The 56,888-nt window shown below is 63.7% G+C and carries 51 protein-coding genes and 1 pseudogene (1 of these 52 running past the window's edge); 32 read left to right on the top strand and 20 right to left on the bottom strand.

Features of this window, described 5'->3' with window-relative positions; genetic code table 11:
* From YU9_RS0138645 to YU9_RS0138635, 3 genes are all read left to right on the top strand, one after another.
* A protein-coding gene (locus YU9_RS0138645; protein WP_027577456.1) for a glyoxylate/hydroxypyruvate reductase A crosses the window boundary here: on the top strand, window positions 1-565 show its 3' portion. The gene continues 359 nt to the left of window position 1, outside the view; the window shows 565 of its 924 coding nt (coding positions 360-924); its start codon lies beyond the left edge, outside the window; it ends in the stop codon at window positions 563-565.
* Between the two features lie 13 nt (window positions 566-578).
* Window positions 579-935, top strand: a complete 357-nt coding sequence (locus tag YU9_RS0138640; protein WP_027577455.1) for a cupin domain-containing protein — start codon at window positions 579-581, stop codon at window positions 933-935.
* A gap of 211 nt (window positions 936-1,146) precedes the next feature.
* Window positions 1,147-2,604: an NAD-dependent succinate-semialdehyde dehydrogenase gene (locus YU9_RS0138635; protein ID WP_027577454.1), complete on the top strand. Its 1,458-nt coding sequence runs from the start codon at window positions 1,147-1,149 to the stop codon at window positions 2,602-2,604.
* A 118-nt stretch (window positions 2,605-2,722) separates the two neighbouring features.
* Here YU9_RS0138635 and YU9_RS0138630 read toward each other — a convergent pair whose 3' ends face one another.
* Window positions 2,723-3,412: a haloacid dehalogenase type II gene (locus YU9_RS0138630; RefSeq protein WP_027577453.1), complete on the bottom strand. Its 690-nt coding sequence runs from the start codon at window positions 3,410-3,412 to the stop codon at window positions 2,723-2,725.
* A gap of 340 nt (window positions 3,413-3,752) precedes the next feature.
* Here YU9_RS0138630 and YU9_RS0138625 point away from each other — a divergent pair, with 340 nt between their 5' ends.
* Window positions 3,753-5,129, top strand: a complete 1,377-nt coding sequence (locus tag YU9_RS0138625) for an aspartate aminotransferase family protein (RefSeq protein ID WP_027577452.1) — start codon at window positions 3,753-3,755, stop codon at window positions 5,127-5,129.
* A gap of 30 nt (window positions 5,130-5,159) precedes the next feature.
* Here YU9_RS0138625 and YU9_RS0138620 read toward each other — a convergent pair whose 3' ends face one another.
* Window positions 5,160-5,636 (bottom strand): Lrp/AsnC family transcriptional regulator, encoded by a 477-nt coding sequence (locus YU9_RS0138620; RefSeq protein ID WP_027544593.1) that lies wholly within the window; start codon window positions 5,634-5,636, stop codon window positions 5,160-5,162.
* Window positions 5,637-5,749: 113 nt separating this feature from the next.
* Window positions 5,750-7,075 (bottom strand): FAD-binding oxidoreductase, encoded by a 1,326-nt coding sequence (locus YU9_RS0138615; protein ID WP_027577451.1) that lies wholly within the window; start codon window positions 7,073-7,075, stop codon window positions 5,750-5,752.
* Window positions 7,076-7,757: 682 nt separating this feature from the next.
* Between YU9_RS0138615 and YU9_RS44120 the strand changes: the two genes are divergently transcribed.
* The 10 genes from YU9_RS44120 to YU9_RS0138565 all read left to right on the top strand — a co-directional run bounded on the left by YU9_RS44120 (window position 7,758) and on the right by YU9_RS0138565 (window position 21,407).
* A complete protein-coding gene (locus tag YU9_RS44120; RefSeq protein ID WP_051380683.1) occupies window positions 7,758-9,446 on the top strand; it encodes an ABC transporter ATP-binding protein in 1,689 nt (562 codons plus the stop codon).
* A gap of 9 nt (window positions 9,447-9,455) precedes the next feature.
* Window positions 9,456-11,120: a peptide ABC transporter substrate-binding protein gene (locus tag YU9_RS0138605; RefSeq protein WP_027577450.1), complete on the top strand. Its 1,665-nt coding sequence runs from the start codon at window positions 9,456-9,458 to the stop codon at window positions 11,118-11,120.
* 72 nt (window positions 11,121-11,192) lie between these two features.
* Window positions 11,193-12,143 (top strand): ABC transporter permease, encoded by a 951-nt coding sequence (locus YU9_RS0138600; RefSeq protein WP_027577449.1) that lies wholly within the window; start codon window positions 11,193-11,195, stop codon window positions 12,141-12,143.
* A gap of 35 nt (window positions 12,144-12,178) precedes the next feature.
* Window positions 12,179-13,057, top strand: a complete 879-nt coding sequence (locus YU9_RS0138595; RefSeq protein ID WP_027577448.1) for an ABC transporter permease — start codon at window positions 12,179-12,181, stop codon at window positions 13,055-13,057.
* A 62-nt stretch (window positions 13,058-13,119) separates the two neighbouring features.
* On the top strand, window positions 13,120-14,430 hold the full coding sequence (locus YU9_RS0138590) for an FAD-binding oxidoreductase (protein ID WP_027577447.1): 1,311 nt from the start codon (window positions 13,120-13,122) through the stop codon (window positions 14,428-14,430).
* Between the two features lie 58 nt (window positions 14,431-14,488).
* Complete coding sequence (thrC, locus tag YU9_RS0138585) at window positions 14,489-15,910, top strand: threonine synthase (RefSeq protein WP_027577446.1); 1,422 nt, start codon at window positions 14,489-14,491, stop codon at window positions 15,908-15,910.
* Window positions 15,911-16,120: 210 nt separating this feature from the next.
* Window positions 16,121-17,107, top strand: a complete 987-nt coding sequence (locus YU9_RS0138580; RefSeq protein ID WP_245266738.1) for a GNAT family N-acetyltransferase — start codon at window positions 16,121-16,123, stop codon at window positions 17,105-17,107.
* 26 nt (window positions 17,108-17,133) lie between these two features.
* The gene (locus YU9_RS0138575) at window positions 17,134-18,303 is read left to right on the top strand and encodes an alanine racemase (RefSeq protein WP_027577444.1); all 1,170 of its coding nucleotides are present in this window, start codon (window positions 17,134-17,136) and stop codon (window positions 18,301-18,303) included.
* 85 nt (window positions 18,304-18,388) lie between these two features.
* Complete coding sequence (locus YU9_RS0138570) at window positions 18,389-19,852, top strand: aldehyde dehydrogenase family protein (RefSeq protein ID WP_027577443.1); 1,464 nt, start codon at window positions 18,389-18,391, stop codon at window positions 19,850-19,852.
* Window positions 19,853-20,084: 232 nt separating this feature from the next.
* Window positions 20,085-21,407 (top strand): FAD-binding oxidoreductase, encoded by a 1,323-nt coding sequence (locus YU9_RS0138565; protein WP_027577442.1) that lies wholly within the window; start codon window positions 20,085-20,087, stop codon window positions 21,405-21,407.
* A gap of 464 nt (window positions 21,408-21,871) precedes the next feature.
* Here the strand turns inward: YU9_RS0138565 and YU9_RS0138560 are convergent, their stop codons facing one another.
* Window positions 21,872-22,792 carry a LysR family transcriptional regulator gene (locus tag YU9_RS0138560; RefSeq protein ID WP_027577441.1) on the bottom strand — a complete coding sequence of 307 codons (921 nt, stop codon included), beginning with the start codon at window positions 22,790-22,792 and terminating at the stop codon, window positions 21,872-21,874.
* A 131-nt stretch (window positions 22,793-22,923) separates the two neighbouring features.
* Between YU9_RS0138560 and YU9_RS0138555 the strand changes: the two genes are divergently transcribed.
* The 6 genes from YU9_RS0138555 to recQ all read left to right on the top strand — a co-directional run bounded on the left by YU9_RS0138555 (window position 22,924) and on the right by recQ (window position 31,539).
* A complete protein-coding gene (locus tag YU9_RS0138555; protein ID WP_027577440.1) occupies window positions 22,924-24,105 on the top strand; it encodes an MFS transporter in 1,182 nt (393 codons plus the stop codon).
* A gap of 129 nt (window positions 24,106-24,234) precedes the next feature.
* A complete protein-coding gene (locus YU9_RS0138550; protein WP_027577439.1) occupies window positions 24,235-25,809 on the top strand; it encodes an amidase family protein in 1,575 nt (524 codons plus the stop codon).
* A 432-nt stretch (window positions 25,810-26,241) separates the two neighbouring features.
* Entirely contained in the window at window positions 26,242-27,543 is a 1,302-nt protein-coding gene (locus tag YU9_RS0138545; protein ID WP_027577438.1) for an O-acetylhomoserine aminocarboxypropyltransferase/cysteine synthase family protein, read from the top strand.
* Window positions 27,544-27,555: 12 nt separating this feature from the next.
* The gene (locus YU9_RS0138540) at window positions 27,556-28,554 is read left to right on the top strand and encodes a homoserine O-succinyltransferase (RefSeq protein WP_027577437.1); all 999 of its coding nucleotides are present in this window, start codon (window positions 27,556-27,558) and stop codon (window positions 28,552-28,554) included.
* A gap of 108 nt (window positions 28,555-28,662) precedes the next feature.
* Window positions 28,663-29,406, top strand: coding sequence for a polysaccharide deacetylase family protein (locus tag YU9_RS0138535; RefSeq protein ID WP_027577436.1), 744 nt, complete (start codon window positions 28,663-28,665; stop codon window positions 29,404-29,406).
* 267 nt (window positions 29,407-29,673) lie between these two features.
* Entirely contained in the window at window positions 29,674-31,539 is a 1,866-nt protein-coding gene (recQ, locus tag YU9_RS0138530) for a DNA helicase RecQ (protein WP_027577435.1), read from the top strand.
* Window positions 31,540-31,746: 207 nt separating this feature from the next.
* Here recQ and YU9_RS0138525 read toward each other — a convergent pair whose 3' ends face one another.
* Entirely contained in the window at window positions 31,747-32,760 is a 1,014-nt protein-coding gene (locus YU9_RS0138525; RefSeq protein ID WP_027577434.1) for a 1-aminocyclopropane-1-carboxylate deaminase, read from the bottom strand.
* A 164-nt stretch (window positions 32,761-32,924) separates the two neighbouring features.
* Here YU9_RS0138525 and YU9_RS0138520 point away from each other — a divergent pair, with 164 nt between their 5' ends.
* On the top strand, window positions 32,925-33,389 hold the full coding sequence (locus YU9_RS0138520) for an Lrp/AsnC family transcriptional regulator (protein WP_027577433.1): 465 nt from the start codon (window positions 32,925-32,927) through the stop codon (window positions 33,387-33,389).
* 25 nt (window positions 33,390-33,414) lie between these two features.
* Here the strand turns inward: YU9_RS0138520 and YU9_RS0138515 are convergent, their stop codons facing one another.
* Complete coding sequence (locus tag YU9_RS0138515) at window positions 33,415-33,990, bottom strand: hypothetical protein (RefSeq protein WP_027577432.1); 576 nt, start codon at window positions 33,988-33,990, stop codon at window positions 33,415-33,417.
* A 155-nt stretch (window positions 33,991-34,145) separates the two neighbouring features.
* On the opposite strand from YU9_RS0138515, the gene YU9_RS0138510 reads away from it, so the two are divergent.
* A complete protein-coding gene (locus tag YU9_RS0138510; RefSeq protein WP_027577431.1) occupies window positions 34,146-34,706 on the top strand; it encodes a carboxymuconolactone decarboxylase family protein in 561 nt (186 codons plus the stop codon).
* Window positions 34,707-34,833: 127 nt separating this feature from the next.
* Window positions 34,834-35,082 carry a hypothetical protein gene (locus YU9_RS0138505; RefSeq protein ID WP_027577430.1) on the top strand — a complete coding sequence of 83 codons (249 nt, stop codon included), beginning with the start codon at window positions 34,834-34,836 and terminating at the stop codon, window positions 35,080-35,082.
* A gap of 9 nt (window positions 35,083-35,091) precedes the next feature.
* Here YU9_RS0138505 and YU9_RS0138500 read toward each other — a convergent pair whose 3' ends face one another.
* Window positions 35,092-36,027, bottom strand: coding sequence for an alpha/beta hydrolase (locus YU9_RS0138500; RefSeq protein ID WP_027577429.1), 936 nt, complete (start codon window positions 36,025-36,027; stop codon window positions 35,092-35,094).
* A 141-nt stretch (window positions 36,028-36,168) separates the two neighbouring features.
* On the opposite strand from YU9_RS0138500, the gene YU9_RS0138495 reads away from it, so the two are divergent.
* Complete coding sequence (locus tag YU9_RS0138495; protein WP_027577428.1) at window positions 36,169-37,056, top strand: branched-chain amino acid aminotransferase; 888 nt, start codon at window positions 36,169-36,171, stop codon at window positions 37,054-37,056.
* 151 nt (window positions 37,057-37,207) lie between these two features.
* Here YU9_RS0138495 and YU9_RS0138490 read toward each other — a convergent pair whose 3' ends face one another.
* The gene (locus tag YU9_RS0138490) at window positions 37,208-37,828 is read right to left on the bottom strand and encodes a trans-aconitate 2-methyltransferase (RefSeq protein WP_027577427.1); all 621 of its coding nucleotides are present in this window, start codon (window positions 37,826-37,828) and stop codon (window positions 37,208-37,210) included.
* Between the two features lie 109 nt (window positions 37,829-37,937).
* Window positions 37,938-38,528 carry a polyhydroxyalkanoate synthesis repressor PhaR gene (gene phaR / locus YU9_RS0138485; RefSeq protein ID WP_027577426.1) on the bottom strand — a complete coding sequence of 197 codons (591 nt, stop codon included), beginning with the start codon at window positions 38,526-38,528 and terminating at the stop codon, window positions 37,938-37,940.
* A gap of 311 nt (window positions 38,529-38,839) precedes the next feature.
* On the opposite strand from phaR, the gene YU9_RS0138480 reads away from it, so the two are divergent.
* The 3 genes from YU9_RS0138480 (at window position 38,840) to YU9_RS0138470 (ending at window position 42,041) form a co-directional block, all read left to right on the top strand.
* Window positions 38,840-40,018, top strand: a complete 1,179-nt coding sequence (locus YU9_RS0138480; protein WP_027577425.1) for an acetyl-CoA C-acetyltransferase — start codon at window positions 38,840-38,842, stop codon at window positions 40,016-40,018.
* Window positions 40,019-40,259: 241 nt separating this feature from the next.
* Window positions 40,260-40,985, top strand: coding sequence for an acetoacetyl-CoA reductase (gene phbB / locus YU9_RS0138475; RefSeq protein WP_027577424.1), 726 nt, complete (start codon window positions 40,260-40,262; stop codon window positions 40,983-40,985).
* A 186-nt stretch (window positions 40,986-41,171) separates the two neighbouring features.
* A complete protein-coding gene (locus tag YU9_RS0138470; protein ID WP_027577423.1) occupies window positions 41,172-42,041 on the top strand; it encodes a DMT family transporter in 870 nt (289 codons plus the stop codon).
* A 6-nt stretch (window positions 42,042-42,047) separates the two neighbouring features.
* On the opposite strand, the gene YU9_RS0138465 is transcribed toward YU9_RS0138470, so the two are convergent.
* Entirely contained in the window at window positions 42,048-42,470 is a 423-nt protein-coding gene (locus YU9_RS0138465; RefSeq protein WP_027577422.1) for a cupin domain-containing protein, read from the bottom strand.
* Window positions 42,471-42,493: 23 nt separating this feature from the next.
* A complete protein-coding gene (gene gloB / locus YU9_RS0138460; protein ID WP_027577421.1) occupies window positions 42,494-43,261 on the bottom strand; it encodes a hydroxyacylglutathione hydrolase in 768 nt (255 codons plus the stop codon).
* A 108-nt stretch (window positions 43,262-43,369) separates the two neighbouring features.
* Here gloB and YU9_RS0138455 point away from each other — a divergent pair, with 108 nt between their 5' ends.
* Complete coding sequence (locus tag YU9_RS0138455; RefSeq protein ID WP_027577420.1) at window positions 43,370-44,116, top strand: methyltransferase domain-containing protein; 747 nt, start codon at window positions 43,370-43,372, stop codon at window positions 44,114-44,116.
* A gap of 198 nt (window positions 44,117-44,314) precedes the next feature.
* On the opposite strand, the gene YU9_RS0138450 is transcribed toward YU9_RS0138455, so the two are convergent.
* The 5 genes from YU9_RS0138450 to YU9_RS0138430 all read right to left on the bottom strand — a co-directional run bounded on the left by YU9_RS0138450 (window position 44,315) and on the right by YU9_RS0138430 (window position 51,469).
* Window positions 44,315-45,079, bottom strand: coding sequence for a DUF4167 domain-containing protein (locus YU9_RS0138450; protein ID WP_027577419.1), 765 nt, complete (start codon window positions 45,077-45,079; stop codon window positions 44,315-44,317).
* Window positions 45,080-45,542: 463 nt separating this feature from the next.
* Window positions 45,543-46,424 (bottom strand): peptide chain release factor N(5)-glutamine methyltransferase, encoded by an 882-nt coding sequence (prmC, locus tag YU9_RS0138445; protein ID WP_027577418.1) that lies wholly within the window; start codon window positions 46,422-46,424, stop codon window positions 45,543-45,545.
* A 3-nt stretch (window positions 46,425-46,427) separates the two neighbouring features.
* On the bottom strand, window positions 46,428-47,513 hold the full coding sequence (gene prfA, locus YU9_RS0138440; RefSeq protein ID WP_027577417.1) for a peptide chain release factor 1: 1,086 nt from the start codon (window positions 47,511-47,513) through the stop codon (window positions 46,428-46,430).
* A 57-nt stretch (window positions 47,514-47,570) separates the two neighbouring features.
* Window positions 47,571-49,838: a phosphoenolpyruvate--protein phosphotransferase gene (gene ptsP, locus YU9_RS0138435; protein WP_027577416.1), complete on the bottom strand. Its 2,268-nt coding sequence runs from the start codon at window positions 49,836-49,838 to the stop codon at window positions 47,571-47,573.
* A gap of 374 nt (window positions 49,839-50,212) precedes the next feature.
* Window positions 50,213-51,469, bottom strand: coding sequence for an aspartate kinase (locus YU9_RS0138430; RefSeq protein ID WP_027577415.1), 1,257 nt, complete (start codon window positions 51,467-51,469; stop codon window positions 50,213-50,215).
* 150 nt (window positions 51,470-51,619) lie between these two features.
* On the opposite strand from YU9_RS0138430, the gene YU9_RS0138425 reads away from it, so the two are divergent.
* The 3 genes from YU9_RS0138425 to YU9_RS0138415 all read left to right on the top strand — a co-directional run bounded on the left by YU9_RS0138425 (window position 51,620) and on the right by YU9_RS0138415 (window position 53,874).
* The gene (locus tag YU9_RS0138425; protein WP_027577414.1) at window positions 51,620-52,087 is read left to right on the top strand and encodes a PH domain-containing protein; all 468 of its coding nucleotides are present in this window, start codon (window positions 51,620-51,622) and stop codon (window positions 52,085-52,087) included.
* Window positions 52,088-52,101: 14 nt separating this feature from the next.
* Window positions 52,102-52,869, top strand: coding sequence for a bifunctional 2-polyprenyl-6-hydroxyphenol methylase/3-demethylubiquinol 3-O-methyltransferase UbiG (gene ubiG, locus YU9_RS0138420; protein ID WP_027577413.1), 768 nt, complete (start codon window positions 52,102-52,104; stop codon window positions 52,867-52,869).
* Window positions 52,870-52,974: 105 nt separating this feature from the next.
* Window positions 52,975-53,874 carry an EamA family transporter gene (locus YU9_RS0138415; protein ID WP_027577412.1) on the top strand — a complete coding sequence of 300 codons (900 nt, stop codon included), beginning with the start codon at window positions 52,975-52,977 and terminating at the stop codon, window positions 53,872-53,874.
* A 117-nt stretch (window positions 53,875-53,991) separates the two neighbouring features.
* Here the strand turns inward: YU9_RS0138415 and YU9_RS0138410 are convergent, their stop codons facing one another.
* From YU9_RS0138410 to YU9_RS0138395, 4 genes are read right to left on the bottom strand one after another with little or no spacing between them, the layout of a single operon-like run.
* Entirely contained in the window at window positions 53,992-54,471 is a 480-nt protein-coding gene (locus tag YU9_RS0138410; RefSeq protein WP_027577411.1) for a DUF1178 family protein, read from the bottom strand.
* Window positions 54,468-55,346, bottom strand: a complete 879-nt coding sequence (locus YU9_RS0138405) for a carbon-nitrogen hydrolase family protein (protein WP_027577410.1) — start codon at window positions 55,344-55,346, stop codon at window positions 54,468-54,470. The genes YU9_RS0138410 and YU9_RS0138405 overlap by 4 nt, the downstream gene beginning before the upstream one ends.
* Window positions 55,343-55,618 carry a glutaredoxin 3 gene (grxC, locus tag YU9_RS0138400; RefSeq protein WP_027577409.1) on the bottom strand — a complete coding sequence of 92 codons (276 nt, stop codon included), beginning with the start codon at window positions 55,616-55,618 and terminating at the stop codon, window positions 55,343-55,345. Before grxC ends, YU9_RS0138405 begins: the two co-directional genes overlap by 4 nt.
* Before the next feature lie 47 nt (window positions 55,619-55,665).
* A complete protein-coding gene (locus tag YU9_RS0138395) occupies window positions 55,666-56,463 on the bottom strand; it encodes a ComF family protein (protein ID WP_027577408.1) in 798 nt (265 codons plus the stop codon).
* Between the two features lie 232 nt (window positions 56,464-56,695).
* On the opposite strand from YU9_RS0138395, the pseudogene YU9_RS47010 reads away from it, so the two are divergent.
* Window positions 56,696-56,888 (top strand): annotated as a pseudogene (locus tag YU9_RS47010) (IS110 family transposase); the annotation flags it as partial.

Genomic DNA, 56,888 nt, shown 5'->3' with positions numbered 1-56,888 from the left:
ATGGCAGGCTCTTGCAACGCCCCAGGCGGCCGATCGGCGCGTCGGCTTTCTGGGCCTCGGCATGTTGGCGCAAGCTGCGATTGATCGCCTAAAGCCGTTTGGATTTCCGCTTGCCGCGTGGAGCCGCAGCAACAAGACGATCGAGAGTGTCACCTGCTTCCACGGCGATGGTCAGCTTGGCAGCTTCCTGAAGGGAACGGATATTCTCGTCTGTCTTCTGCCCCTGACGGAGCAAACAAGCGGCATCCTGAACGCACAGCTGTTCTCTCTCCTGCCGGAGGGAGCGAGGCTCCTGCACGTTGGCCGCGGCCCGCAGCTTGACCAGGGCGCACTCATCGAAGCGCTCGACAGCGGACGTCTCGCCGCAGCGATGCTCGACGTGACCGATCCCGAGCCGCTGCCGGAAGACCATGCGCTCTGGTCGCATCCGAAGGTGATCATCACGCCGCATATCGCGTCCGTGACGCAACCGCATACGGCCGCGCAATCCGTCATAGAGAACATCCGGCGCCACCGCGCCGGACGAAATCCGATCGGCCTCGTCGATCGAACGCTCGGCTACTAACAGGAAAGATGCCATGTCACTTCTGATCGCCATCGACACGAATCCGGACTTCGCACCGAAGAAGGCCGTGCCGGCTCCGGAACGGCTCATTTCGGGCAATCCGTCCTTCAAGACCTGGGCGCAGGACGCCTCGAAGGGTGAGAAAGTGCTGACGGGCGTCTGGGAGGCAACCCCCGGCGAGACCCATTCCATCAAGGGCACCACCTTCGAGTTCTGCCACATTATTTCGGGTCTGATCGAAATCGAGGAAAAGGATGGTGAGACGAAGACGTTCCGCGCCGGCGACAGCTTTGTGATGAAACCGGGCTTTGTCGGCGTCTGGCGCACGATCGAGACCGTGCGGAAGATCTACGTCTGCCACTATGACTGAGCGCGATGCCTGGCGGCGGCCTCACTAAGCGGCCGCCAGAACAATCGGCTTTCCGGGCCGCGTCTGACCGGATTCAACGCGGTCAGACGCTTCACTCTCGATGAAAAATGCGGCGCGCGGTCCTGTATGGCTCAGATGAGACGGCTTTATCTCGCCAATCGCATACCTAGCAGTGATGGCTGTTTAACCCCAAGGGCAAGGGAACACATACATGGTCGCATTGAAAGACAAGGATCTGTTTCGACAGCAGGCACTGATCGCTGGCCATTGGCGCGACGCGAATGCGAAGGCGACGGTTGAAGTCATCGATCCTGCCAGCCAGCAAGTTCTTGGCACCATCCCAGACATGGGGCGCGAGGAGACCGAGGCCGCCATCAACGCCGCCGCCGCTGCGTTCAAGGGCTGGAAGACCACGGCTCATGCGGAACGTGCCGTTCTGCTGGAGCGCTGGTATGAGCTCATGCGGCGCCACGAGCAGGACCTGGCGCTGTTGCTGACGCTGGAGCAGGGCAAGCCGCTGGCGGAATCGCTCGGCGAAATCCGCTATGGGGCCTCGTTCGTCAAATGGTTTGCGGAAGAGGCGCGCCGGATCAACGGATCGACGATCCCGTCACCCACGGTCGATCGCCGCATTCTGGTGCTGAAAGAGCCGGTCGGCGTCTGCGGGATCATCACGCCCTGGAATTTCCCCAACGCGATGATTACGCGCAAAGTGGCACCTGCGCTGGCCGCGGGCTGCACCGTCGTCATCAAGCCCTCTGAGTTCACGCCCTTTTCGGCTCTCGCAATCGGTGTGCTGGCGGAGCGGGCGGGAATTCCACCTGGCGTGATCAACATCGTGACGGGCATGCCGGCGGATATTGGCAAGGAGCTGATGGCCAATGAGACCGTTCGCAAGATCTCGTTCACGGGATCGACCCGCGTCGGCGCGCTGCTGATGAAAGGCGCCGCCGACAACATCAAGCGGCTCAGCCTCGAGCTCGGCGGTAATGCGCCGTTCATCGTCTTCGACGATGCCGATATCGACCGCGCCGTCGAGGGCGCGATTGCGTCGAAGTTCCGCAACGGCGGACAGACATGCGTCTGCTGCAATCGCATTCTCGTGCAATCAGGCGTCTACGATACCTTTGCACAGAAGCTCGCCGGCAAGGTCGCAAATATGAAGGTCGGCGCCGGCACGGAAGAGGGGGTCGCAATCGGGCCGATGATCAACGGCGCGGCGATCGAGAAGATCAGGCGGCACGTCACGGATGCCCTGGACAAGGGCGCAAAGATCATCTCGGAGAGTGAGGCGGTGCCGGAAGGTCGGCAATATGCCCGGCCTCTCGTGCTCGGTGGCGCGACGACTGAGATGCTACTGGCTTCGGAGGAGACCTTTGGGCCCGTCGCGCCGCTTTTCCGGTTCGAGACGGAGGACGAGGCGATAGCGATCGCAAACGGTACGCCCTTCGGTCTTGCGGCGTATTTCTACACTGAAAACCTGAAACGTTCCTGGCGTGTTGCGGAAGCGCTGGAGTTCGGCATGGTCGGCCTGAACACCGGCCTGATCTCGACGGAGGTTGCGCCTTTCGGCGGTGTCAAACAGTCGGGATTGGGGCGCGAGGGCTCTCAGCTCGGGATAGAAGAATATCTCGAGAGCAAGGCTCTCCATGTCGGCGGCCTGGACTGAGCGTCCGTCGGATCTGTATCTGAAACAAGAAAAGGGGGCGGCTGAACCGCCCCCTTTTCCTTGACGAGCGCAGATCTCTCTTACTGAAGTGCCGCGAGCGATCCCGAAAGGACTGCGCTCAGGCGCTCTTGCGAAGGGGCTCCAGGCCGACTGCGGCAGCCAAGCCGCCGATGCCGGAGACCTCGGTGTATTCATAGAAGGGGTTCGCCGGCTCGTGACCGCGGTTCACCCATACCTTGCTCTTGATACCCAGATCGTAGGCGGTCATCAGATCGTAGCGGAACGAGGAGGAGACGTGGGTGATATCTTCCGGGCCGCAGCCCAGCTTGTCGAGCATGTATTCGAAGCCTTTCATGTGCGGCTTGTAGGCGCCAGTCTCCTCGGCCGTGATGACCATGTGGAAGGGAGCGCCGAGCTTCAACACGTTGGACATGATGAGGTTCTTCATGGAGTTCGACAAGATGACCAGCGGGATCTCTTTGGCAACCTTGGCCAGACCAGCCGGGACGTCGGCATGTGGACCCCACGTGTGGATCTCTTCATTGATGCGCTGGGCATGCTCCGGCTGAAAGGCGATACCATTGCGCTTGCAGGCGCGCTCCAGCGCGTTGTTCACCACCTCGAAATACGGTTTCCAGGCGCCGAGAACCTCGTCCAGGCGATAGGCTGAAAAGTCCTTGATGAACTTTGCCATCGCCGCGGCAGAAAGCTCCGAGCCATAGACACGGGTCGCGGCGCCGGCCATGTCGAAATTGGTCAGCGTGCCGTAGCAGTCGAAGGTGATATATTTGGGTCTGAATGTCGCCATAGCTCCAATCCTTGCGATCTCGCACCGCTTGCCGGTACGACACGCACAATAGCGAGCAGCCGACGAGATAAAGCGCCGATGTCGCGATGGTCGGGAGCAGATTGTGTCGTATCGCATCGGAGCCATGGCAGAGAGTTGCAGGACGATCGGCTCTCCTCGTTTAGCCTCAATGCCGTCGCCGCACCATGCCGGCATAGGATGCCGCGCTGGTGCCCAATCAAAGTCAAAACGCCCTCCGTCAATGTCCTGCCCGGGAGCAAGTGCTGTCTTCGGCAACTTACGTTGAGCCCGAACACAACGGGCTGCTCGGACAAACATCGCGGCCGTTCTGGAGGACAATATGTTGAGCAACTCGCTGATTGAGCTCGATCGCGCGCATCTGATTCACCCGGTCTCTTCTTATCGAAGCCACGAGGCGACGGGCGTCCGCGTGCTGAAGTCAGGCAAAGGCGCGACGCTGACCGATGTCTCGGGACGTCAATTGCTGGACGGCTTTGCGGGTCTGTGGTGCGTAAATGCCGGCTACGGACAGGACAGCATCGTTGAAGCGGCTACGCGGCAGCTGCAGGAGCTGCCTTATGCGACGGGCTATTTCGGTTTGGGCTCCGACCCGGCCATCCGATTAGCCGCAAGGCTGGCTGAATTGGCGCCTGGCGATCTGAACCATGTCTACTTCACCTTGGGCGGCTCAGATGCCGTCGACAGCACGATCCGGTTCATCCGGTACTATTATTATGCCAAGGGTGCGCCGCAGAAGGACCAGTTCATTTCCCTCGAATCTGGCTACCATGGATCGTCGACGGCAGGGGCTGGCTTGACGGCGCTGCCCGCCTTTCATGCGGGCTTTGGGGTGCCATACAACTGGCAACACAAAATCCCCTCGCACTACGCCTATCGCAATCCTGTCGGTTCCCATCCTCAGGCTATCATCGCGGCGTCCGTCGCGGCCTTGCGGGCCAAGATCGCCGAACTCGGCGCCGAACGCGTCGCCGCCTTCTATGTCGAGCCGATACAGGGGTCAGGAGGTGTCCTCGTTCCGCCGCCGTCCTGGCTGAAGGCCATGCATGCGGTCTGCAAGGAGCACGATATTCTGTTCGTTGCCGATGAGGTCATCACCGGCTTTGGCCGTGTCGGTCCGCTCTTCGCCTGTGAAGAGGACGACGTCGTGCCGGATCTCATGACCACGGCCAAGGGGCTGACCTCGGGCTACGTGCCGATGGGGGCCGTTCTCATGTCCGACGGCGTCTACAACACGATTGCCGATGGCGCCGGCAAGGCGGCCGTCGGCCACGGCTACACCTATTCCGCTCATCCCGTCAGCGCAGCCGTTGGGCTCGCCTGCCTTGATCTCTATGAAAACGGCTTGCTGGACAACGGCCGGAAGGCCGGGCACCGCCTGATGGAAGGTCTTCGTGCGCTTGCCGATCATCCGCTCGTCGGCGATGTCCGCGGTCGCGGCATGCTGGCTGCAATCGAGCTCGTGACTGACAAGGAGCTCAAGACGCCTCTGCCGGCGGAAGCCGACGCGGCGCGCCGCATCTTCGACCGCGCATGGGACAATGGTCTCGTGATCCGCGCCTTCGCGCAAGGCGTGCTGGGCTATGCGCCGCCGCTGTGCTGCACCGATGACGACATCGACGGCATTATTGAGCGGACAAAGGCTACGCTCGACCAGACGCTCGAAGACAAGGACGTCCGCGCGGCGATGAAGGGATGATCACCGCGCCGCCGGTCGGCGCCGCTGTTCTTAGCCATTAAAGATGCTTTCGAGCGGCAGATGGGATTTCACGATCGGGGACTTCAGCACGACGAAACTGAAGTACTTGTCGATGCCGATATCCATCTCGACCAGGCGTTCCATGACCGCCTGATATTCGCTGATTCCCGCTGTGATGAACTTGACGAGATAGTCGTACCCGCCTGAAACCAGATGGCATTCGACGACCGAATCGATCTTTTCGATCGTCGTGAGAAAGCGAGCGAAATCGATCTGCCGGTGATTCTTTAGGGTGATTTCAGCGAAGACCGTCAGAGTTTGTCCGAGCTTGGCAACATCGATCTGGGCGGAATATCCGGTGATGAAGCCCTCCGTCTGGAGCCTCTTGACGCGCATCAGGCACGGACTGGGCGAAAGATTTATCAGCTCTGCGAGCTCGACGTTGGAAATGCGCCCGTTTTTCTGCAGTTCGCATAAAATCCTGATGTCGATCTTATCGAGCTTCATAGCAATGCCATCAGATGGGGCCGACAACGGCGTCAGGGCTTTGAGTGTTCAGCGTCATATGCATCTTCATAGCATCAACCAGCAGCTTTTCCCAACGAGGCGGAAACTGCAATTCAGAACTCGCTGACCTTGCCCCAGGCGCTCATTCTCAGCCGCTCCGGCCTGTAGGGGCGCGGATCGACGATCGGCGCACGACCGGTGATGATGTCGGCGATCATGTGCCCGGTGCCGGGCCCGATCCCGAAGCCGTGGCCACTGAACCCCGCCGCAAGGATGAAGCCTGGAATGGATTCAACCTCGCCGATTGCCGGAATGCCGTCCGGTGTGCTGTCGATGTAGCCGGCCCAGACATTTGAGATTGCGACGCGCTCAAGTTCCGGCACGAGCTCGCAGGCTCGTCGATGCGTCGCTCGAATCTGCCTCATGTCAGGGCGAGGATCGAGCGTCCGGTTCAGCTCCATCGGGGTCACCTCATCGAGCCGCCATTTCGCCAGGGATTCATGGCCTTGCCGCCAGCCCTCGAAAGCCCCAGGGCTAAGACTGCGCCACCGGCGGGCGAACATCGGCAGGAATTCGCGACCGAACCTGAACTGCTGCGGCGTCGGATCTATCCGCGCGCGCCCGCTGATTGCCAGCGTGTATCCGCCATTGCCGCGTCGCGTGGCCGACACCAGCCCGGCGTACAGGGCATCAGGCAGGCCAACAGCGCCAGGGGCCACGGCGAGAATGGACTGGCGCACGGATGCCTGCGGGAAGCGAATTCCAAGCTGGTTGCAGAATGAAGAGGCCCACGCACCTCCCGCCATAACCACTGTCTTGGTCCGGATCGTGCCGGCTTCGGTCACGACGCCGCTGACCCGGCCGCCACTGAGCTCCAGGCCGCGCGCCGCGCATTGCTGGTGCACTGTACCACCCGCCGACATGATCGCGCGTGCGGCGATGGGCACCGCCTTTGAGGTATCTGCCGTCCCGTCGGTTGGAGAGAAGACGCCACCCTTCCACCTGCGGCCCGTTGCCTTGCCTCTCTCGTTCGCTTCTTCCGCACTCAACATGTGCGTCATAACGCCCACCGTCCTGGCGAAGTCTCGCCACTTTGCCCAGCCCGCCAGCTCATTTTCGTCGTTCGACAGATACAGGAGGCCGCAGCGGCGGAAGCCGGTATCTTCACCGGTCTCCTGGGCAACCTTCTCCCAGAGCTCGAGGCTCTTGGTTGCAATCGGCAGCTCGCGCGCATCGCGGTTCTGTTGGCGGCACCATCCCCAATTGCGGCTGGACTGCTCGGCGGCGACACGGCCCTTCTCGAGCAAGGCGACCTTAAGGCCGTGACGAGCGAGGTAGTAGCTCGTGAACACCCCCACCACCCCGCCGCCGATGACGACGACGTCTGCCTCTCGAGGCAACGATGGACTGGATTCGATATGCATGAGCGGCGCGCTCATCGGGCGGGGACCTCCACTGGTTGCCCTAGCATAACCGACGAATTGCGGCAGGCACGCCGCGGACTTTCGCGGCCGAGCGGAATATCCTGCGGTTTGCTGCTTGCGATACAGGCAATTATTGCGAGGATAGTTCGCTTGTACCCTATCTCCTAGGTGTGGAGACCGACGCATCGTCTCTGCATTTCGGATCTGCCCTTTGTCGCCCGAAGGCATGCCCCAATCCAGCATGCGCATCGACAGCCGCAGACCGAAATGCCAAATCGGGCTTCGTTTTCAGAACTTCCTGCTGCCCATCCGGCGCGTTTCGGCGACTCCGGGGTGATTGGAGCAGTCAGACTTGCAAATACCGGATCAATGTCGATCGACGGGCAGAAGTTCAAAAGGTGACGCTGCATGAACCTTGTCTGGGGAGAGACTTTCGTCGAAGCGAATAAGTTGCATGCGAATGGCAGCTCTCCGGAGCTCGATTCATCGTTCGAGCGGATCACTCCAGTGGTGGCACCCGCTAAGCGACGCCATCGACTCAGCGGCCAGCTCTGAAATCATGTCGCATTCACCATGCAGGGAATGGCAGAATGAGCGGCATATTCTTGACTTGTCCGAGCATCTCGGCGGCGAGAGGGGCCAAAGAGCCAATCCGCAGCAGCATGACCTGGCGCGGTTGAAAGGGGAGTACGCTCAAATGGTCTCCGCCCCGCAGCCTTTAGCCTCGGAAGATGTGGCACTCGCGGTCCGCGACCTGACCGTGAGCTTGCCGCCGGGCATGGAGCGGGCGCACGCGGTCGAGAACGTCTCCTTTGAACTGAAGCGCGGTCAGATCCTGTGCATCATCGGAGAATCAGGATCAGGCAAGTCGGTCACGGCTAATGCAATCATGGGGCTCTTGCCCAAGACGATCCGCATATCCTCGGGAGCAATCCGTCTGGAAGGGATGGATCTCGTAGGACTCTCGTCGGACAAGCTCCGCGACATCCGCGGCCGTGTCGTGTCGATGATCTTTCAAGACCCGCTCTCCGCGCTCAATCCGCTAATGACGGTGGGCGCGCAGATCGAGGAGGTAATGGCGGCGCACGACGTGGGAACGCCGAAATCCCGCCGTAGCCGCGCCATAGAATTGCTGATGGAGGTGGGCCTGCCGGATCCGCCGCTCATGTATCATCAATATCCGTTCCAGCTGTCGGGCGGGCAGCGACAGCGGGTGATGATCGCCATGGCTCTGGCTCTGGAGCCTGCGATCCTGATCGCCGACGAGCCGACCACCGCACTCGACGTGACGACCCAGGCACAGATTCTGCAACTGATCCGCGACATTCAACGCCGCAAGGGAATGAGCGTGATGTTCATTACCCATGACTTCGGAGTTGTGGCGGAGATTGCCGATTCCGTTGTGGTGATGGAGAAGGGTCATTGCGTGGAGCAGGGGAACGCCGAGCAGGTGTTGAAGTCCCCGAACCATCTCTACACGCGCCGCCTGATCGCGGCCGTGCCGCATTTGACGGGCAAGGACCGCGTCCCGGCGGAAGCTGCGGCCGCGTCCTCCATTCTGAAGGTCGAATGTCTGGTCAAGACCTACCGCAGCGGCAGTGCGCTGTTCGGTAGGCGCCGGATCGTACCCGCGGTCAATGGCGTGTCGTTCGACCTTTCGCCGGGACGCACCCTGGGCGTTGTTGGAGAAAGCGGCTCCGGCAAATCATCGCTCGGGCGATTGTTGATCAAGCTCCTCGACAGCGACAGCGGCTCTATCCTGTTCGAGGGATGCGACGTTGCCCGGCTCTCCGAAGCCGAGTTTCGGCCGGTTCGGCCAAAGATCCAGATGATTTTCCAGGATCCATTTGCCTCGCTCAATCCGCGATCAACGGTCGGGCAAATTCTGACGGTCGGTCCGATCGCGCACGGAGTGCCTCACAAGGCGGCGTGTGAGCAGGCGCGAGAGCTCTTGGCCCATGTCGGGCTGGATGCAGGAACCTTCGATCGTTATCCCCACGAGTTCTCTGGCGGCCAACGTCAGCGCATCGGCATCGCTCGGGCGCTGATGTTCAAACCGAAGCTGCTGATCGCCGATGAGGCCGTTTCCGCGCTCGACGTATCGATCCAGGCGCAGATCTTGAAGCTGCTGGACCAGATTCAGCGGGAGACCGGCGTCTCGATGATCTTCATCACGCACGATCTGCGCGTGGCCAGCCAGATCTGCGATGAAATCGCGGTCATGCATCGAGGGCAGATCGTCGAGCACGGACCGCCATCGCAGATCTTCCTGAATCCGACATCCGCCTACACGCGAGAACTCGTCGCTGCCATCCCCGGCGAGCAGCAAAGCAGCGCTCGCGCCGTTGGAAGCCAATCGACACTGGCCGGACATAGCCACAAATGAGGAGGGGTCATGACTGAAGCAAAGACTGCATCGATTTATTCGCGGCGTAGCGCACTCCAGCTGATGATCGCCGGCGCGGCCGGCCTTGCCGGATCAAATCTGCTGGACAAACCTGCGCTCGCGCGCACTTCTCCAGCGAAGCCAACCGGCCGCGTGATCGTCGGCCTTGGTCAAGAGCCAACCGTCTTCAATCCGCTGATGGTGCACATTGAGGTCGATGATGGTGTGCATTTCTCGGTTTTCGATGCGCTGTTCCGGATCGATCCTCAAGGCGTCATCCAGCCCAACCTAGCCCTGGAAGTGCCGGACCAAAAGAACGGCGGCATTACGGAGGACGGTCTCAAATGGCGCATTCGTTTGCGTGACGATGTCCGCTGGCACGATGGCAAGCCTTTCACCGCCGAGGACGTGAAGTTCACTCTCGAACTCATCATGAATCCCAACTTCCGCAGTTGGCGCACGGCCGGCCATGCTCTCGTGCGCGACATCACGGTGATCTCGCCCACGGAGATCTCGTGGCGGATGGAAGAGGCCTTTGCGCCATATTTGTCGTTCCTGACCGAAACCTTCATCGTGCCCAAGCACATTCTCGAGAAAGAGGCCAATCCGAACAGCGCCGCCTTCAACCAGGCGCCGGTCGGCACCGGGCCGTTCAAGTGGGGCCAGCGGGTCGCCGGCGATCATCTCGAGCTCGTGGCGAACCTCGACTATTTTGGAGAAGGACCCCATATCGAGAGGCTGGTCTTCAAATACATCCCCGACCTCACCGTTTTGTACACCCAGTTCAAGAGCGGCGACATTGATCTCGTAGGTCAGCCCTACATCACGCCTGATCATTATGGGGAAGCCAAGACGCTGCCGAACCGTGTGGTGACGCTCGTCCCAAGGACCTCGTTCGAATCCTTCTACCTCAACCTCGAGCGCCCGCAGTTCAAGGAGCTTGCCGTTCGCGAGGCGCTCTACGCGGCGATCGACAAGGAGGCGATCATTCAGGGGCTCTACTACGGGGTGCCTACCCCGACAGAGACGTTCATGCCGCGGCAGTCCTTCTTCTTCAACGCCAATCTGCCCCTGCACCAGTTTGACGTGAATCGCGCGGGCAAGATCCTCGATCAGGCCGGCTGGGCAAAGGGCGCGGACGGCATTCGTGCCAAGAACGGCGTTCGCCTGTCCTTTACCAATTCGACCACGTCGGGCGATCCCCTTCGTGAACAGGTGCAGCAGTTCCTGCAGCAGACCTTTGCGCAACTCGGCGTCGAGATGAAGATATCGAATCTGCCCGCCGCCGTGATGTGGGGCGAGTTCTGGACGCAATCGCGATTCGATTCCGTGATCGTCGGCAGCTCGTATCTGATCGGCGCCGACCCGGACGTCACCAATCGCCTGCACTCGCGTTCGATAGCAGTGAAAGGCGGCCGCGGCTCGAACAATGCACAGTATACAAATCCGGAGGTCGATGCCCTGCTCGACAAGGGCGCACGCACCTTCGATCCGGAGGCGCGGCGCGCGATCTACTTCCGGGTACAGGAACTCGTGCGTCGCGACCTGCCTTTCCTGCCGCTGTATCAGAGCAACGCGGTCGAAGGTCTCAAGAAGGGGATCAACGGTTTCGTGCCGAACGGCAATACGCGCACGGAATCCTGGAATGCGCTGGCCTGGTATTGGGCGAGCTGACGTGCTGCCGGCCGAGGCCCTGTGGCGAGGTCGGCGCTGGAGTGATGCTGCAACGTCAACATGGTGACTCGAATGTCCGGGTTCCTGCTCAATCGTCTCTCGCAGAGCATCGTGCTGCTGGTGATCGTCTCGATCATCGGCTTCACGGTTCTCAACCTCATGCCGGGCGGTCCTCTCGCGCAGTTCGGGCTCGATCCGGGCATGACCCAGAAGGATGTGGAGCGACTCGCAACGCAGCTCGGGTTGAACCGGCCGCTGTGGCTGCAGTATCTCGATTGGGCCTGGCGGCTGCTTCAGGGCGATTGGGGACACTCCTTCCGCGACGGCTCTTCGGTGCTGGCGGTGATCGGTCGACATCTCCTGGCGACGCTGCTGCTGATGGGCACGTCCACCGCATTGGCGATCGCGGCAGGCACCTGGATCGGCATCCGCGGTGCCACCCACCGCTATTCCCTATTCGACTATTGCGCGACGATCGGCGCCATGGTCGCGCTGTCGGTTCCGACTTTCTGGTTCGGCCTGATCGGCATCTACATCTTCACCCTGAAGCTCGGCTGGGTGCCTGCAGGCAACATGTACACGATCGGCGACGGTTCGGTGCTGGACTATCTGCATCACCTTATCTTGCCGAGCCTGGTGCTGTCGCTGGTTCATGTCGCGGTCTGGAGCCGCTACATGCGCACGGCGACACTCGATGCGCTCAGTCAGGATTTCGTCAAGACGGCCCGCGCCAAGGGCGTGAGCGAGCGTCGCATCTTGCTCAAGCACGTCGTTGGCAATGCGCTGTTGCCGATGATCACGCTCGCGGGGATGCAGCTGCCCAGCATTCTGACTGGCGCGCTGGTCACAGAGACCGTGTTTACCTGGCCGGGAATGGGGCGGCTGTTTCTCGACAGTCTCGGCTACAGCGACTATCCGGTCGTGATGGGGCTGTTGATCTTCTCGGCCGTCCTGGTCGTGCTCGGCAACCTGATCGCAGACATCGTCATCGCCACCGTCGACCCGCGCATTCGCCTGGGCTGAGTCCACGGACTCGCGCCCGTAACAGGAGGCAGCAGATGACCGCCATCGTCGCCCATGCAGTTCCCGTTCGCTGGTGGCGCAGCCGTGCAGTATACCGCTTCATGCGTCATCACCTGGCGCTCGTCGGGATCGCAATGATCACCCTGCTCGTGCTGGCGTGCGCCATTGGGCCCTATGCTCTGCCCTACGACTCGCTGCACATAGATTTGCGTGCCCGCTTTGCTCCGCCTCTCACCGGTCAGCACTACTTCGGAACGGATCCGTTGGGGCGTGATCTGGCTGTGCGACTGCTAATGGCTGGGCGGGTTTCGCTGCTGGTGGGATTCTCGGCGATGCTATTGTCAACGCTCATCGGAACGCTCGTCGGCGTGACGGCCGGCTATCGCGGCGGCTGGGTCGGGGCAGCGCTGATGCGCATGGTGGACGGCTTCCTCTCTTATCCGTCGATCTTTCTCGTGCTGGCGCTGGCGGCAACGCTGCGGCCGAGCCCGGTGATGATTACCGTGATCATTGCCGTCACCAGCTGGATGGAGACTGCGCGTATTGTGGAAGCCGAGGTCCGCTCGCTGCGTGAGCGCGAGTTTGTCCAAGCTGCGCGTATGGTGGGCTTACGCGGAGGCCACATCATGTTTCGCGAGGTCCTGCCCAATGCGATGGGCCCGATCATCGTCGCCGCAAGCCTGGCGGTCGCCCGCGCGATTCTTCTTGAAGCCTATATCAGCTTCCTCGGCTACGGCATCCAGCCGCCGCTGCCCAGCTGGGGCAACATGCTCAACGGGGCACAGCAATACCTGGCGAGCGCTCCATGGCTCGCCATCATTCCCGGTGCCGCAATCACGATAGCGGTGACGAGTTTCAACTTCATCGGCGACGGCCTACGCGACGCGCTCGACGTCCGAAACGACAATATCTGATCATTCGACCTGAATATCCGAGCGCAAGGCCAGGCCACCCGTAACACGTGAGAGCAAACCCCATGCACGCGCCGAGAGTTGCCGAGAAGGCCACGCCCTATTGGTGGGAAGCCGCGCCGCTTGAGCCGCCGCCTCAACGGCCGTTGCCAAAGAATCTGGACGTATTGATCGTGGGCGCGGGCTATGCCGGTTTGTCGGCCGGACTGGTGCTGGCGCGCGAGGGCCGCTCGGTCGCAGCCTTCGATGCCATGGACCCGGGCGAAGGGGCTTCTACGCGCAACGGCGGTATCACCAGCGGATCCATTCGGCCCGACTACGCCACGCTCACGCGTCGGTTCGGTGAAGAGAAGGCCCTGACGATCGAGGCGGAAGGCAAGGCCGCGCGCGAGTTCCTGTACGATTTCATCAAGACAGAAGGTCTTGCCTGCGAGTTCCAGCCGGTAGGACAGTTCAAAGGCGCCTTCGGCTATGAACAATACGAAGCCATGGCGCGTACCGCGGAGAGGCTCGCGAAGAAGCTGGGCATCGAGGCTTATGCCGTCCCCTATGCCGAGCAGCGCAAGTATATCGGCACCGATGTCTATCGTGGCGGCACGGTCCGAATGGACATCGGCGGACTGCATCCGGCAAAATTTCACGCCGAATTGCTGCGGGTCGCGCTCACCTCGGGCGTGACAGTCCACGCGCGGACACCGGTCGTCTCAATAGAAAGAGATGGCGGAGGCTTCCGCGTCATCACCGCGGTCGGCCCGGTGAACGCGCGTCAGGTGCTGGTTTGCACCAACGGTTACACGGATGGCGCCGTGCCTTTTCTGCGCCGCAGGCTGGTCCCGGTCCGCAGCCGGATCATTGCGACCGAGGAGCTTGCGCCCGAACTCATGACGCGGCTGATGCCGAAACGGATGATGATCACCGAGAATCGGGAGGTCGGTTTCTACTACCGGCCTTCGCCCGATGGCAGACGCATTCTGCTCGGTGGACGTGATAGCTCCCGCGTCGGCGATCCCGTCGCTCCGAAGCTGCGTCTGCGCAATGGCCTGGTGAAACTGTTCCCTGAGCTGGAGTCCGTTCGCCTGTCGCACAGCTGGTTCGGCAATGTGGCCATGAACCGCGACATGATTCCCCGCATTTTCGAGAAGGACGGCATCGTCTATGCCACTGGCTTCTGCGGTTCGGGCGTCGTCTGGGCGCCATGGATCGGCATGCATGCGGCGCACAAGCTCATGGGACATGACGCGCAGGCGCGCACGGCCTTTGACTTCCGGCCGCCGGCCTTCATCCCGTTCTATCGAGGCAATCCCTGGTTCTTGCCTGTTTTCATCCAGACCTATCGCATGCGTGATCGGATCGCGTTGTGGCGCGCCAGCCGCTGATGCCTGGCGGCATGGCCTCCAATTAGCGGCACGGCCGCCTCTCGAAAGAAGAGAATCGATGCACTACGTCTCCACACGCGGCCATTCGGGCCGCAAGCAGTTCTGCGAGATATTGCTCGAAGGGCTCGCGCAGGATGGCGGGCTCTACGTTCCTGAGAGCTACCCTCGCGTGGACAGCGCTACGCTAAAGGCGTGGCGTAGCTTGCCGTATCCAATCCTGGCTTTCGAAATCCTGTCGCTCTATGTCAGCGACATCCCGCCTGCCGACCTGAAGGCAATCTGTGAAAAGACTTATACGCCGGAGATCTTCGGAAGTCCTGATATCGCGCCGCTGCGAAAGCTGGAGACCGGACTTTACCTCCAGCAATTGTCGAACGGCCCCACGCTGGCGTTCAAGGACATGGCCATGCAGTTGCTCGGCAATCTGCTCGAGTACGAGCTGGCGCGCCGGCACGAGGACTTGAATATTCTTGGCGCGACCAGTGGCGACACCGGGAGCGCGGCGGAATATGCCATGCGCGGAAAGAAAGGGGTGCGGGTCTTCATGTTGTCGCCCCACGGGCGGATGAGCGCCTTTCAACAAGCTCAGATGTTCAGCCTTCAGGACGACAACATCCACAACATCGCGATAGACGGCGTGTTCGACGACTGCCAGGACATCGTCAAGCGCGTGTCAGGCGACCTGGAATTCAAGCGACGGTACAACATCGGGGCAGTCAATTCGATCAACTGGGCGAGGCTGGTCGCGCAGGTCGTCTATTACTTTTCCGGTTTCCTGCAAGCATCCGAAGGTACGTCGGAGGGAGTGAGCTTTGCCGTGCCTTCAGGAAACTTCGGCAATATCTGCGCCGGTCATGTTGCGCGCATGATGGGGCTTCCGATCTCTCGTCTCGTCCTTGCAACCAACGAAAACGACGTGCTTGATGAGTTTTTCCGCACGGGCGTGTATCGCGTGCGAAGCCGGGCTGACACGCTGGAAACATCCAGCCCTTCCATGGACATTTCCAAAGCCTCGAATCTCGAGCGTTTCATTTTCGATCTGCTTGGTCGCGACGCCAATCGAACGAAATCGCTGTTTGACGATCAACTCCGCGAGCGAGCGTCGTTCGATCTGAGCGGAGATCCCAGCTTCGCAAAGGCGGCAACCCGCTTCGGCTTCCGCAGTGGCAAGAGTACTCATGCCGAACGGCTCGCGACGATCCGGGATACCTGGGGCCGTCACGGCACCATGATCGATCCACACACTGCCGATGGCGTGAAGGTCGGGCGTATGCATGTAAGCCCCGAGACGCCGATGATCGTGCTCGAAACGGCATTGCCCATCAAATTCGCAGCGACGATCAGGGAGGCGTTAGGCCGCGAGCCGGATCGCCCGCAACGTTTCGCCGGCATCGAAGAGTTGCCGAAACGGGTCAGAGTCCTTCCGGCAGATGCAGAGGCGGTCAAGAACTACATCGCCGACATTGTGCATGGCAGCTGAACAGACGATTCCGGACCGGGAACTGCTTCACGATGGCCGTCTTTACTGAGTTGTCATTCGACGAGGCCGCAGCGTTCTTTCGAGCGCTCGGTCTAGGCGCGCCCCGTTCTGTTCGCCTTTGTGGCACGCCAGTTGTTTGCAGCAGATTGGACGCTCCGGGCCGTCATTAATGAAATTCTATGCCGAACTTTGCTTTCGTCCGATTGCGGAATGCTGCGGGCTCGAGGTTACGCTGATGACAATGCGAGGATCATCACATGGTCCTCGTCCTGTCAGGCACTTGGCGATCAGTCCGGCAACCCGAGCAAGAGACGTCGACCCATCATGACAACCGCAGCTTACCAGGCCGGAGATCGTGTCACTGAAGACGTGGTCCTCGTCCCTTTCACTGCACCACATCTGGAGGGCGCCCTGAAGCTCTCGCAGGAGATGTCCTGGCCCTATCGGCTTGCGGATTGGGACGTCGCGCTGCAGTTGGGCAAAGGCTTTGTTTTGCAGCGCGCCGGGGCGGTGATCGGCACCGCGGCGTGGTGGCCATATGGGGAGACCCATGCGTCCGCCGGGATGATCATCGTGGCGAAGGCTGCTCAAGGACGCGGCTATGGGGCTCGGCTCATGGATGCCTTGCTGACATCCGCGCGCCCACGGAGCATCGCGCTGAATTCGACGGCCGAAGGCATCATGCTTTACAAGCGCCGCGGCTTCGTCCCCATCGGCATCATCCACCAGCATCAGGGAATTCCCGACGAGCGCTATGAGCCGCCGCGGTCGGGCCTCGTCAGGTCAATGGCTGCATCGGATTTCGGGGCGATCACGCGACTCGATCACAACGCTACGGGCTTGGAGAGACGACAGATGCTCGAAAAGCTGCTTCAAAGCGGTGATGGCTATGTCCTACAGCGTGACGGCATGGCACGCGGCTACGCCATCTCCCGGCTTTTCGGCCGCGGGCATGTCATCGGTCCTGTCGTCGCCGAAACGGCGAGCGATGCACAGGCGCTGATCGAGGCCGCGCTCGCGCGGATCGGCAGTGTTTTTGTCCGCATCGACACCTCTGCCACATCGCAGCTCGGGGATTGGCTCGAAGGCATCGGCCTGGAGCAGGTCGGCGATGCAACCACCATGATCTTGGGCACGCCGGCACCATCGAGCGGGCCGGCGCGCGTGTTTGCGATTCCCAATCAGTCGTTCGGCTAGGAGACATCGACGTGCTACGCGAGGAGATGAGCGGAACGGATCACCAGAGCTCCGAGACGGCTGTAACGCTCGGCACGCTGGCGACGCCGGCTCTCCTGCTCGACGAGCATCGGCTCGATCGCAATCTCGCCCGCCTGTCCTCGCGCATGGCGGAGCGGGGCGTCGTGCTGCGTCCCCACATGAAAACCGCCAAATCCATCGACGTGGCCCGACGGGCCTATCCGTCGGGACCGGAGCCGATCACTGTCTCCACTCTGGCGGAGGCCGAGTACTTCGCGCGGCACGGTTTTCGCGACATGACTTATGCGGTGGGTCTGGCGCCCCACACAGCTGAAAGAGCGATGCGTCTGCGCAAAGCAGGCGTTGACCTTAAGGTACTGCTCGATTCGCCGGAGCAGGCAAGAATGCTCGGCGCCGCCGGTCGTGCCGCTGGTGTGACACCGTCCGCGTTCATCGAGATCGACTGCGATGGTCACCGCGGCGGGCTGACCGCTAACGATCCAAAGCTCATTGCAGTCGCGGTCGCGCTGGGCGAGGCCGTCGTCAAGCTTGCCGGCGTTCTCACCCATGCCGGCGAATCCTACAGCCTCTTCACGCCCGAGGCTCTCGTCGCGGCCGCGGAGAATGAGAGGGCAGTGGCGGTTGCCGCGGCGGAGGCCTTGCGGGCGGCGGGGCACGAATGCCCGGTCGTGAGCGTCGGCTCCACTCCGACGGCGCATTTTGGCGATGACCTGACCGGTGTCACGGAGATGCGAGCCGGCGTCTACATGTTCTTCGATCTGGTCATGCACGGTGTCGGTGTCTGCACAACCGACGACATCGCGATCTCGGTGCTCGCCACCGTGATCGGCACCAAGCCCGAGAAGGGTTGGATTTTGGTCGATGCCGGGTGGATGGCGCTGTCGCGCGACCGCGGCACCGCGGCACAGCGGGTTGACCAGGGCTATGGTCTCGTCTGCGACCTCTCCGGCAAGGTCTATCCCGATTTGATCGTGGCTCAGGCGAGTCAGGAGCACGGGATCCTTTCCATCAGACCCGGGTCGGCGCACGCTTTGCCCACTCTTCCGATCGGCGCGAAGGTCAGGATTCTCCCCAATCACGCCTGTGCGACGGCGTCGCAACACGAGTTGTACAACGTCGTCTCCGCCGGCAGCGACGCGATTCACGCCCGATGGCCCCGCATGCGCGGCTGGTAGGGCTGGCCGGCCATTCCCGGCCACCTCGGCCTCCCTGGTTCCTGCCGCTGATCGGCGCCTATTATCGGCTCAAGGATCGCTTCCAATGACATCTCCCCTTCGACACCTGACGGAAGCCGGCTTCCTTGGAAAATTCTACATCGACGGGGAATGGCGGAAGCCGATCGGATCAGTCGCGGCAGCAGCAACCGTCGTCAATCCGGCGACGGAGCAGCCGATCGCCGAGGTTACGCTCGGCGATGACGATGATGTGGACTGCGCGATCGCAGCCGCCAGACGAGCCTTCGCCGGCTGGTCCATGACACCGCCTGCTGAGAGAGCGGCGCTGCTCGATCGGATTCACGCCTTGCTCCTTGAGCGTCTGGAGCTGTTCGCGCAGGCGCTTACCTGCGAGATGGGAGCTGCGATCACCTACGCGCGCCGCGCTCAGGTGCCGTTGGCCGCCGAACATATCCGTGTCGCACGCGACAATCTCGCAAACTATCCGTTCGTCACTCGGCGCGGCAGCACCGCTATCATGCACGAGGCGATCGGGGTCTGCAGTCTCATCACCCCCTGGAACTGGCCTCTCTACCAGATCACAGCCAAGGTCGGCCCCGCGCTCGCGGCCGGTTGCACGGTGGTGTTGAAGCCGAGCGAATTATCGCCGCTGAGCGCCTTGCTATTCGCTGAGGTAATGGACGATGCCGGTTGTCCGCCCGGTGTCTTCAACCTCGTCAATGGGACAGGTCCGATCGTGGGAGCCGCTCTCGCGTCGCATCCGCTGGTCGACATGATCTCGATAACCGGCTCGACCCGGGCCGGCGTCCTCGTCGCGCAGGCCGCGGCGCCCACCGTCAAGCGCGTCGCTCAGGAGCTCGGCGGCAAGTCGCCGAACATCATTTTGCCGGATGCCGATCTGAGCCGTGCTGTTCCGCTCGGCGTCGCCGCAGCCTTCCGCAATCTGGGCCAATCCTGCAGCGCACCGACGCGCATGCTTGTGTCCCGCTCACAAGTGGAGGAGGTCGAGATCCTGGCGGCGGCCGCCGCTTCGGAACTGGTGGTCGGCGATCCCCTTGCGGAAAGCACGACCCATGGTCCGATCGCCAACCGGCCGCAGTTCGAGCGCGTGCAGACCATGATCAGTGTCGGTCTGAAGGAAGGCGCGAAGCTCGTCATCGGCGGGCCGGGGCGGCCCGATGATCTTCAGATTGGCCTCTATGCGCGGCCGACGATCTTCTCGAACGTCCGTCGCGACATGAGGATCTCGCAGGAGGAAATCTTCGGCCCGGTGCTGTCGATCATCCCGTACGACACCGTGGACGAAGCGATCGAGATCGCCAACGACACTGTCTATGGGCTCGGCGCTCATGTGCAGGGCACCGATATGGAGACAGTGCGGGCCGTCGCCGGGAAGATCCAGTCAGGTCAAGTCCATCTCAACTACCCCGATTGGGACCCCAACGCACCCTTCGGCGGTTACAAGCGCTCCGGCAACGGTCGCGAATACGGCATCGAGGGGGTGGAGGAGTATCTCGAAACGAAGGCAGTTCTCGGATTCTACCGATAGCTCAATATCGGCTCCGAAAAGCTGCGGCATCGCGCCGTAAATGAAACGCTTGCTTGTTCTTGCAACCATGCTCGGTCGGCTTGAGCAGCTTCGTTCAATCAAGCGGTCAAAAACCCGAACATCTTGCGAAGTCCTGGATGATTTCAGCACATTGTATCGCGCGCAGGATGCGATGAAGGGGCTGATCGGAACTTTGCTTCCGCATTCTTGGCAGCCGAGGTTCGTTGGAAACATGTCGCCCCGCGTCGAGCGCATTCACAGCGATGAGCGTCTCCCGGCCGAGGCCGACGTCGTCATCGTCGGCGGCGGCATCCTCGGCTCTACCGCCGCCTATTACCTGGCGAAGCGCCGCCTCTCTGTGGCGCTCCTCGAGAAGGGCCACGTCGCCTGTGAGCAATCGAGCCGAAACTGGGGTTGGTGCCGCCAGCAGAACCGCGACCGGCGCGAACTGCCGCTCTCGGTGCTCTCCATGCGGCTGTGGGACGAGCTCACGCGCGATATCAATCGGGACCTTGGCTTTCGTCGCTGCGGTCTCGTCTATGCGACCCACGACGAGGCTGTGCTCGCGGGCTGGGAGAAGTGGCGCGAGGTCGCCAGGGAGTACGACGTCGACACGCGCGTGCTGAGCCGGGCGGAGGTGGCCGAGCGCGTCCCCGAAGCGCGCGACAAATGGGTCGGCGGGACCTATTCGGAGCGGGACGGCAAGGCCGAACCTGCGCTCGCCGCGCCGGCTATCGCCGAAGCGGCCAGAACTCTGGGCGCCACGATCCATCAAGGATGCGCCGCGCGGGCACTCGACTTGGCCAATGGCAAGATTGCGGGCGTACACACGGAAAAGGGCTACATCAGAACCAGCGCGGTGCTGTGCGCCGCCGGCGCTTGGTCCTCGCGCTTCCTTCGGCCGCTCGGGATCAGTTTCCCCCAAGCGAGCATCCGGCAGACCGCGCTGCGTTCCACCCCGACAATCAACATCGGCGAGGCGGTCTCCACACCCTACTGCACGATCACGCGCCGACTGGACGGCAGCTATACGCTTGCGATCAGCGGCAAGGCGAACCTCGAAATCACGCCCCAGGCGATCCGGTACAGCCGGGAATTCATGCCGCAGTTCTTGCGTCGCCTGAAGAACGTCAGGATTGGCGTCGGCCAATCGTTCGTTTCGGGGCCGGATTCAATGGCGGCGCTGCTGACCAACGACGATCGGATCTTCGAACAGAATCGCGTGCTGGATCCTCCGCCCTTGAAATGGCTGGTGAGCCAAGTGGTGGAGAGTGTTCGGAAAACCTTCCCCCAACTCGGCGAAATAAAGATCGATAGCGCCTGGGGCGGCTTCGTCGATTGCACGCCGGACGCAGTGCCCGTGGTGTCGCAGGTGGACGGGGTGAAAGGCCTCGTCCTCGCAGCGGGCTGCTCGGGTCACGGATTCGGTCTGGGCCCGGGGCTCGGCTATCTGGCCGCAGAGCTTGTCGTCAACGACACGCCTTGCGTCGATCCCACACCGTTCCGGCTGTCGCGTCTGACCGACGGCTCGAAGCTGGACATTGCCGCCATCTGAAGATCGAGCCGGAAGTCAGGCCTGACGCGCACCAAGCGAAGTCAAGGTGTCGGCAGACGAGGTGAGAAAAAGATCGGCCTGAGTTGATCACGGGATCGACGCCTGGTCGCTGACGCAGGCGCCGCACCGAGAGGACCCAAGACGTCAAAGTAGATTAGAGCGGGAAGAGTACCTGCAGGCCGCCATGGCCTGTTCTGGTGTAGAATCGCGGTCGCAAACTGGAAGTGTTCGCGCACGCGAAACTCAATTTTCGTGCGTAGCTGAAATGGTGGGTTTTGGTCTACAACGGACGAAAATACTTTATCTTTCACAGGGATTGACGGACACTCTCTCCGCCAGCCTTCGCAAACGAAGTTTGCGCAAGGCTGTCGCGCCGAAGCCCGCAGGGCGAAGGCGAACTCGTTGCCGTTTGCTTCGGCTCGGCAAGCCGGGGGCAAACTTTCTTCTGAGCCCTGAGCCGCCACTCACCCCACCAATTTCCACCTCCCATCCCCCGCCCGCTTCAGCGCGGGATCGCTGACCCGCACATGCTCGGCGAGGAAATCGATGAACGCGCGGACGCGCGCAGGCAGCGGCGCGGTGTGGCCGACATAGACGGCATGGATGTCTTCGCGGTCGCCGGGATTGTAGCTTTGCAGTACCGGAACGAGGCGGCCGGATTCGATGTCGGGGCCGATGTGGAAGAGGGCGAGGCGGGCGAGACCGACACCGCCGAGGCAGAGGCGGCGGGCGGCTTCGCCGTCGCTGGCGCGCGCGACGGGCGGGGGCACGGCCTCCTCGATGTGGTCGCCGCGCTTGAACGGCCAGCCGCGGATGCTGCGCGGAAAGGTCCAGCCGATGCCACGGTGATCGGCGAGATCGGCTGGCGCCTTCGGCGTGCCGCAGCGGGCGAGATAGTCCGGCGCGCCGACCACGACCATCCGGCTGGTACCAAGCTTTCGCGCGACGAGACGTGACGCGCGCAGCGGACCAACGCGGATGGCGACGTCGGCGCGCTCCTGCATCAGGTCGACCAGCGTATCGGTCAGCACGAGGTCGAGCGTGACGTCGGGATGCTGCTTCAGGAAGCGCGGGATCAGCGGCATCACATGCAGCATGCCGAAGGGAATGTTGCTGTTCACCGTGAGGCGGCCGCGCGGCGCCGCGCCCGAGGCCGCCTCACGCTCGGCCTCCTCCATCTCGGCGAGGATGCGCGCGGCGCGATCGTAGAAGGCCTGGCCTTCCTCCGTCAGCGTCAGCTTGCGCGTGGTCCGGTTGACCAGCCGCGCGCCGAGGCGCGCCTCCAGCCGCGAGATCAGCTTGCTGACGCCCGACGGCGTCAGGCGCAGCTTTCGCGCGGCCTGGGTGAAGCCGCCGAGATCGACGACGCGGACGAAGACCTCCATCTCGGCGGCGCGGTTGGTGTCGAAACGGGCCGTGTTGAATTCACGTCACAAATGATTGGATTGCGGACATTCTAATTGTTTCGCGGCAGTGCCGCTATCTGCGTGGCTCGTCTCATCCATTGGAGCAACGCATGCCTCCCGCCGTCCTCGCTCTCACCGCCGGTGCCTTCGGAATCGGCACCACCGAATTCATCATCATGGGCCTCTTGCTCCAGGTCGCCGCCGACATGCATGTCTCCGTGCCTGTCGCGGGCCTTCTCATTTCCGGTTATGCGCTCGGCGTATTCGTGGGAGCGCCAGTCCTCACCCTGGCGACGCGCAAAATGCCGCGGAAAACAGTGCTGCTGGCGCTGATGGCGATCTTCACGCTGGGCAATGCGGCTTGCGCGCTAGCGCCGAACTACGAGTTGCTGATGGCCGCACGCGTGCTGACCTCGCTCGCCCACGGCACATTCTTCGGTGTCGGCTCGGTCGTGGCCACCAGCCTCGTCGCCGAGGACAAGCGCGCCTCTGCGATCGCGACCATGTTCATCGGCCTCACGGTCGCAACGCTGCTGGGCGTACCCTTCGGCGCCTGGTTCGGCCTGATGCTCGGCTGGCGCGCGGCGTTCTGGGCGGTCACGGTCATCGGCGTGATTGCGTTTGCCGTGGTCGCCGCGCTTGTGCCCGGCCATGTCGGCAATGGCGACAAGCCGATCTCGCTTGCCGAAGAGGTGGCGGTGCTCGGCCGTCCGCAGGTGCTGCTCGGCCTTGCCATGACCGTGTTCGGCTTCGCCGGCCTGTTCGTCGTCTTCACCTATATCCAGCCGATCCTGACGCGTTTCACCGGCTTCTCGGAGGCCGCGGTGTCGCCGATCCTGCTGGTGTTCGGCGTTGGCCTTGCGATCGGCAACGTCGCCGGTGGCCGGCTTGCGGACCGCGGCCTCGCACGGGCGCTGACCGGCACGCTTGCCGCGCTTGCGATCGTGCTGCTTGGCCTAGCCGCCGTGCTATCGATCAAGATGCTTTCCATCGCGCTGATCCTGCTGCTCGGCATCGCCGCCTTCGCAACCGTCGCCCCGCTCCAGCTTCGTGTGCTGGAGGCTGCCGGCCGCAGCGGTCGCACGCTCGCCTCCAGCCTCAACATCGCCGCGTTCAATCTCGGCAACGCGCTCGGCGCCTGGGCCGGTGGCGTCGCCATTGATCGCGGGCTTGGTCTCTCAGCGCTGCCTTTGGTCGCAGCCGGGATCACGGCGATTGGCCTCGTGCTGGCGCTGTGGAGTCTCCGGCTCGACCGCGCGCCGGCCGTCGCCGCAGCGTGTCCGGCAGAGTAGAGCGAAGGCGTGAGGCTCGCTGACGATTGGTCGCAGCGGCCCTCACGCCAACGCGCCATGCAGAATCGCACCTATACAGGGCCGCACGTCATCCGTAACCTCCGCCGCGCAATTGAAGGAGATGCTGGCGTGGCGAAGAAGACGGTGACCAGGAAGAAAGGTGCCTTGAAGAAAGCGGCGAAGACTCCGAGCAAGGCGAGCTCCGGCCGCAAGAGCGTGGTCGCGAAGCCGGCCAGGAAGCCGGCCAAGAAGGCGGCTCGAGGGAAGTCCGCCGCACCACAGCGCCCCAAGGGGCCGGCCTGGCAATGGTCGGCGGTGGAGACCGCAGCCGCCATCCGATCCGGTGCCATCTCCGCGGTCGAGGCGGTCGAAGCGCATCTCGAACGGATGCACGCCGTCAATCCGAAGCTCAACGCTGTCGTCGTCGACCTCGGTGAAGAAGCACTCAAAGCGGCCCATGCGGCCGACAAGCAGCGCGCCAGGGGTGGAGAGCTCGGCCCCCTGCACGGCGTGCCCATCACCATCAAGGAAAATGTCGACTACGAGGGCCGGCCGAACTTCAACGGCGTTCCCGACAACAAGGATCTGATCGCGCCGTCGGATTCCCCGGTGGTGCGCAATCTGAAAAAAGCCGGCGCGATCGTCATCGGGCTGACCAACACGCCCGAATTCTCCTTCCGCGGCTTCACCGACAATCCCCTGCACGGGCTGACGCTCAACCCCTGGGATCCCGATATCACCTGCGGCGGCTCCTCGGGCGGCGCGGGTTCGGCGGTCGCGGCCGGCATCGGCACCATCGCCCACGGCAACGATATCGGCGGCTCGCTGCGCTGGCCGGCGCATTGCAACGGCGTCGCCACCATCAAGCCGACGCAGGGCCGCATCCCCGCCTTCAACGCGAGCGCAACGGCGGAGCGGCCGATGTTGGCGCATTTGATGTCCGCGCAGGGGCCGCTCGCGCGCCACGTCGCCGACGTTCGCCTCGCGCTGGAGGTGATGAGCCAGCGCGATCCGCGCGATCCCTGGTGGGTGCCGGCGCCCCTGGTCGGTGAGAGACCGAAGGGGCCGATCAAGGTCGCGCTGGCAAAAATCCCCGAGGACATGGACGTCGATCCGTCTGTCGCCGCAGCGCTGCGCCAGGCTGCCGATCATCTCGAGCGTTCCGGCTATCGCGTTAGCGAGGTCGAGGTGCCCGACATCAACGGGGTCTGGCAGACCTGGTGCGACATCATCACCAACGAGACCGTGGTGATGCAGGAAGCCACGATGCTGAAGGTCACGTCGGAGGATTTTCACAAGGCCTGGGGCGGCATGAAGGCCAAGGCCAACGTGCTCGATCTGCCGGCCTGGATGCGCGCCACTGCCGCGCGCAACGGCCACATCCGCGCCTGGCAATTGTTCTTCGAGGAGTATCCGGTCGTGCTGGCACCGACCACGGTGAAGCCGACGCCGGGCCCGCGCGAGGACACCGTCAGCCCCGAGCGCGTGCGCGAGATCTTCTGGGGCGAGATCCGCTTCATCTCCGCCATCAACGTGCTGGGCCTGCCCGGGGCGGTGGTGCCGGTGGCGCTGCATGACGGCAAGCCGATCGGTGTGCAGCTGATAGCCGGGCGCTATCGCGAGGATCTCGCACTCGATGCCGCGGCCGCGATCGAGAAGCGCGTCGGCGTGCTAGCCCACCGGTTGTGGGAGACGATGGGCTGAGGCTAAGCAAGCTGTTCGCGCAAAGAAGGTGCACCCTCTCCCCTTGTGGGAGAGGGTGGCATAGGCGGCCTTCGGCCGCCGTTCTCAAGAACGCCGATGCTTCGCATCGGCTATGGCGCAGCGGCGAGTCGGGTGAGGGTCTCTCTCCCCGCGAGCGGTCTTGCGATCGGAGAGAACCCCTCATCCGGCGCTTCGCGCCACCTTCTTCCACAAGGGGAGAAGGATCGCACCGAGCAAGGCGCGCAATGATTTGATTAATCGAAGTTAACCCGGATTTCAGCCAATCCGCCAGCAAGCGTTAGGGTTACTTCCTCGATCTCTAGGCGAATTATTGTCCGCTTTACCACCCGCCTCTAACAGAGGAACGACGGACAACGCACATGCCTCATTGCAGGCCAATAAGTGCGGCCCGCCCCACGCGGAGGTGGCACGATGCGCAACGAGACGATCGCTATTCACGCCGGCTACGAGCCCGAAGCCACGACGCACGCAGTGGCCGTGCCGATCTACCAGACCGCGGCCTACGCCTTCGACAGCGCCGATCATGGCGCCGCCCTGTTCAATCTCGAGACCGAAGGTTTTCGCTACAGCCGTATCGCCAATCCGACCAGCGCGGTGCTGGAGAAGCGGATCGCCCAGCTCGAAGGGGGCGTCGGTGCACTCGCGGTCGCGACCGGGCAGGCGGCGCTGCATTTCGCCTTCGTCAACCTTGCCGATCACGGCGGCAACATCGTCTCCGTGCCGCAGCTCTACGGCACCACGCACACGCTGCTCTCGTACATCCTGCCGCGCCAGGGCATTACCGGCCGCTTCGCCGAGAGTGACGCGCCTGATGCGATCGCAAAGCTGATCGATGAGAACACCCGGGCCGTGTTCGCCGAGACCATCGGCAATCCCGCCGGCAATGTTTGCGACATCGAGGCGTTGGCAAAAATCGCGCATGCGCATGGCGTGCCGCTGATCGTCGACAACACCGTCGCCACCCCGATCCTGCTCAAGCCGTTCGACTACGGCGCAGATATCGCCGTGCATTCGCTGACCAAGTTCCTGGGCGGCCACGGCACCACGCTCGGCGGCGCTATCGTCGATTCCGGAAATTTTCCTTGGGCCAAGTACGCCGATCGCTTCCCGGCCTACAACAAGCCCGACGCCTCTTATCACGGCCTCGTGTATGCCGAGCGGTTTGGCAAGACCGCCTATATCGAGCGCGCGCGCAGCGTCTATCAGCGCACCATGGGCTCGGTGCTGTCGCCGTTCAACGCCTTCCTGCTGCTCCAGGGCATCGAGACCGTGGCGCTGCGCATGGAGCGCCACGTCGAGAACGCCCGCAAGGTCGCCGAATTCTTGCGCGGCGATCCGCGCGTGGCCTGGGTCAATTATACGGGCTTCCCGGACAGCCTCTATTATCCGCTCGTGCAGAAATATCTGAACGGTAACGCCTCCTCGCTGTTCACCTTCGGCATCAAGGGCGGCATGGAAGCGGGCAAGACCTTCTACGATGCGCTGAAGCTGATCACGCGCCTCGTCAATATCGGCGATGCCAAGTCACTCGCGTGCCATCCGGCTTCGACCACCCACCGGCAGATGTCGGCGGAGCAGCAGCGCATCGCCGGCGTGCTGCCGGAGACCATCCGTCTGTCGATCGGCATCGAGCATGTCTCAGACATCATCGCGGACATCGACCAGGCGCTGGAAAAGGCCTGCCCGTCGGCGCGCCTCGAGGCCGCGGAGTAGGCCGCGCCGCCCATGACGATCTTGATCGACAAGGATCAAGTCATCGCGGCCCCGACGCTGGTGCCGGCCGCGCACGATCTCGCGCACGGTGCTGGCGCCGAGCTCACCATCGGGCTCGTCAACAACATGCCGGATCCGGCGCTGAAGGCGACCGAACGGCAGTTCATGAAGCTGCTCCAGGCCGCAGCAGGTGCGCGCCGTATCCGCTTCCACTGCTTCTCGCTCCCGAGCGTAAAGCGCTCGCCGGAAGCGAAGTGGCATGTCGAGAGCGAGTATTCCGACCTATCCGATCTCGAGCGCGGCAAATTCGATGGGCTGATCGTGACCGGGGCAGAGCCGATCGCGCTCGAGCTCGACCAGGAGCCATACTGGCGCGACCTCACGAACCTGATCGACTGGGCCAAGACCAACACGCGCTCGACGATCTGGTCGTGCCTTGCCGCGCATGCCGCAGTGCTGCATCTCGACCGCATTGAGCGGCGGCGGCTGTCGGCCAAATGTCACGGCATTTTCGATTGCGAAATCGTGACGAGCGATTCCCTGACCCGTGCTGCGCCGGCGCCGCTGAAGGTTTCGCATTCGCGCCTGAACGAGATCGCCGAGAGCGATCTGGTGCAGGCCGGTTATCAGGTGCTGACACGCTCGGAGAAAGCCGGCGTCGACGTCTTCGTTCGCCAATATGCCAGCCGTTTCGTGTTCTTCCAGGGCCACCCGGAATATGACGCGCTGTCGCTCCAGCGCGAATATCTGCGCGACATCGGCCGCTATCTCGCGCGGGAGCGCGACAACTATCCGCGCCTGCCAGTGAGCTATTTTGACGCAGCGACGGAAGAGAGGCTGGCTCGCTTCGAGAAGAAGGCGACGCACCAGCGCCATCCGGCGCTCACCAACGAGCTCCCTGCGCTGAACTTGCGCGCCGATATCGGCGCCGGCGACGCGGCGGCGGTGCTCTTCCGCAATTGGTTGCGATATCTCGGCGCGGGCGCCGACGCGCCGGTGGCGGCACGCTAGCCGAAGCGGTCTTGGTGCCGCATTAGGATTACCCGAGCGTTAGGCTTGCCTCAACCTGCGCACGAATGTTTCAGTAGAGAAGAAATAGGACATCACGGGAAACGCAGCGTGTGGTCGGCACTCCAGGGACGCGTGAGCAATCGGTTGGCCCGGCATTTCCGCGCTGCGCCGCACCGGCTGCCCGCGCATGCGCCGATGGTGAGCTTCACCTTCGACGACGCCCCCGATAGCGCCGCAGGCGAGGGCGCCGAGCTTCTGGAGCAGCATGGTGGCCGCGGCACCTATTACCTTGCCGGCAGCCTGATCGATCGTCCCTCGGATCATTGGCATGGCCTGTCGAACGATGCGATCGTGCGGCTTCACCGCGCCGGGCACGAGATTGCCTGCCACACCTTCTCGCACCGGAGCTCGGCCGCTCTCGACGAGGCCGCGATGGCTCGCGAGATCGAGCGAAACCGCAGCCATTTCCGCGGCATCGATGCCTCCATCACGCTGGAGAACTTCGCCTATCCGTATGGGATCGCCTCAGTCTGGCGCAAGCCGCAACTCGCAAAAGCCTTCCGCTCCGCGCGTGGCATCCTGCCCGGCGTCAACAGCGACGTCATCGACCTCCAATTCCTGCGCGCCTCGCCTTTGGTCGATTGCGAGATCGATGCGGCCGGCATCGATCGCTATTTCGACGAGGCGGTCGCGAGCGGCGGCTGGCTGATCTTCTACGGCCACGACGTCACCGACAGGCCGAGCCCCTATGGCTGCACGCCGCATTTGATGCGTCATGCGCTGGAGGCCGCCGGCAAGCGCAACATGCCGATCCTGACCGTCGCGGAAGCGCTGCGACGGATCGGGGCGTAAGTTATTCACCTCTCCCCGCTTGCGGGGAGAGGTCGGATTGCATCGAAGATGCAATCCGGGTGAGGGGGTACAGGTCTCTCGATCATCTCGCGTGCGGAGAGAGGCCCCTCACCCCAACCCTCTCAGCGCGAGCGAAGCTCGTCGCGGCCCCGTAAGAACGGGGAGAGGGAGAAGAAAGCGGCGCGTGCCTGCCACCCAAATACCCTTGCCACGCCCGCGCCAGCATGCGACTGGCCTTGTGACGAATCTCACGGCCTGATCTGTTCCATGTCCGCTCCCTCCACAGCTCCGCTGCCGGCGCCGGCCAATGGCCGTGACGCGCTGTCGGTGCTGCATTCGGTGTTCGGCCTGCCGGGTTTCCGCGGCGCGCAGGGCGAGATCATCCGGCATGTCACCGACGGCGGCAATTGCCTGGTGCTGATGCCGACCGGCGGCGGCAAGTCGCTGTGCTACCAGCTTCCGTCCTTGCTGCGCGAAGGCTGTGGCATCGTGGTGTCGCCGTTGATCGCCTTGATGCGCGATCAGGTCGCCGGCCTGATCGAGGCCGGCGTCAATGCCGCCGCGCTGAACTCGTCGCTGACGCCGCAGGAGGCGTCCGACATCGAACGGCGTTTGCTCGCGGGCGATCTCGATCTGCTCTATGTCGCGCCGGAACGCCTGGTCACGCCGCGCTGCCTGTCGCTGCTGGCGCAGGCGAAGGTGGCGCTGTTCGCGATCGACGAGGCGCATTGCGTCTCGCAATGGGGCCATGACTTCCGGCCCGAATATGTCGGCCTTTCCATCATCGCCGAGCGCTTTCCCGACATGCCGCGCATCGCGCTGACCGCCACCGCCGACGAGCTGACGCGCAAGGAGATCGTCGAGCGGCTTCAGCTCACGGGCGCGCCGCAGTTCGTCTCGAGCTTCGACCGGCCCAACATCCGCTACGAGATCGTCGACAAGCGCAATGCGGTGTCGCAGCTGAAGGAATTCATCCGCGAGCGCCACATTGGCGATGCCGGCGTGGTCTATTGCCTCTCGCGCAACCGGGTCGAGGAGGTCGCCGCCGCGCTTCAGGACGCCGGCATTGCGGCGCTGCCCTACCACGCCGGGCTCGACGGCAGCGTGCGCTCGCGCAACCAGGACCGCTTCCTCAACGAGGACGGCATCGTCATCGTCGCGACCGTCGCGTTCGGGATGGGCATCGACAAGCCCGACGTGCGCTTCGTCGCCCATCTCGACCTGCCCAAGAGCATCGAGGCCTATTACCAGGAGACGGGGCGCGCCGGTCGTGACGGCAAGCCGTCGGCAGCCTGGATGGCCTATGGGCTGTCGGACATCGTGCAGCAGCGTCGCATGATCGACGAGTCCAACGCCTCCGACGAATTCAAGCGGGTCTCCATCGGCAAGCTCGACGCGCTGGTCGGCCTCGCCGAAACGCCGCACTGCCGGCGCCGGCGGCTGCTCGCCTATTTCGGCGAGATCGTGATGGGCGAGAGCTGCGGCAATTGCGACAATTGCCTGACGCCGCCCAAGATGCGCGACGGCAAGGTGCTGGCGCAGAAGCTGCTGTCCTGCGTCTACCGCACCGGCCAGCGCTTTGGTGCGATGCATTTGATCGACGTGCTGGTTGGGCGCCTGACCGAGAAGGTCACGCAGTTCGGCCACGACAACCTGTCGGTGTTCGGCATCGGCCGCGAGCTCAACGAAAAGCAGTGGCGCACGGTGCTGCGGCAATTGGTGGCGATGGGCCATTTGCGAAGCGACAGCGAAGCCTACGGCGCGCTCAAGCTGACGGAGTCCTCGCGCGGTGTGCTGCGCGGCGAAACGGACGTGTGGCTGCGCGAGGAAGCGCCGGGCACCCGCATCCGTTCGAGCCGGGCCAAATCCCGCCGCGGCGATCTCGCGCCCACGGCCAGCCCGCCGCAAGGCGATGTCGATCCCGAGCTGCGCGCGCGCCTACGCGCCTGGCGCTCGGACGTCGCACGCGAGCGCGGCGTGCCGGCCTATGTGGTACTGCACGACGCAACGATCGATGGCATCGTCCGGGCCTGGCCGACCACGCTCGACGAACTGCGCACCGTGCCGGGGATCGGCGACAAGAAGCTCGAGCATTACGGCGACGAGCTGCTGCAGATTATCAGGACGCGGTAAGGCTGCGTCCTATTCCCCACATCGTCATCCCGGACAAGCGCGCCCAAAGCGCGCGCCGATCCGGGATCCATAACCACAGACGAAGTTGCTGCGGTACGCTGGCAACCACGAGTCTTCGCAAACGATTGCTACGGCGTATGGGTCCCGGGTCTGCGCTGACGCTTGCCCGGGACGACAGTGGAGAGGAGGCGAGAGCTACGCCCTCATTCACCCGTTCCGGAACGCGTAACCATAGCCGTTCAGCGCTGGCGCGCCGCCGAGATGGGCGTAGAGGATCTTCGCGCCCTTCTCGAAATAGCCCTTCTTCGCAAGATCGATCAGCCCCTGCATCGACTTGCCCTCGTAGACGGGGTCGGTGATCATGGCTTCGAGACGCGCGGTGAGGCGGATCGCCTCCTTGGTCTCCTCCGAAGGCACGCCATAGGCGGGATAGGCGTAGTCCTCGATCAGCACGACGTCGTCGGCGACAATCTCCTTGCCGAGCTCGACAAGCTCAGCGGTGTTCTGCGCGATCGAGAGCACCTGTGCCTTGGTCTGATCAGGCGTGAAGGAGGCGTCGATGCCGATCACCTTCCGCGCGCGGCCGTCGGCGGCGAAGCCGACCAGCATGCCGGCATGGGTAGAGCCGGTGACGGTGCAGACGATGATGTAGTCGAACTTGAAGCCGAGCTCTTTCTCCTGCTTGCGCACCTCCTCGGCGAAGCCGACATAGCCGAGGCCGCCGAACTTGTGCACGGAGGCGCCGGCGGGAATCGCATAGGGCTTGCCGCCCGCCGCCTTCACCTCCTCGATCGCCTGCTCCCAGCTCTTGCGGATGCCGATGTCGAAGCCGTCGTCGACCAGGCGCACGTCGGCGCCCATGATGCGCGAGAGCATGATGTTGCCGACGCGGTCATAGACGGCGTCCTCGTGCGGCACCCAGGCTTCTTGGACCAGGCGGCACTTCATGCCGAGCTTGGCGGCGACGGCGGCGATCATGCGGGTGTGGTTCGATTGCACGCCGCCGATCGAGACCAGCGTATCGGCGTTGGAGGCGATCGCATCGGGAACGATGTATTCGAGCTTGCGCAGCTTGTTGCCGCCATAAGCGAGGCCGGAATTGCAGTCCTCGCGCTTGGCATAGATCTCGACATTGCCGCCGAGATGTTTTGACAGCCGCTCCAGTTTCTCGATCGGCGTCGGGCCGAAGGTCAGCGGATAGCGCGCGAATTTTTCCAGCATCATGGGGTCATCCCGGTTGGCGGTGGCGTCTGGGGAACGGAGCTAGCACCGCTCGGGAAAAATGTGCTCTCGAATATGGCACTCGGCCTGTAGATTACTTGCACAGGGATAGCCAGGGAGTAAGGTTTCTTCCAGATTGTGCATCATAAATGAAAGTATCTTCCGTGCCAGCCCGGCTTGACCGTGTCGACCTTAAGATCCTGAGATTGCTGCAGAATAACGGCCGGCTCAGCAACGCCGAGCTGGCCGAGACCGTCGCGATCAGCCCCGCCACCTGCCACCGTCGCACCCAGCGCCTGTTCGAGGACGGCTTCATCGCCGCCGTCCGTGCCATGGTCGCGCCGAAGAAGGTCGGGAAGGGGGCGCTGGTGATGGTCGGCGTCGTGCTCGATCGCTCCACCCCGGAGAGCTTTGCCACCTTCGAACAGGCGATTGCGAAGTTGAAATTCGTGCTCGACTGCCACCTCGTCGCCGGCGATTTCGACTACTTCCTGAAGATCCGCGTCGGCGACATGGAGGACTTCAACCGCATCCACGGCGAGCAGCTCATCGCGCTGCCCGGCGTGCGCCAGACCCGCACCTTTTTCGTGATGAAGGAAGTCGTCGACAACGCGCCGCTGGAGTTTTGACCGGTCAGACCTCGCAATGCGTCGATCAGGGACGGCGCCTGCTCTGGGCTGCGCGCGGCCCACCTAGACGCGTGCAGTGGAGCCGATAAGGCCCTTGTTCGCGCCACGCGTCGGTCTTGGCCACCTCTTTCCATCCGCATTTCGCGGGATCTCGTTCAAAGTGCTTTGGTTTCGTTTCGATGAAAGGGCCTGTCTCCATTTCTATCTTGTCGATGTGCCAATCGTAGACCAAGGCGGGCGCGCCTGGCTGGTACGCATGACTTTCGAAGTAAAAGAATGGGTCTACTCCGATGAAGATTAGTCCTTCCAACCAGGCGTCCAGGCGAACATTGTCAGGGGGTTTTCCGTCGCAATACATGAGAATTCCTGCGTCCAGTACCCACCAATCATCTTGTGCGTGCACAACCTGGCCAACAACTTGGTAAGAACTCTCCACGATTTGCTTAAGTGACGGAGCTCTGCGGTCAAACCGACCGCACTTCGGAAGTGGGACTAGCGGGCAGAATTCAAGCGCGAATGAGACGTTTGTCGCTTGTGCGAAATCGCCGTAGTTGCCGTCCTGAATAACCCAACTATCGAGGCCGACGATTAGATCGGTCATTTGATGACTCGCCGATGACAAGATGCTGGGACATATCATGGTTGTGGTGACGTCTCTACACCACCTGTAAAATCGCACAGCCGTCACGGCAACTTCACTTGCCTTGCATGCCTATGCAAGCGACCTTCACCTCTTATCAATGAGGAGACCCCACCGTGCGCCTTCCCATTCTCGATCCGAAAGAGCTGACCGACGAGCAAAAGCCGCTCTATGACGACATGCGAGCCGGCATCAAGGATCATTTCAAGGGTTTTGTGAACATGCGCGACGACGGCGCGCTGCTCGGACCCTGGAATCCCTGGATCCGCGAGCCGCGCTTCGGCAAGCCGGTGTGGGAGCTGGTCAAGGCGATCGCGTCGAACCCACTGCTGCCTGCTGCCGTCCGCGAGGTCGCGATTCTCGTCACTGGCTCGCATTTCCGTTCCGGCTACGAGCTCTATGCCCATGTGCTGGTGGCCGAACAGCGCGGTCTCTCGGACGAGAAGCTCGCGACCATCGTCGCCGGGCAGCGGCCGGTGGACCTCACCAAGCAGGAGGCGGTCGCCTATGACATGGCCTCGGCACTGGTCGGCGGTGGCGTACTGCCGGAACTGACCTGGCGCGCGGCCGTGAAGGAATTCGGCGAGCATGGCGCGGCCGAGCTGTCTTATCTCGTCGGCATCTACTGCATGGTCTCGGTCACGCTCAATACCTTCGATGTGCCGGTGCCGGATTAGCTTCCCGCTCTCGCGGCTTCTGGACCGGGGGGCGGCGAAGCGCTACCTTGCGGTCGTCATGGTGACGCATTCGCCACCCACTATCGAAGAGCAAGGCAACAGGGCAGGACAACAGGAAATGACAGCCATGAAGACGTCACGCCGCATCTTGCTTGCCGGACTTGCGGGGCTCGCCGTGGCCCCCCCCGCAGTGATGGCCGCTGTGCCGCCGCTTGCCAACGACGACACGACTGTGGCCGAAGAGCGCTTTGCGCGCATGATTGCAGCAGCCCATGCGCCGGATGTCACCTGTGCGCGTCAAGCCCAGCGTTATGCGGATACGCATTGGCCTGAATATGTCGTCGCAGCCAGGGCCGTGCTCGACGCGCGCGCGTGATTCGCGCTCTCAGGTCTTCACCGCCCTCCGCACCTGCTCGCCGATCTGCGACAGCACGAGCTGCGCCTGCGGCAGGATTGCGCCCATGGCGTGGAAATTGTGAACCATGCCGTCGTGGCAGACATGCTCGACGGCGACGCCCGCGGCGAGCAGCTTGCGGGCATAGGCATTGCCTTCGTCGCGCATCGGATCGTACTCGGCGGTGTGGATGATCGCGGGCGGCAGGCCGGTGAGCCGTGTCGCGCGCAACGGAGAGACGCGCGGATCGGCGGTGTCGATGCCGCGAGGCAGATAGTCGGAAAGATCGGCCTCGATCGTGATACGGTCGATCAGGTGTCCTTCCGCGAATTCCTCGCGCGAGGGCGAGGTCTCCTCGAAATCCAGTACCGGGCAGATCAGGCATTGCGCCACGATCGAGAGGCCGGCATTTTGCAAAGCCTCCTGGCACACGATCGCCGCCAATGTGGCGCCGGCGGAATCGCCCCCGACCACCAGCCGCTCGGCATCGATGCCGAGCGATGCCGCCTCTCGCGCCACCCATTCGGTCGCGGCGATCGCATCGTCCACGGCCGCTGGAAACTTGTGCTCGGGTGCGAGTCGGTAGTCGACCGAGACCAGGCGGCATCCGGTCGCATGCGCAAGCGCCGCGGCGATGCGGTCATGCGTGGCAATGCTGCCGGCGACGAGGCCGCCACCATGGAAGAACACGAAGCCCGGCGCGGATTCGCCGGCAGAAGCGGGTGAATAGAGACGATAGGGGAGTTCTCCGCCAGGGCCGGGCAGCATGCCGTCGGACGCGGTCACGTCAGGCGCCTCAGTGCGCGCGAACTGCATCAGCTTCGCCAGCGACTGCCGGCGCGCTTCGACGCTGGGCCGGCTCCGTGCTTGCGGCCCAGCCGCAGCCATCATGGTCAACAAACGCTCTGCGAGCGGATCGAGCGGCATGGGCACTCCGTATCGTGTTCGATACTATAGCCGGTTTGTTCTGTCTTACCCTCCCCTGGAGGGGGAGGGTGCCCAAATTCCGCAGCGAATCCTTTAGAAATCGGGATAATAGTGCCCGGATATTGCAGGGAGACGCCGGTCATGGCCGAGATCAAGAAGTCCATCGAGTATTCGCCGAGCTGGACCTTCTTCGAGGGCAAATGGCACGACGGCAATGTGCCGATCATGGGCCCGCGCACGCATGCGGCCTGGCTCGGCTCGGTCGTGTTCGATGGTGCGCGTGCGTTCGAGGGTGTCGTGCCCGATCTCGACCGTCACGTCGCCCGCGCCAATCAGTCCGCGATCAATTTCGGCCTGAAGCCGGTGGTCGATACCGACACTTGGCTGACGCTCGCGAACGAAGGCATCGCGCGCTTTGCGGCGAATGCCGAGCTCTATATCCGTCCGATGTACTGGGCGCAGAACGGGAGCGGCGGCGGCGTGCTGTTCGACCCCGAGACCACCAATTGGTGCCTGTGCATCTACGAGGCGCCGATGCCAAAGCCCGTCGGCAACGCCATCACGTTGTCGCCGTTCCGCAGGCCGACGGCCGAATGCGCGCCGGTTGAGGCCAAGGCCGCCTGCCTCTATCCGAACAATTCGCGTGCGCTCGCGGAAGCTGCTTCGCGCGGCTTCCAGAACGCGCTGATGCTCGACATGCTCGGCAATGTCGCAGAGTTCGGCAATTCCAACGTGTTCATGGCCAAGGATGGCGTGGTGTTCACGCCGGTGCCGAACGGCACCTTCCTCAACGGCATCACGCGCCAGCGCGTCATCAGCCTGCTTCGCGGCGACGGCGTCACCGTGATCGAAAAGACGCTGCGCTATGCCGATTTCCTGGCCGCCGACGAGATCTTTTCAACCGGCAATTTCGCAAAGGTCGCGCCGGTGATCCGCATCGACGAGCGCGAGCTGAAGCCGGGCCCGTTCTACACCAAGGCGCGAAAGCTCTATTGGGACTTTGCGCATGCGGTGAAGCTTGCGGCGTAGGCTCGCGCTGTTTCTGCGGACTCGTCATTGCGAGCGCAGCGAAGCAATCCAGAATCCCTCCGCGGTGGCAGTCTGGATTGCTTCGCTGCGCTCGCAATGACGAGCTTGTGGGAGCATCGAGAATCCACAAATTCGAGCGCACGTCGCGTGCTTATGAGCCGCGCCTCCGAAACCGGCTGAACTGAAACGCCTGCGTCGATTGCCACGGCGTGTGATGCGTCTCGCGTCGCGTCTCGACCAGCTCGAACTCTCGACCAAGCTCCGCCGCAAGGCTGGCGCTGTTGTGGCGCTGCACCGGCAGGCCGCTGCATTTCTCAGGACCATCGGGTGCAAACGTCGCGATGATGACTTGTCCGCCGGGGCCAACCGCCGAGCGCAGGCGCTCGACGTAAGCGGCCCTGTCGCGGGCATCGGTCAGGAAGTGAAACGCAGCGCGATCGTGCCAGACGTCGTAGATCTTGGCCGGCTGCCATGTCGTGACGTCGGCGACGATCCAGTCGACCGTTGAAGCGGCCTGGCCGATGCGCTTCTTCGCCACGTCGAGCGCGTTGGCGGAGAGGTCCAGCACGGCGAGACGGCGGTATCCGTCTTGAAGCAGCGCATCGACCAGCCGCGAAGCACCGCCGCCGACATCGATGATCGCCGCTTCATGATCGGATTTGGCCGCGCGGATCATCTCGAGCGAGGTCGTCGGTCTCTCCTGATACCAGCTGACCTCCGTCTCGCCCTTGGTAGCGTAGACGTTCTCCCAGTGCATGGTGCGGTCAGACATGGTGGCTCCGGCCTTGGCCGGGGACGGCAGCGCGTAAGCGGTGCCGCCGGGATCAACTGGCAATTCGCGCGCCCGCCGCATGCGGACGCGCCAGCACGAAACGGAGGACCTATTCGTCCTTCTTCGACATCCGCTCGAGGCGTTCCTGCATTTCCTTCATCTGCTGGCGCAGCTCGTCGATGTTGCTGTCCTTCGGCGCCTCGGCATTCGCATCGGGCTCCGGCTCGGGAGTGGCGGCCGGACGAGGTGCTGCGAACGGCTTGAACATCGAGAAGGTCTGCTGGAATAGCTCCATGTTGCGGCGGACTTGCTCCTCCAACGGAGCAAAAGGAGTGCCGGACAGCGTGTTGGCAATCTGCTTGCGGAACTTCTCTTGCTCCTGGGTCAGCGTCGCGATCGACTGCTCCAGATATTTCGGCACCACCATCTGCATGCTGTCGCCATAGAAGCGGATGAGCTGGCGGAGGAAGGTGGTCGGCAGCAGGTTCTGGCCGGCCTTGTTCTCCTGCTCGAAGATGATCTGGGCGAGCACGGAGCGGGTGATGTCGTCGCCGGTCTTGGCGTCGTAGACCAGGAAGTCTTCGCCGTCCTTGACCATGGCGGCGAGGTCTTCCAGCGTCACGTAAGTACTCGTTCCGGTGTTATAGAGCCGGCGGTTCGCGTATTTCTTGATGGTGGTGGGTTGGTCTGATTTCGCCATGGGCTCTCACTTGCAAGCGCGGAGAACGGGAACCCGGCGGGCCATGCCGCAGGGCGGGAAGAGTACGCAACGCAACAAAATAAGCATTTTCAAAGGGGTCACGCTACCGTTTTGTGCGCCACGGTTAATCGGGCAGCAAAACCTGCTTGCGGAAACGCCAAGAACGCTATTTTGAATGCGCTGCGGTATGAATTCGGTGCCCGGCCGATTGACATGCCTCAACGACGTTAACAGGATGGCCGACGAGACTGGCGATTGCTTTCCAGCCCCGCCTGCCCCTTCACAAGAACCTCAAGCCCCAGGAGATGCCCATGTCAGACGATGTCGTCATCGTCAGCGCCGCCCGCACCCCGGTCGGAAGCTTCAACGGAGCCTTCGCGACCCTTCCTGCCCATGACCTCGGCGCCATCGCCATCAAGGCCGCGCTGGAGCGCGGTGGCATCGAACCCGGCCGGGTCTCGGAAGTCATCATGGGCCAGATCCTGACCGCGGCTCAGGGCCAGAACCCGGCCCGCCAGGCTTCGATCGCCGCCGGTATTCCGGTGGAGAGTCCGGCCTGGGGCGTCAATCAGCTTTGCGGCTCGGGCCTGCGCACGGTTGCGCTCGGCTATCAGGCGCTGCTCAACGGCGATTCCGAGATCGTGGTCGCCGGCGGCCAGGAATCCATGAGCATGGCCCCGCACGCCCAGCACCTGCGCGGCGGCGTCAAGATGGGCGGTCTCGAGCTGGTCGACACCATGATCAAGGACGGCCTGTGGGATGCCTTCAACGGCTACCACATGGGCAACACCGCCGAGAACGTCGCGCGGCAGTGGCAGATCACGCGTGCCCAGCAGGACGAGTTCGCGGTCGCCTCGCAGCAGAAGGCGGAGGCCGCGCAGAAGGCCGGCAAGTTCAACGACGAGATCGTCCCCGTCACCATCAAGACCCGCAAGGGCGACGTGGTTGTCAGCGCCGACGAATATCCGCGTCACGGCGCCACGCTCGATGCGATGGCGAAGCTCAAGCCGGCCTTCGAGAAGGATGGCACGGTCACCGCGGGGTCGGCCTCCGGCATCAATGACGGCGCTGCCGCCGTGGTGCTGATGACCGCGAAGCAGGCCGCCAAGGAAGGCAAGAAGCCGCTCGCGCGCATCGTGTCGTGGGCTCAGGCCGGCGTCGATCCGAAGATCATGGGCTCGGGCCCGATCCCGGCCTCGCGTGCCGCGCTGAAGAAGGCCGGCTGGAGCGCCGGCGATCTCGACCTGATCGAGGCCAACGAAGCCTTCGCGGCACAGGCCTGCGCCGTCAACAAGGACCTCGGCTGGGACACCTCCAAGGTCAACGTCAATGGTGGCGCGATCGCGATCGGCCATCCGATTGGTGCCTCCGGCGCGCGCGTGCTGGTGACGCTGCTGCATGAGATGCAGAAGCGCGATTCGAAGAAGGGCCTGGCCACGCTGTGCATCGGCGGCGGCATGGGCATCGCCATGTGTGTGGCGCGCGACTGACGACGACCTGACACGCAGCTGACGCGTGCGCCGCACACGTCAGCGTGTGCGTTGCACGCGACTAAAAAAGCAGCGGTTGCAAATCAAATATTCTTCGCAACCCCGCAAGCCTCGACTAAAGAGAAACGCCCGGCTCACGCCGGGCGTTTTGTTCTTGATGTCCGTCAAACGTCCCGCATAATCCGTAGTTAAAAAAGATCACGTCAGAAACGTCCGAAGAGTCCAAGGGAAGGAATACGACATGGCACGTGTTGCACTGGTGACGGGTGGTACGCGGGGCATCGGAGCTGCGATCAGCAAGGCGCTGAAGGCGGCCGGCTACAAGGTCGCGGCAAGCTATGCCGGCAATGATGCGGCCGCGGAGAAATTCAAGGCCGAGACCGGCATCGCCGTCTACAAATGGGACGTCAGCAGTTTCGACGCCTGCGCCGACGGCGTGAAGAAGGTCGAGGCCGATCTCGGGCCGATCGAGGTGCTCGTCAACAATGCCGGCATCACCCGCGACACCGCCTTCCACAAGATGACGCTCGAGCAGTGGAACGCCGTCATCAACACCAATCTCGGCTCGCTGTTCAACATGACGCGCCAGGTCATCGAGGGCATGCGCGCGCGCAAGTTCGGCCGCATCATCTCGATCTCGTCGATCAACGGCCAGAAGGGGCAGTTCGGTCAGGTCAACTATTCCGCGGCGAAAGCCGGCGACATCGGCTTCACCAAGGCGCTCGCGCTCGAGAACGCCAAGGGCGGCATTACCGTCAATGCGATCTGCCCCGGCTACATCAACACCGAAATGGTGCAGGCGGTGCCGAAAGACGTTTTGGAGAAGAACGTGATTCCGCAGATCCCGGCCAGCCGGCTTGGCGAGCCCGAGGAGATTGCCCGCGCTGTCGTGTTCCTCGCGGCCGATGAGTCCGGCTTCATCACCGGCTCGACGCTGACGGTCAACGGTGGCCAGTACATGGTGTGATGCGATCGCATCACGCCGGCTGATATTTTCCACATCGTCATGCCCGGGCTTGTCCCGGGCATCATGCCCTGTCATTCCGGGGCGCCGCGACAGCGGCGAACTATGGTGCGCAATTGCGCACCTGAGAATCTCGAGATTCCGGGTCTGGCGCTATGCGCCATCCCGGAATGACAAGGGCTCCCTGGAATGACTCCCCGCACCGCCACGCTGATCGGATTGACCGCGATCCTGATGTGGTCGCTGCTCTCAGTGATGACGGTGGCGACCGGAAAGATTCCGGCGTTTCAGCTCGCTGCGATGACCTTCGCGATCGGCGGCATCGTCGGCCTGCTCACCTGGATCGGGCGGAGCGCGGCGGCGAAAAGCCTGCGGCAGCCGCCCGTCGTCTGGGTCGTCGGCGTCGGAGGCCTGTTCGGCTATCACGCATTGTATTTTCTCGCGTTGCGCTTCGCGCCGCCGGCTGAAGCCGGGCTTCTGAATTACCTGTGGCCGCTATTGATCGTGCTGTTCTCGTCATTTCTGCCCGGCGAGCGTCTGGCCGTGCACCACATCATCGGCGCCGTGCTCGGCCTCGTCGGGACCGTGCTGCTGTTCGCCGGCAACACCTCCGGCTTCGCGCCGGGCGCGGTGCCGGGATTGATCGCGGCCTTCATCGCCGCTTTCGTCTGGGCCAGCTATTCGGTGCTGTCCCGTCGATTGAAGGCGGTGCCGACCGATGCCGTCGCGGGTTTCTGTCTTGCCACGGCCATATTGGCCGCGCTGATGCATGGTTTGCTTGAAACCACGGTCTGGCCGGAGACCACAGTGCAATGGCTCTCGGTCATCGCACTCGGCATCGGCCCCGTCGGTGCTGCGTTTTACGCCTGGGACATCGGCATGAAGCGCGGCGACATCCGCGTGCTCGGCGCCGCCTCCTACGCGACGCCGCTGCTCTCGACCGGATTCCTCATCGCTGCCGGTTTTGCCAAGGCCAGCACCAACATCGCCATCGCCGCAATCCTGATCGCGGGCGGTGGCCTGATCGCGGCGAAGGACATGGTGCTGCGGAAGAGGTGACGGGAGCTACGGCTCCCAGCCCGCCGGCGCGAGCTCGAAGCCTGCGAACTCAAACGCGGGCGCCACGGTGCAGCCGACCAGCGTCCACTCGCCCGTGGTTTCCGCCATCTGCCAGGCATTCGCCGGCACGATGGCCTGCGGCCGCTCGCCGCTGACGAGGTCGGTGCCGAGCCGAACCTCGTGCTGTGAGCAGCCGTCGTGGGCGATGCGCAGCATCAAGGGGCTGCCGGCGTAATAGTGCCACGTCTCGACCGCATCGACGCGATGCCAGTGTGAGCGCTCGCCGCGTGCGAGCAGGAAGTAGATCAGGGTCGAGCGCGAACGCCCGTTGGCGTCCGTGGCCTGGTCGCGAAACGTTTCGCGGTAATGCCCGCCTTCGGGATGCGGTCGGAGTTCGAGGCGCGCGATGATCTCGGCTGCGGTCGGCATCGATCCCCGTCAGGATTTGTTCTTCAGGACTTGTTCTTGCGTTCGCGCAGCTCGCCGAATACCGCGGCGGGATCTGCGCCCTTCATGTGCAGCTTGGCCGCGACCGCCGGCTCATCGGCGCGCAGGAACACGTTTGCGCGCTTCTCGTCGCCCAGCAGCGAGGGAATGGTCGGCTTGTTGTCGGCCCGGAGCTTCGTCACTTCCGCTGCGCGCACCTGGAGCGCCGCATTGTCCGGCTCGATGGTGAGCGCGAACTTGACGTTGGACGCCGTGTATTCGTGGCCGCAATAGAGCTTGAAGTCGTCGGGCAGGGCGCGCAGCTTCAAAAGCGAATCCCACATCATCGGGTAGGTGCCTTCGAAGACTCGGCCGCAGCCGATCGAGAACAGCGTGTCGGCGGCGAACACCGTCTTCTCGGTGTCGAACACGTAGGAGATGTGGTCGAGCGTGTGGCCGGGCGTCTCCACGACCCGCGCCAGCAAATTGCCGATCTTGACCACGTCGGCATTGGCGACGCGCTGGTCGACATCTGCGATCTTCGTTGTCTTGTCGTGCGGCGCGACGACGCGGCAATTGTATCTCTGCTTGAGTTCGGCAACCCCGCCGACATGATCGCCATGATGATGGGTGATCAGGATATCAGTCAGCTGCCAGCCCTCGCGCTCCAGGGCCTTGAGGATGGGGCCGGCTTCCGGCGCGTCGATCGACGCCGTCGCTTTGGTTTCCACATCGTGGATCAGATAACCGAAATTGTCGTTTAAACAGGTGAAAGTACGAATTTCGGCGGCCATGTCATCTCCATCGCGCTCAGCCCCGGCAGACAAATATGGCGTTAACGTTGCGCAGGCAATGCAATATTCCGCGCGCAGGCGTGCCCTCGCGCATGTTACATTGCCGTCATGACCATCGACGTCGTCGACCTCCGCGAGTTCTATTCCCGCCGCCTCGGGATCGTGGCGCGGCAAATGATCAATCGCGGCATCAGGGAGCGCTGGCCCGGCGCCGAGGGCCAGCGCGTGCTCGGCATCGGCTACCCCACGCCCTATCTGGGGTTGTTCCGCGAGGACGCCGAGCGCTGCATCGCCTTCATGCCGGCGGCCCAGGGCGTCCTGAAATGGCCGACGGGCCGGCCGGCGCTGGCCTCGCTGGTCGACGAATTCTCGCTGCCGCTTCCTGACGCCGCGGTCGATCGCATCCTGCTGGTCCACGCGCTGGAGATGTCGGACGATCCGGCTGCGCTGCTGCGCGAGGTGTGGCGCGTGCTGTCGCCGTCGGGGCGCGTGATCGCCGTGATCCCGAACCGGCGCGGGGTGTGGACCCGCACCGACAGCACGCCGTTCGGTCACGGCCGGCCCTATTCACGCTCGCAGATCACCGAGCTGTTGCGCCAGACCTGGTTCACGCCGACCGCCTGGGGCGAGGCGCTGTTCATGCCGCCTTACGCCGGCGGCTGGGTGCTGAAATCGGCGCAGATGTGGGAGCGTGCGGGGGCGGCGCTGTCGCTGCCCTTTGCCGGCGTCCATATCGTGGAGGCGACCAAGCAGGTCTACCGCGCGATCCCCGCCAAGCGCGAGCGGGCGCGGCTGATTCCCTCGCTGGCCAAGCCCGTGCTGGTGCCGTCCTCGACGACAGTGACGCGTAGTTAGGCGCAAGCGTCGCCGGAAAGACGGTGCGCTCCCTCTCCCGCTTGCGGGAGAGGGGTGGGGAGAGAGCCTTCACCCGGCGCTTTGCGCCGACCTCTCCCGTAAGCAAGCGGGAGAGGTGCAACAGCGCCAATGCACATCTTCAGAAACAGATCGTCCCGGCGAGGCCGGGACGATCTAGATCATAAAATCAGAAGAATCTTACTCGCCCGGGGCGACCTCGTCGCTGGACGCGGCGGGAGCCGCTTCGCGCTCGGGACGCGGTCCATGCGGCCGGCGGCGCCGGCGCGGATAGCGCTCGCCGCCGCCACCGCCCTCGAAGCCGCCCTGACCGCCATTCACTTGCGGCTGCGCGCCGGTGATGAAGGACGGCAGGCGGTCGACACCGCCGGCATCGGCGATGACGGGCTGCGGCTGGTTCGCGGGTTGCGGCTGCGGCTGATATTGCGGCTGCGGACGATGCTCGCGTTCGCGGTGCTCACGCGGCTGCTGGTTGTCACGCTGATAGGGCGGCTGGTTGTCGCGCGGCTGATGATCACGCTGGTGGTGATCGCGCTGGCCGTCGCGGTCGCGCATGAAGGGCTGCTGTTGCGGCTGCGGGACGAAGCCCGGCTCCTGGCCGAAGGCCGAGAAATTCTCGCCGTCGTCCTCGCCGTCGTCGCTGCTGCTGACGGGCTCATCGCCGCGCGGTTGCTGGTTCTGGCGGAACTGCTCCTGGGCCGCCGCGATCAGGCGGAAATAATGCTCGGCGTGCTGGTAATAGTTCTCGGCTGCAACGGGGTCGCCGGACGAGCGCGCGTCCCGCGCAAGCTGGAGGTACTTTTCGGCGATGTGCGAAGCGGTGCCGCGAATCTTGATGTCGGGTCCGTTGGACTCGTAGACCCGGGTCATCGGGTTCTGGCCGCGCCGGTTGTTGTTATTGTTGTTGCGGTTGCGCATCCGCTGCTTGTTTTGACCGTTTCTCATGTCCTGCCTTTAATTCCAGCCCTAAAGGTTGCACGCATTACTGATTGCTAGGAGTGACCTGGTGACAGCGCCTCACACCTCTCGCGCGCACCGCGCGCAAGAGCGGATCGAACCCTGCCGATGTTCGTCGACCATCGCGTTCAACAAAGACGCGTTCCCCACCCGCCAGCATTCATTGCCAGCGAACCCATTCATTTCGCCTGCCGAAACAAGCCCAGCTTTCTTGCGTAAGTCTTCAAGCGCAATATCTGGCTTTCGTTCACGTTGCGGTCGGAGAGCAGCGCAGCTCCACTGGCCATCGCGCTCAACAGGACCTGCGGCTTGGAACCTTTAAATCAGTAAAGCTCTCGCCCGAGAGCCCGGCTTTCGCCCGTAGGTCTACGGGGCCGGCACCGATGTGTTGAACGGAACGTAGTCGTTCCCAGGCGATATTCCAAGAGGTATTTGCAGCCCAATCCGGCTTTTATGGGGGCATTTTTCGGGCCGAAACGGCCCGTAGGATACCCGCCAAATCGGCCTTGGGTGGCCTGTCCAGCGATAACGCGGCGCCCCTCATCAAGGTTTCAATATTTTGGGCCTGGCCCTGTCCGGCCTCGACGATCAGCGCGCCCCCGGGCGCGAGCCGTTCGGCTGCCTGCGGGATCAGGGCGCGGTAGGCGTCATATCCGTCATTGCCGCCGTCGAGCGCCAGATGCGGATCGTGCTCGCGCACCTCGATGCTCAATTTCGGAATCTCCCCCGAGGGAATATAGGGCGGGTTCGAGACGATGACGTCGAACGGGCCGCGGAGCGCCGCCGCATAGGAACAGGCGACGAAGGCGGCGCGACCGGCGAGGCCGAGCGCCGCGGCATTGTCCCTGGCGGTTCTGAGCGCGTTCTGGCTGAGATCGGTGCCGACTCCGAAAGCATCTGGAATTTCGTGCAGCAGCGCGAGCAGGATCGCGCCGGATCCGGTGCCGATGTCGGCGATGCGGGGCGGATGAGACGCCTGCCGCTCGCGAAAAAGCTCAAGCGCACGCTCGACCACCGTCTCGGTATCGGGGCGTGGAACCAGGGTTGCTTCCGACAGGCGGAATGGCAGGCCCCAGAATTCGCGTGTCCCGAGAATGCGCGCCACCGGCTCGCCAGCGATGCGGCGCTGTGCATGCTGCGCGAGCCGCGATGCTTCGGCCGCGGTGAGAGGACGGGCAGCCTGCGTGACGAGGCCGGTGAGGTCGAGGCCGAGCGCCGCGCTGATCAGGATGCGTGCGTCGAGCTCGGCTTCGTCGAGCTGTGCCGATTTCAGCTGTGCAGCCAGCGTACGCCGCGCGCGCTCGATGGATTGTCCGGCGAAAGGGTTGCTCACGCCTCAGGCCGCCGCGCCTTGCGCAGCGAGCTGTGCCGCCTGGTGCTCCGTCGTCAGTGCGTCGATCAATTCGCCCAGCGCTTCACCCGCGATCACCTGCGGCAGCTTGTAGAGCGTGAGGTTGATGCGATGGTCGGTGACGCGCCCTTGCGGAAAATTATAGGTGCGGATGCGCTCGGAGCGGTCTCCGGAGCCGACCTTCTCCTTGCGTTCGGCGGAGCGGGCCGCGTCGACGCGTTGCCGCTCGGCATCATAGATGCGCGAGCGCAGGATGTTCATGGCGGAGGCGCGGTTCTTGTGCTGCGAGCGGCTGTCCTGCATCATCACCACGATGCCGGTCGGGATATGGGTGATGCGGATCGCCGATTCGGTCTTGTTGACGTGCTGGCCGCCCGCGCCTTGCGCCCGCATGGTCTCGATGCGCAGATCCTCGTTCTTGATGTCGACGTCGACGTCCTCGACCTCCGGCAGCACGGCGACCGTTGCCGCAGAGGTGTGGATGCGTCCCTGCGTCTCGGTATCGGGCACGCGCTGCACGCGGTGCACGCCGGATTCGAATTTCAGCTTCGAGAATGCGCCGCGGCCCTGCACCTCCGCGATGATTTCCTTGTAGCCGCCGACCGTGCCTTCGCTCGCCGAGATCACCTCGACCTTCCAGCCTTGCAAGGCAGCGAAGCGCTCGTACATCCGGAACAGGTCGCCGGCGAACAGTGAGGCTTCATCGCCGCCGGTGCCGGCCCGGATTTCCAGCATCACGTTGCGGTCATCCATGGCGTCCTTGGGCAGCAGCGCGACGCGGATCTTCTGAACCAGCTCCTCGATTCTGGGCGTCAGCTCGTCGCGCTCTGCTTCCGCCATGCTCCGCATCTCGGCATCGGTCGCGGGATCGGCGATCAGCGCCTCGGCGTCGGCGAGCTCCTTGACGGCGGAACGATAGGCTTTCACCGCCTCGATCAGCGGCGTGATCTCGGCGAGCTCGCGCGTGATCTGCACATAGCGCTCGGAGGCGAGCTGTCCGAGCGATTCAGCCTCGAGCGAGGCGTGATGCGCGAGCAGGACGTCCAGTTTGGCTTCGGGGAGTGACGACATCGGTTCAGTCTCAAATGGCGGAAGGAGGCGAGGCGGCAGGAAGCAGCGACAGGTCCGCTACAACGCCAAGCCTTCGGCCTCCGCAAATTCCGTCAGCTTTTGCCGGATCGAGACGCTGCCCGCCGGCGCATCCAGCAGAGGGGTGAGCATGGCTTCGGCCTTCTTGGCGTCGAGGTCGAGCACCATCGCCTTGACCGGGCCGAGTGCAGTCGCCGAGAGCGACAGCGAGCGGTAGCCCAGCGCGATCAGCGCCAGCGCGCCGATCGGCTTGGACGCCATCTCGCCGCAGAGCGAGAGCGACTTCTGCGCCGCGTGCGCCTTGCGCGCGATGTCGCGCAGCGCGCGCAGGATCGGTGCCGACATGGTGTCGAAGCGCTCGGACACCTTGGCATTGCCGCGGTCGACCGCGAACAGGAACTGGAACAGGTCGTTGGAGCCGACCGAGATGAAGTCGACCTTCTTCAGCAGCTCGTCGAGCTGATAGAGCAGCGCGGGGACCTCGACCATGGTGCCGATGTCGATTCTTTCAGGCAGCGTGTGGCCGTGCTGGCGCAAATATGTGAGCTCGCGCTCGACCAGCGCCTTGGCTGCGTCGAATTCGGCGACCTCCGAGATCATCGGGAACATGATGCGCAGTGCGCGGCCGCCGCCGGCGCGCAGCAGCGCGCGGATCTGGCCGCGCAACAGGCCAGGGCGATCCAGCCCGAGCCGGATCGCCCGCCATCCGAGCGCGGGATTTTCCTCGATCACCGCTTCCATATAGGGCAGCGCCTTGTCGCCTCCGATATCGAGGGTGCGGAAGGTGACGGGCTTGCTGCCGGCGGCATCAAGCACGGTGCGATAAAGCGCGAGCTGGTCGCTGGTGCGCGGCAGGCTCTGGCCGACCATGAATTGCAGCTCGGTGCGGAACAGGCCGATGCCGGCGCTGCCGGTGTCCTCGATATGCGGCAGATCGATGGCCAACCCGGCGTTGATCATCAGCTCGACCCCCTGGCCGTCCTTGGTGACGCAGGGCCGGTCGCGCAGCGCCAGATACTGCGCCTGGCGGCGGGCGCGGAAGCGCACGCGCTCGGCGAAGGCCGCCTCGATTTCCTGCGACGGGCGCACATAGATCGAGCCGGAGGTGCCGTCGACGATGATGGCATCGCCGGGATCGGCGATGCCGGGCGCGTTCGGCACCTCGCCGACGGCGGGAATGCCGAGCGCGCGCGCCACGATCGAGACGTGGGAATTGGCGGTGCCTTCCTCGAGCACGATGCCGCGCAGGCGCTTGCGGTCGTAGTCGAGCAGCGCCGCCGGACCCATCGCGCGGGCGATGACGATGGCGTTGTCGGGCAATTGCTCGCGCGAAGGCGCATGGTCCTGTCCGACCAGTTGCCGCATCAGGCGGTAGCCGAGATCCTCGAGGTCATGCAGGCGGTCGCGCAGATAGGGATCGGTCGAGCGCAGCATGCGCGCGCGGGTGTCGGACTGCACGCGCTCGACGGCGGCTTCCGCGGTGAGGCCGGTGGCAACCGCCTCGTGCAGCTTGTGCGACCAGCCCTGGTCGTTGGCGAACATGCGGTAGGCTTCCAGCACCTCGCGATGCTCGCCGCCATCGGCGACGTCGCCGCGCTCCAGCATGCGGTCGAGGTCGGAGCGCAGCTTGGCCAGTGCGCCGTCGAGCCGCTTGATCTCCCTCGGCAGGTCTTCGGCGATGTAGTCCTTGATGACGACGCGCGGCTCGTGCAGCACGACATGGCCGAGCGCGATGCCTTCCGAGAGGATGGCGCCGACCTTCTGCGCGGAATGGCGCGCGGCCGGTTCCAGGCCGGGCTTGGCGAGCGCAGACAGCTCGCCAGAGGCGATCAGCTCCGCCAGCACCATGGCGGTGGTTTGCAGCGCCTCGAGCTCCTCCTCGACATAGTTGCGCTTGGCGCGATTCTGCACCACCAGCACGCCGAGCGTGTTGCCGGCGCGCAGGATTGGCACGCCGAGGAACGAATGGTAGATTTCTTCGCCGGTTTCGGGGCGGAATGAGAACGCCGGGTGGCTCTGCGCATCGCTGAGGTTGAGCGGCGTCGCCTCGCTGGCGACGAGGCCGACGAGGCCCTCATGAGCGCTGAGCACGGTGTTGTGCACCGCCTCGCGGTTGAGGCCTTCGGTGGCATAAAGCTCGAGCGTGTTGTCGACGCGCAGCACATAGACCGAGCACACCTCGGCCACCATGTTGGCGGCGATCAGCACCACGATCTTGTCCAGCCGCTCCTGGGCCGAGACCTGCTCCGCCATGGTTTCGCGGAGCCGTCTCAACAAGACGCGGGGACCTCCCGACGCGCTCCGCATGAACCGTCAATCTCCTCCGTCTGCCGGGCCCGGCGGTATCGGCCGGCGGCTGGCCCAAAATTCCAGAAAAACAACCAAATTGTTTGTCCGGCGCAGGCGCAAGCTCAAAATCTACCCGAGATTTGGCGCTTGTACCGAATCAGCGCCGCCTGAACTGGGACACAGTCTGCGGCAGCCCACCCTGTCCGCCGTATAGCGAATTGAGGCTTGTTTTGCCAAGCAAAACGCCTGCCAAACGCGAAGGTGTGTATACCTTCGCGTTTGCTGCGACCGCTAAGAGAAAATTAGCCCAGGCATGGTCCGGAAAAGTGCGAAGCGGTTTTCCGGAAAGACCATGCTCAAACGACAATCTGAAGCGCGACGAGGGTCGCGCTTCAGGCCTGATCGAGGCCGTAGAGCGTGTGCAGCGTGCGCACCGCAAGCTCGGTATAGGCGGTATCGATCAAGACCGAGAATTTGATCTCGGAGGTTGTAATGGCCCGGATGTTGATGTTCCGCCCCGCAAGGGCCGAGAACGCCTGGGCGGCGACGCCGGCGTGGCTGCGCATGCCGCTGCCGATCACCGAGATCTTGGCGACGTCGGTGGCGGTATCGAGCCGTGCATAGCCGATCTTGGCCTTGGCCGCGGTAATCGTATCCTTGGCGCGGGTGTAGTCGGCCGCCGGCACCGTGAAGGTGAGGTCGGTGGTCTTGCCGTCCTCGGAAACATTCTGCACGATCATGTCGACGTTGATGTTGGCATCCGCCAGCGGGCCGAAGATCGAGGCCGCAACGCCAGGCTTGTCCTCGATCTGGCGCACCGAGATCTGGGCCTCGTCCTTCGAAAAGGCGATGCCGGTGACGACGTGGCTTTCCATGATCTCCTCCTCGCTGCAGATCAGCGTGCCGGGCGGCTGGTTGGCATGCGGGTCAATATCCTCGGGCTTGTCGAAGCTCGATCGGACGAAGATCGGCATGTTGTGGACCATGCCGAGTTCCACCGAGCGGACCTGGAGCACTTTGGCGCCCTGCGAGGCCAGTTCCAGCATGTCTTCGAACGCGATCTTGTCGAGTCTCTTGGCCTTCGGCACGATTCGCGGGTCGGTGGTGTAGACGCCGTCGACGTCGGTGTAGATGTCGCAACGGTCCGCCTTGACGGCGGCGGCGATCGCCACGGCCGAGGTGTCGGAGCCGCCACGGCCGAGCGTGGTGATGCGACCCGTCTCGGGGTTGATGCCCTGGAAGCCGGCGATGACCGCGACCTCCTTGCGCTCCCTAAAGCGCTTGATGATCTCGCTGCCGTCGATGTCCTCGATCCGGGCCGAGGCATGGGCGTCGCTGGTCTTGATCGGGATCTGCCAACCCTGCCAGGAGCGGGCCTGGATGCCCATGCCCTGGAGCAAGATGGCAAGGAGGCCGGACGTGACCTGTTCGCCGGAGGCGACCACGGCGTCGTATTCGCGCGCGTCATGCATCGGCGAAGCCTCGGTGCACCAGGCGACCAGCTCGTTGGTCTTGCCGGCCATGGCGGAGACGACCACGGCCACTTCATGGCCGGCGTCGACCTCACGCTTCACATGGCGTGCGACGTTGCGGATACGTTCGATGTTGGCGACGGACGTGCCGCCGAATTTCATCACGAGGCGGCTCATGACGACGCGTGCATTCCTTCATAAGGATCAGTATGGTGACCCGCACTGGACGTGCCTCGCGGACACCGACCGCGCGTATACAGAGCGGCGGGGCCGGGGGCAAGCGGGTTCCTGCGGGGCAGGGTGCGGGGTAGTGGGTTAACCGAGGTCATGGCGCGCTATATCGACGAGATCCTGCAACCGGGCGAGCGGGTGCTGTATTCGACCAATGCGCACTGGATCTTCTATTTCCCGGCCATCGTGGCCTGGATCGTGGCGCTGGCCCTGCTCATCCTGTCGCGGCAGGCCACCGCCGACGGGCTCGTTTTGCTTTGCCTCGTCGCCTCTGGTCTCGTGGCCCTGGCGGCCTTGTACTGGACCATCAAGGGCTGGTTCCATCGGTTCACCACCGAGACCGACGTCACCAACCTCAGGGTCGTGCACAAGACCGGGTTCATCAAGCGCCGCACGTTTGAGATGGCGCTGGACAAGGTCGAGAGCGTCGACGTCGATCAGACCATTCTTGGACGTATTCTCAATTACGGCGACGTGACGATACGCGGCGTCGGCGAGGGGATCGAGACGATCAAGACCATCGCCTCGCCGCTGGCTTTCCGTAGTTCGATCACCACGCGGTAGGACCGCGCGTAACCATGAGCATGCAGCAAAATACTTCCCTCTCCGCCCAGCCGGGCTCGACCGTCGACGCCGCCGAGATCGCGAAATTCTCAAAACTCTCGGCGGAGTGGTGGGACCCCAAGGGCAAGATGGCGCCGCTGCACCGGATCAACCCGCTGCGGCTCGGCTACATCCGCGACGCTGCCTGCCGCAAGTTCGAGCGCAACGTCCGCAGCCTCAATTGCCTCGGGGGTCTCCGCGTGCTCGACATCGGTTGCGGGGCCGGCCTGCTCTGCGAGCCGCTGTCGCGCCTGGGGGCCCAGGTCGTCGGCATCGACCCTTCGGCGAGCAACATCGCGGCGGCGAAGCTGCACGCCGACAAGAGCCATCTGGCGATCGACTATCGCTGCACCACGGTGGAGGAGATCGACCCGCGCGAGCGCTTCGACATCGTGTTGGCGATGGAGGTGGTCGAGCACGTCACCGACGTGGGCATCTTCCTGAAGCGCTGCGCCACGATGCTGAAGCCGAACGGCCTGATGGTGGTCTCGACGCTGAACCGCAACTGGAAGAGCTTCGCCCTCGCCATCGTCGGCGCCGAATACGTCCTGCGCTGGCTGCCGCGCGGCACCCACGAATGGAACAAGTTCGTCACCCCCGACGAGCTGACCAAATATCTGCTCGACAACCGCCTCGTCATCACCGAGCAGGCCGGCGTCGTCTACTCACCCTTCGCCGACAAATGGTCGCTCTCGTCGGACATGGACGTGAACTACATGGTGGTGGCCGAAGCGATGGTGTGAAGGCTCAGTGAGGCGTAAGCATCGCTCCTATGACGTGGGCGTGATTGACCTGCTTCACCGCTAACTGCAGGTTGGACAAAGTCTCAAGCTCTCCGCCCAACCCCCATGTTCACCATCGCCAGCCTCTGGATTCCCTTCACCGTCATTGCCGCGCTGGGCCAAGTCGCGCGCAATGCGATGCAGCGGTCGTTGACGAAGCCGCTGGGGACCTGGGGCGCGACCAATATCCGCTTCCTGTTTGGCTTCCCGTTCTCGCTGCTGTTCCTGGGCGTGGTCCTGGTCGCGACTGGCGATCATCTGAGCGCACCGCCGGCCGTGTTCTGGCCTTGGCTGCTGCTCGGCGCGCTCAGCCAGATCGTGGCGACCGGCCTGATGCTGCTCGCAATGAACGACCGCTCTTTTGTCGTGACGACGGCTTACCTGAAGACCGAAGCGATCCAGACCGCGATCTTCGGCTTCGTCTTCCTCGGCGATCACCTGACCTGGCTGAAGGTGCTGGCGATCGTGATCGCGACCGTCGGCGTCGTCATCACCGCGCTACGCCCTGGCGGCGAGAAGAGCTTTGCCGAGCTGAAGCCGACCATTACCGGTCTCGTCGCCGCGGCGGCGTTCGCGCTCTCCGCGGTCGGTTTTCGCGGCGCCATCATCACGGTGCCGGACGTGTCGTTCGTGACGGCCTCATCGTTCACGCTGGTGCTCGGCCTGTTCGTGCAGACGCTGGTGCTGACGATCTATCTGCTCTGGCGCGCGCCAGACGTGTTGCGGGGAATCCTTAGGTTATGGCGGCCGTCGATGCTGGCGGGCTTCACGGGCGCCTTCGCCTCGCAATTCTGGTTCCTGGCGTTCGCGCTGACGGCCGCCGCCAATGTCCGCACGCTCGCGCTGATCGAGGTGCTGTTCGCGCAAGCAGTGGCCTACTACTCGTTCAAGCAGCCGATCGCGCCGCGCGAGATTTTTGGCATCGCGCTGATCGTGCTGGGCGTAGCGTTGCTGGTGGGGGCTTAGCTGGCTGTCATTCCGGGGCGCCCGAAGGGCGAACCCGGAATCTCGAGATCCCCGATGCGCAATTGCGCATCTGAGGTCTGGTCCTTCGGACCATCCCGGGATGACGCGCTTTGCGCGTCAGTTCCGGTCTTCCGGCAGCGTCGGCAGTGGCGAGACCTCGATGCCTTCGTCGATCAGCGACTTCGCCTCTTCCGGCGAGGCCTCGCCGTAGATCGGACGGTGCTCCTTGTCGCCGTAATGCATGGCGCGGGCCTCGTTGGCAAAACGGTCGCCGACATTGTCCGCGTTCTTGACGATGTGATCGCGCAGCTCCTTCAGCTTCGCGCGCAGCTCGCGCTCCTGCGCCATCAGCAGCGAGGTCGGTCCGGACGGTGCAGCGTCGGGCGTCGCGGCCGTGGTGGCCGGTTCGGGCGATAGCGCCGCGCGCCCCTTCTTGCCGACGATGCGCGGCGCCATGATCGCCTTGTCGACCTTGGCTGAGCCGCAGATCGGGCAGGTCACGAGCTTCCGCTTCACCTGCGAATCATAGGCCGACGAGCTCTGGAACCAGCTCTCGAAGTCGTGGTCGCGGTCGCAGCGAAGCGCGTAGCGGATCATGCCGAGCCCCGCACGAGGTGCAAATGGTCCGGCCCCGCCTTGGGATCGGAGACGCCGAAGCGACGGCCGTGCTGGAGCGATGGAATAGCCCGGCGCGCCGTTTCGACCTTGGCCGGATCGATCTTGGCCATGATGATGCCGGGCTCGACATCACCCTCGGCGAGGATCTCGCCCCAGGGATCGATGATCAGCGAGTGGCCATAGGTCTCGCGCTTGTTCTCGTGCAGGCCGGCCTGGGCTGCAGCGAAGACGAAACAGCCGGTCTCGATCGCCCGTGCACGCAGCAGCACGTGCCAATGCGCTTCGCCGGTCTTGCGGGTGAAGGCGGACGGCACCGTGATGAAATACGCGCCGCTCTCGGCGAGCGCGCGGTACAGCGCGGGGAAGCGCAAATCGTAGCAGATCGTCAGCCCGATGCGGCCCCAGGGCAGATCCGAGATCACGGCGGTCTCGCCCGGCTGGTAATTGGCGGATTCGCGATAGCTCTCGCCGTCTGGCAGCTCGATGTCGAACATGTGGATCTTGTCGTAGCTCGCGAGCACATCGCCCTCGGGCCCGATCAGGAAGGAGCGGTTGACCGCCTTCTCCGGCGAGAAGCGCAGCGCCAGCGAGCCGACATGGAGGTGAATCTTCAGCTCCGCCGCGAGCGCCCGGTAGGCCTTCAGCGAGGTGTCGTCCTCCTCGCTCTGCAGATGCTCGAACAATGCCTTACGGTTCAGCTGCATCATGTTGCTGACTTCGGGCGTCTGCACGTAGTCGGCGCCATTGGCAGCAGCCTGCCGGATCAGCCTCGTTGCCTGTTCGAGGCTCGGCCCGGGCATCAGGCCGGTGCGCAGTTGCACCATGGCGGCGGTGAAGGTGCGATTCTCGCTCATGAGGCGGCCCTGATGCTTTCGAGCATGCCGTCGAGCTTGCCTTCGCGGTCGAGCGCATAGAGGTCGTCACAGCCGCCGACATGGGTGCTGCCGATCCAGATCTGCGGGAATGTCGAACCTTGGCCGGCGCGGCCGTACATTTCCTGGCGCCAGGACGGGTTCTTGGCGACGTCGAATTCGGTGAAGCTCGCCTTCTTGCGGGTCAGCAGCGACTTGGCGGCGGAACAATAGCCGCAGCCCGGCCTGGTATAGATCTCGACAGCAGCAGTCATCTCGTCTGGCGCTCTCATGTCATGAATTCATTGAATTATATGGGACTTCACCTGATCTCCACAACCCGGGCGAACACCAGCACGTCGACCTGGGCCGCCTTGGCGCGAAGTAAGACACGCGCGCAGGCATCCAATGTCGCACCCGAGGTCAGGACATCGTCGATCAGGACAATGCGGCGACCCTGGACCGCGGCCTGACGGTCGGCAGATACCTGGAATGCGCCCTGCACATTGGTGGCGCGCTGGGCCCGCGACAGGCCGATCTGCTGCTCGGTCGCACGCACCCGCCGCAGCACGTCGCCCCGCGCCTTGACCCCGCTCTGCCGCTCGATGATGCGCGCCAGCGCTCCGGACTGGTTGTAGCGGCGGCGCCAGGCTCGCCGCCAATGCAGAGGCACAGGCACCAGCATGTCGGCGCCAGCGAGCAACTCGCTGCCGGCCCGTGCCATCCAGCGGCCCATGGCCGGCGCCAGATCGGTGCGGTCCTGGTATTTGAGCGCATGCACCAGCGTGCGCGCGACGTCGTCATAGCGCACCGCGGCGCGGGCGCGCTGGTAGGCCGGCGGGCTCGCAATCGCCTCCATCGACAGCATGTCGGAGCCGGGATCATAGACGAAGGGAATGCCGAGCCGCGGGCAATAGGGCCGTTCGATGAACGACAGCCGCGCCCAGCACGAAGCGCAAACGCCTTCGCCGTCCACCGGCTCGCGGCAGGACACGCACAGTGTCGGCAGCGCGATGTCCAGGGCAAGTCGTGCTGCGCGCGCCAGCATGTGGCGGCCGGCGGTCCATGCGGCTCGCAGCGGTGCAGGGATGGAACGGGGAGGGGCAGTGTCGGCTTCCATGAGGAGAGGCTAGCGTTCCGCTCGACAGTGCTCAAGCCACGCCCTCGTGCCCCGGACGCAGCGCAGCGCTTCCCCGGCGGTGCGAAGCATCGTCCGGTGCAGCGGTGCGCTGCTGAGCCGGGACCCATCTCACCGCGACCTGCTGGGCATTCCCTGTTGGGGTGGACGGCCCCCCGACGGCATCAGTGTGCCAGAATGAGGTCGGTTTAGATCTCAGACAAGGGAGCCGTCCGTGAGCGAGGTTATCCGAATTGGAGTGGATACGTCCAAGAGTGTTTTCCAGCTGCATGGGGTTGACGCAGCGGAGCAACCGGTGCTGCGCAAGAAACTGCGCCGGCGTGACATGCTGGCCTTCTTCGCACGGCTGCCGGCGACGAAGGTCGGGATGGAAGCCTGCGGCGGGGCGCATTACTGGGCGCGGGAAC

Origin of the sequence: Bradyrhizobium sp. WSM1743 (assembly GCF_000473065.1) — a bacterium.
In the GTDB taxonomy this organism is placed as follows: domain Bacteria; phylum Pseudomonadota; class Alphaproteobacteria; order Rhizobiales; family Xanthobacteraceae; genus Bradyrhizobium.
The sequence above is the reverse complement of the archived record's forward strand: the minus strand, read 5'-3'. Positions and strand labels throughout refer to the sequence as shown.

Bases quoted from the DNA above. Each gene is read 5' to 3' on its own strand.
- YU9_RS0138640 (WP_027577455.1), top strand. From the start codon at position 579: ATGTCACTTCTGATCGCCATCGACACGAATCCGGACTTCGCACCGAAG.
- YU9_RS0138635 (WP_027577454.1), top strand. From the start codon at position 1,147: ATGGTCGCATTGAAAGACAAGGATCTGTTTCGACAGCAGGCACTGATC.
- YU9_RS0138630 (WP_027577453.1), bottom strand. From the start codon at position 3,412: ATGGCGACATTCAGACCCAAATATATCACCTTCGACTGCTACGGCACG.
- YU9_RS0138625 (WP_027577452.1), top strand. From the start codon at position 3,753: ATGTTGAGCAACTCGCTGATTGAGCTCGATCGCGCGCATCTGATTCAC.
- YU9_RS0138620 (WP_027544593.1), bottom strand. From the start codon at position 5,636: ATGAAGCTCGATAAGATCGACATCAGGATTTTATGCGAACTGCAGAAA.
- YU9_RS0138615 (WP_027577451.1), bottom strand. From the start codon at position 7,075: ATGAGCGCGCCGCTCATGCATATCGAATCCAGTCCATCGTTGCCTCGA.
- YU9_RS44120 (WP_051380683.1), top strand. From the start codon at position 7,758: ATGGTCTCCGCCCCGCAGCCTTTAGCCTCGGAAGATGTGGCACTCGCG.
- YU9_RS0138605 (WP_027577450.1), top strand. From the start codon at position 9,456: ATGACTGAAGCAAAGACTGCATCGATTTATTCGCGGCGTAGCGCACTC.
- YU9_RS0138600 (WP_027577449.1), top strand. From the start codon at position 11,193: ATGTCCGGGTTCCTGCTCAATCGTCTCTCGCAGAGCATCGTGCTGCTG.
- YU9_RS0138595 (WP_027577448.1), top strand. From the start codon at position 12,179: ATGACCGCCATCGTCGCCCATGCAGTTCCCGTTCGCTGGTGGCGCAGC.
- YU9_RS0138590 (WP_027577447.1), top strand. From the start codon at position 13,120: ATGCACGCGCCGAGAGTTGCCGAGAAGGCCACGCCCTATTGGTGGGAA.
- thrC (WP_027577446.1), top strand. From the start codon at position 14,489: ATGCACTACGTCTCCACACGCGGCCATTCGGGCCGCAAGCAGTTCTGC.
- YU9_RS0138580 (WP_245266738.1), top strand. From the start codon at position 16,121: ATGCTGCGGGCTCGAGGTTACGCTGATGACAATGCGAGGATCATCACA.
- YU9_RS0138575 (WP_027577444.1), top strand. From the start codon at position 17,134: ATGAGCGGAACGGATCACCAGAGCTCCGAGACGGCTGTAACGCTCGGC.
- YU9_RS0138570 (WP_027577443.1), top strand. From the start codon at position 18,389: ATGACATCTCCCCTTCGACACCTGACGGAAGCCGGCTTCCTTGGAAAA.
- YU9_RS0138565 (WP_027577442.1), top strand. From the start codon at position 20,085: ATGTCGCCCCGCGTCGAGCGCATTCACAGCGATGAGCGTCTCCCGGCC.
- YU9_RS0138560 (WP_027577441.1), bottom strand. From the start codon at position 22,792: ATGGAGGTCTTCGTCCGCGTCGTCGATCTCGGCGGCTTCACCCAGGCC.
- YU9_RS0138555 (WP_027577440.1), top strand. From the start codon at position 22,924: ATGCCTCCCGCCGTCCTCGCTCTCACCGCCGGTGCCTTCGGAATCGGC.
- YU9_RS0138545 (WP_027577438.1), top strand. From the start codon at position 26,242: ATGCGCAACGAGACGATCGCTATTCACGCCGGCTACGAGCCCGAAGCC.
- YU9_RS0138540 (WP_027577437.1), top strand. From the start codon at position 27,556: ATGACGATCTTGATCGACAAGGATCAAGTCATCGCGGCCCCGACGCTG.
- recQ (WP_027577435.1), top strand. From the start codon at position 29,674: ATGTCCGCTCCCTCCACAGCTCCGCTGCCGGCGCCGGCCAATGGCCGT.
- YU9_RS0138525 (WP_027577434.1), bottom strand. From the start codon at position 32,760: ATGCTGGAAAAATTCGCGCGCTATCCGCTGACCTTCGGCCCGACGCCG.
- YU9_RS0138515 (WP_027577432.1), bottom strand. From the start codon at position 33,990: ATGACCGATCTAATCGTCGGCCTCGATAGTTGGGTTATTCAGGACGGC.
- YU9_RS0138505 (WP_027577430.1), top strand. From the start codon at position 34,834: ATGAAGACGTCACGCCGCATCTTGCTTGCCGGACTTGCGGGGCTCGCC.
- YU9_RS0138500 (WP_027577429.1), bottom strand. From the start codon at position 36,027: ATGCCGCTCGATCCGCTCGCAGAGCGTTTGTTGACCATGATGGCTGCG.
- YU9_RS0138495 (WP_027577428.1), top strand. From the start codon at position 36,169: ATGGCCGAGATCAAGAAGTCCATCGAGTATTCGCCGAGCTGGACCTTC.
- YU9_RS0138490 (WP_027577427.1), bottom strand. From the start codon at position 37,828: ATGTCTGACCGCACCATGCACTGGGAGAACGTCTACGCTACCAAGGGC.
- phaR (WP_027577426.1), bottom strand. From the start codon at position 38,528: ATGGCGAAATCAGACCAACCCACCACCATCAAGAAATACGCGAACCGC.
- YU9_RS0138480 (WP_027577425.1), top strand. From the start codon at position 38,840: ATGTCAGACGATGTCGTCATCGTCAGCGCCGCCCGCACCCCGGTCGGA.
- phbB (WP_027577424.1), top strand. From the start codon at position 40,260: ATGGCACGTGTTGCACTGGTGACGGGTGGTACGCGGGGCATCGGAGCT.
- YU9_RS0138470 (WP_027577423.1), top strand. From the start codon at position 41,172: ATGACTCCCCGCACCGCCACGCTGATCGGATTGACCGCGATCCTGATG.
- YU9_RS0138465 (WP_027577422.1), bottom strand. From the start codon at position 42,470: ATGCCGACCGCAGCCGAGATCATCGCGCGCCTCGAACTCCGACCGCAT.
- gloB (WP_027577421.1), bottom strand. From the start codon at position 43,261: ATGGCCGCCGAAATTCGTACTTTCACCTGTTTAAACGACAATTTCGGT.
- YU9_RS0138455 (WP_027577420.1), top strand. From the start codon at position 43,370: ATGACCATCGACGTCGTCGACCTCCGCGAGTTCTATTCCCGCCGCCTC.
- YU9_RS0138450 (WP_027577419.1), bottom strand. From the start codon at position 45,079: ATGAGAAACGGTCAAAACAAGCAGCGGATGCGCAACCGCAACAACAAT.
- prfA (WP_027577417.1), bottom strand. From the start codon at position 47,513: ATGTCGTCACTCCCCGAAGCCAAACTGGACGTCCTGCTCGCGCATCAC.
- ptsP (WP_027577416.1), bottom strand. From the start codon at position 49,838: ATGCGGAGCGCGTCGGGAGGTCCCCGCGTCTTGTTGAGACGGCTCCGC.
- YU9_RS0138430 (WP_027577415.1), bottom strand. From the start codon at position 51,469: ATGAGCCGCCTCGTGATGAAATTCGGCGGCACGTCCGTCGCCAACATC.
- YU9_RS0138425 (WP_027577414.1), top strand. From the start codon at position 51,620: ATGGCGCGCTATATCGACGAGATCCTGCAACCGGGCGAGCGGGTGCTG.
- ubiG (WP_027577413.1), top strand. From the start codon at position 52,102: ATGAGCATGCAGCAAAATACTTCCCTCTCCGCCCAGCCGGGCTCGACC.
- YU9_RS0138415 (WP_027577412.1), top strand. From the start codon at position 52,975: ATGTTCACCATCGCCAGCCTCTGGATTCCCTTCACCGTCATTGCCGCG.
- YU9_RS0138410 (WP_027577411.1), bottom strand. From the start codon at position 54,471: ATGATCCGCTACGCGCTTCGCTGCGACCGCGACCACGACTTCGAGAGC.
- YU9_RS0138405 (WP_027577410.1), bottom strand. From the start codon at position 55,346: ATGAGCGAGAATCGCACCTTCACCGCCGCCATGGTGCAACTGCGCACC.
- grxC (WP_027577409.1), bottom strand. From the start codon at position 55,618: ATGACTGCTGCTGTCGAGATCTATACCAGGCCGGGCTGCGGCTATTGT.
- YU9_RS0138395 (WP_027577408.1), bottom strand. From the start codon at position 56,463: ATGGAAGCCGACACTGCCCCTCCCCGTTCCATCCCTGCACCGCTGCGA.